Here is a 48808-nt window from a genome sequence, read left to right on the forward strand (position 1 = left end):
CGGTTGGCGGTATGAATATAGGTCTTGCCCATCCTTTTTAGGATGGCATCCTGACGACGAGTGGCATAGACTCGAACTTCTACCGTGACGACTCGACTCATCTTTGACACCTCCTTCATCATAATAATTAACTCCATTATAGATTTACTATAAATGCATTTCATCAGGAAGAACAGTCGGGGACATGAGGTGTCTGAAGACACCCCATCCCCGAACTCGCTATCATCCCACCCCTAAAGGAGTGGGCTTTCTCGCTCGTAAATTCTGTAAAAATGAAGATTGAACATATCGCCCTTTGGGTGGAAGATCTTGAAGGAATGCGTCAGTTTTACGTAACGCATTTTAAGGCGACGGCGGGCGAACGGTATCACAATCCGGCGAAAGGCTTCACGTCGTATTTCCTGACGTTCTCAAGTGGTCCACGCCTTGAATTGATGAAACGGACGGACATTACAGAAAAAGCATCCAATACACTCGGTTATGCCCACTTCGCCTTTTCACTTGGAAGTAAACAAGCGGTCGATGACTGGACGGTCCGGCGGTTACGCAAGGCGGGGGTAATACATCTTGACGGTCCCCGGACGACAGGAGACGGGTACTATGAGAGTACGATCGCCGATCCGGAAGGTAATGTGATTGAGTTGACAATTTAATGATGAAACAAGTAATCCCTCATTCGAATTAGAGTGAGGGATTGTTTGTCGATGACAACCGCTCAATTGTTTTCTGCTTGTTGTTATGTCTTTTGACAGTCAGATGTATGACACGAAATTAATTTAAGCCACATTTAAGCGACTATTACAAAACTCTTTATCTACCAACATTTGTAATGATATGCTTAAAAGAGACAATTTATGACTATACGGATGAATTTTTTAGAGGAGGTAGTCTATGCGGAAAAATCTAGGATGGATCTCGATTGGTATCGTAGTCTTTACTTTCATAACGGTCAAGTTATTGCCTTTCAATGGTTTTTGGGGAACCAATTATATGTTAGTAGGTATTTCACTCGCCCTAATCACTGCCATTCTAAGCCTAAAAAATATGGGGAAAATCCTTGCGTTAACATTGCTCACTTCTCTATTAGTACTTTTTATTTTTTCAGTAATCGGCTTTTTAGCACTAGCTTGAACGTTTCGCTAACCGATGAAAACACGATTGACGATTAACTAATATCATTACGATATTTCTTCTCAAACATATCATACGTCTCTGAATCACCGAACAGAAGGAAACAACCGCGATCATCATAGATATTCATGACGATATTCCGATCCATGTTCACGAAAAAGACTTCCGGATAGTATGTATACGTTTGACGAAATCTTGGTTGTAACGTTGGGAAATCCTGATTGCAGATTGCTTTAATTACACGCTTATAATCTAACGCGTTTTTGTTCGGTAATAACACGGCATATTCGACCACTTGCTCTTCTTCATCAATCACTTTTTCTACGAACTTTATGTTGTATTTATCTTCTCTACTTTTTAAGTGACGGAACACTTTCGTTTCTGAATTTTGATACTTACCGCGCTCACTTCTCACATGCACGACGAAGTAAAGGGACTCCTCTTCTTTGAATAGATTATCAAACAATTCGTTTGATTTTTCGTATACCTGTTTAAAATATTGCTCGTTGATTTCATATGAATTTTTCTTTAACTGATAAAGGTCTTTCACTAAGTCTACGTGAATTACTAAATCCTTCTCAACAAAAGAACGATCAAATAAGTTCACATTCCCATAATGTTTTCTCAAGTATTGTTCTAAGTTCATTCCAAGACTCCTTTAATATGATATGTACAGGTGTACTATTCTGACTAATAATAATCATAAGTTCCACACCGGATTGATTCAATGATTGATACACGTTGAAAGGGAGATGAATAGATGATCATTGATACATTATCGAATCATCCTGAACAATTAGAAGTTGTTGCCACAATGATTCATAACGAATTTGTTCAAAAGAAAAAAGGGACGACATCTTATGATAAAGTAAGAGGATTTTTAGACAAAAAATTAGATGCGTCGTATCCTGTGACATTTGTGGCTTTAGACGATGTCACATGTGTAGGAACCGTCTCCCTATTTGAAAATGACTTGAACAAACGACCAGCCTATACGCCTTGGCTCGCTTCTTTATTCGTTGAAAAAGCGTATCGAAACCAAGGGATGATATGCTCCCCAAAAAGTAGACAGTTGAAATAACAAAAACTGTCCACTTTTTGAAGGGAGCTTTTTCTATGTCTAAATCTAAGTTTTCGCCAGATGAAAAACTACGGATCATTAAGATGTGTGAGGACGGAATCGACTCTATCAAGTCAATTGCCTCGCTCTTCGAGCTTTCAGTCACGACCTTGAATAGATGGAGAGCAAAATATCGTACATACGGCTCCTCAGCACTTTTTGATCGAACAAGATGGACAGGTTATCCAGAAGAACTAAAAATGGAGGCTGTACGCGCAGTTCTGACTCGAGAAGAATCGCTCACTAGCGCTACAGTACGGTTTAATATTTCGAGTTTAAGCGTACTTGCAAGATGGATTCGGAAGTATACTAGTCATAGTACTCAAGGGAAACTATTGAAGGAGCGATCCATTATGACTAAAGGTAGAACCACTACATTCGAAGAGCGTATCCAGGCAGTGATGGACTGTATAGAAAATGGGAAAGACTATCAACGCATCATGGAGACCCATCGGGTCTCGTACCAACAAATCTATAGCTGGGTAAGAAAGTTCGAGAAGGACGGAATCGACGCACTGATGGACCGTCGCGGACGTCAGAAGCCACTAGAAGAATTGACGGATACAGAGCGTTTTGCATTGGAGCTGAAACGACTCGTGAAAGAAAATGAACGTCTACGTATGGAGAACGATTTCTTAAAAAAGTTAGAGGAGATCGAGAGGAGGTCACGTTAAGTCAAATTCGTCTTCAAGACAAATACGAAGCCATTCAATCATCGGTAGAGCAATTCGGTTATCCGATCATCGCCCTATGTCATTTGGCTGGTGTCTCGCGCGCTGCCTACTACAAGTGGTTGCGTCGTATCGGTATACCGAAAGCGCATGAGACGGAGAACATGAAAATCATCGAAGAGATGAACCAGATCCACCTTTCGGTGAACGGAATCTATGGCTATCGACGGATGACATTGAACTTGAAACGTCGTTTCGGAAGAAACGTTAACGCTAAGCGCGTCCGTCGTCTGATGCATGTCGCAGGTATTCATTGCGTCATACGCCGGAAACGTCCTTTGTACATTCGTAATCGTCCTCAACAGACCGCCTAGAACATTCTGAACCGTGACTTCAACGCGGTAGGACCGAATCAAAAATGGGTGACGGATGTCACGGAATTAAAGTATGGTACTTCTCAGAAAGCGTATTTGAGCGCCATTCTGGACCTATATGACGGATCCATCCGCGCCTTCGTTCTAGGGCACTCGAACAATAATCAGCTCGTGTTCGATACGCTTGAACTCGCCCTGCAGGGCGCACCCGGAAGCCGTCCTTTGCTTCATAGTGATCGAGGGTTTCAATATACGTCGCATGCGTTCCGTCACATGACACGCGTGGCAGGCATTACACAAAGTATGTCTCGGGTTGGTAAATGTATTGATAATGGTCCGATCGAGTCCTTTTGGGGAGCGTTGAAATGCGAAAGTTATTATCTACATAAGTTTACGGAGTTCGACGAACTCCAACTTGCGATTCAGAAGTATATTCATTTCTACAATGAAGAACGGTATCAACAACGATTAAACGGCTTGGCTCCATTAGAATACAGAGCACAAGCCGTTTAAAAGATTTTTATTATTTATCCTGTCTACTTGACGGGGAGCAGTTCAGATTCGTCAGGTGCGTACTTTTTTCCTTTGACGAATTGTAATATTAAGTGCAACACTTAGCTGAAAATACAAAAAAACCCATAACGGCCTCGTGTAGAATAGAGTTACCACACCAAATTCAACGGAGGATTCGTTATGAGCTATGTTCATCTTACCACATCAGAAAGAGTCAAAATAGAAACTTATTTAGAGCTTGGATTTTCAATGCGAAAAATCGCTCAGCATCTAGGACGACAGCCGTCCACGATCTCACGCGAACTAAAACGGAATCCCTCTTACAATGCGATCAACGCCGGACGACGTTATGAGATGAAAAAGAAGAATTGTGGCGCACGCACGCTGTTCAGCGCTTCGCTTGGGTCACGCATCCTTTCGAAGCTGCGAGAGACGTGGTCTCCCGAACAGATTGCAGGACGGCTCTCTCGCGAACAGGGACCATCGTACACTACAATCTATCGATGGATATATAAAGGATTCATCAAGAGCGATCTAGGCGTTTTGCGACAAAAAGGCAAGCGTCAAAAGCCACGTGAGACACGAGGTCGCTTCAACATCGGGCTTCCGATCAGTAAACGTCCGTCGGACGTCCGGGGTCGAGAGACTTTCGGACATTGGGAGTTGGATACTGTCGTATCAGGACGAGGACAAACTAAGGCATGTGTCGCGACATTCATCGAACGCAAAAGTCGGTTCTATATCGTACTACCGATGGTCGATCGTTCTTCTCACTCGATGGAACATGCCATCCGAACACTTCATGCTTCTTACCCTTCGGGAACGTTTCAAACCATGACAACGGATCGTGGTAAAGAGTTCAGCTGTCACGAACGGATACAGGATTCCCTCGGTATCCCGATGTACTTCGCAGATCCTTATTCTTCATGGCAGCGTGGCAGCAATGAGAATGCCAATGGTCTTCTCCGTGAGTTCTTCCCAAAGGGAACGAACTTCGGAATAATCAACTTGGCAGAACTGAATCACGCACTTTCTAGAATCAACAATCGACCACGAAAGTGTTTGGATTGGAAAACCGCATACGAGGTCTTTTCTGAAGAAGTGTTGCGCTTAATTTGACAAACCGTCTTTCATAAAAAATGGAGTCCTTCGCGTAATCGCTAGGACTCCATTTTTGGTAGATCGAATATCATGCCGTTCGTTCTCTCCGTAAGAGATACAGGAAGTACGGTACACCGATGATTGCTGTGATCAATCCGGCTGGTACTTCAAGCGGCGGATGAATCCCACGACCGAGCGCATCCGCAACGACAAGTAACCCGCCACCGAGCAACAGCGCCATCGGCAACACTGCGAGATGCTTATGACCGACGAGACGCCGTGCCATATGCGGCGCAATCAAACCGATGAATCCAATCGCACCGACCGTCGCGACGGCAACACCGGCTAGGACGACAGCGAGCGCCAAGAAGACGTGCCGTGTCCGCTGAATCGGTAACCCGAGACCAATGCTGACTTCCTCACTAAGTGATAAGACATCGAGTTGACGGTGTCGATAGAAGAGGATCGCACCGATTACGACGAGCACCGGCGCTAAGATCAACACTTCCTGCCATCCTTTCCCGAATAGACTTCCAGCAAGCCAGACGAGTGAATCGTTCGTCTGGAGTGGAAATTTAATCAACAGGTATTCTGTTCCTGAAGCACAGATCGCACTAACGGCGATACCAAGTAACGCAAACGAACTGCGGGAGACGTTGCCACCCCGCTCAAGCATCATCAACGCTAACATGACGAGTGCTGCCCCGATGAAGGCGGCGAGCGGTGTCAACAAGAGCGGACCGTCCGGCACGAGGGCAATCGTCAAAACGGCGAATAGTGACGCTCCGTTCGTCACACCAATCACGTCCGGCGAAATCAATGGATTACGGATAACACTTTGTAAGATGACTCCAGCAAGAGCGAAACTCGCACCTGCTAAAAAGGCAAGGACCGTTCGCGGCAAGCGGTAATTTTGAACGATGAAGGCATCCTTTCCACCAAAGAATGACTGCCAGAGTTCCGTTACCGATAACTGAATCGAACCGACCGACAGTAAAACGAAGCTCGTGATAAGGACGATTACTGCGACAATCAGGATCCGACGCATGTCTCTCATCGTAATCCCCCTTTCATCTGGCGGCGTGCCAGCAGAAGGAAGAATGGTGCTCCGAGCAATGACGTCACGATACCGACTGGTGATTCATACGGATAGGCAATGAACCGCGCGAGGACATCGGCGTATGTCAACAACAGACCACCGATGACGGCAGCGACCGGCAGAACGATCCGGTAATCTTCCCCGACGAGTCGCCGCGTGATGTGCGGCACCATCAAACCGATGAAGCCGATTGCTCCGGCGACGGCAACGGTGACGCCTGCGAGTAACACGACACTGATGCCGGCAAGCAGACGGATCCGCGTTACTTTTTGCCCGAGTCCGACCGCGACGTCTTGCCCGAGTTGGAAGACAGCGAGCGATTTCGCAAGACTCGCAGCAAGCAGCAATCCGGCAAGCGACCACGGTAAGACGATCCGGAGTTCGAGCCAGCTCGCGTCACTGAGCGAACCGGACAACCAGTACAGGACGTTCGTAATCCGGTCGTTGAACAAAATCAAGCCTTTCGTCAGCGACGTCAGTAAGAGATGAATCGCCATCCCGACAAGGGCGAGTTTTAATGCTGTCATCCCGCGAACGGAGGCGAACGAAAAGACGAGCACCCCTCCGACTAAGGCGCCAGCAAAAGCGAAGTAGATCAGATTTGCCGTTCCGAGCGACGGAAAGACGAGTAGACTGACGACGACGAGAAACGATGCACCGGCATTGACTCCGAACACTTGCGGTGAAGCGAGTGGGTTCCGCGTCACGGCTTGCATGATTGCCCCTGCAACAGCGAGATTCGCTCCGAGCAACAACCCGAGTAAGAGCCGTGGTACGCGCAGATTCGTCAGGACAAGTCCCGCTTTTGATGTCGTGCCACTGATCCATTCTTGGACTAAGTGAATCGGATTCATCTGTGTGATGCCAAAGAACAGGCTACTATAAACCGCTAAGCAACCGAGTAATAAAAGTACGAAGATTAGACGTTTCCGCTGCACCGGATGTTTCCCCTTTCATCAAGACGAAAAGCCAGATTGCTCCGGCTTTTTGTCGTTCGTTATTTCTGTTGTAACAATTGAATCGCTTCGTCGACGATCTGTTCTGCAGCGTCAAGACCACGGTAGCGTGTCCAGAGGTCACGATTGACTTCGTAGACTTCCTTGTTCTTGACTGCCGTGATTTGATTCCAGAGCGGATTGTTTTTCCATTCCTTCAGCAGTTTCGGATCGGCTTCCGCCATGAAGATGACATCCGGATCCCACTTGACCATCTGCTCTAACGTAATCGTCACAGTCGGTTCCGCCGTTTTCGTCACGGCGTTCCCAATCCCGATCTTCTCGAGTAATTCACCGTCAAACGACGTTTCACCGTGTGCCGTCAATGAATCGGCGCGGAAGACACCGACCATGACTTTGCGGTCATCTTTTGGATCCACCTTTTTCTTTGCTGCCTCTAACCGCTCTTCATGCAGCGCAAGACGATCGTCCATCTGTTTTGTTTTACCGACCGCTTCCGCAATCGTCTTGAACGAATCGATATTTTGTTCGTACGTTGCATTCCGACTCTTCAGGATGATCGTCGGTGCGATTTCTTGTAATTGTTTATAGATTCCTTTATGGCGATTGAAGTCGCCGATAATTAAATCTGGCTGCAAGGAACTGATCACTTCGAGGTTCGGTTGTTGGCGTGTACCGACTTCCGTGAACGAGATGTCTTTTCCGAGTAGTCCGGAGACATCGGTCTTGTTTTCTTGTGCGATCCCGACTGGTGTGATGCCAAGTTCGTCTAATGCATCGACAAATGAGAATTCGAGGGCAACGACCCTCTTCGGTTTCTCTGGCACCTTCGTTTTTCCTGCTTCGTGCGTGATTGTCCGCGTCTTTTGATTTGTTTGTTCAGCTTGACCTGAACAGGCCGCAAGCATCAAACTGCTCAACACGAGGAGCGTCAACGCCGTCATCCAAGTTTTGCGTCTCATGGTGAGACCTCCTTTAATTCGTGATTCGATATTGAGAATCATTCTTAATTAATCCTATCTCAGCATATCAAAGATTTCCATCAAGCAAAAGGCTTATCCTTATTTTCAGATAATATAGGTTAATAGCAACATTTTCTGAAGCATTATGGGATAATCAGGTAGTGAATAAAGGAGGAACTTGAGATGAATTGGATGAAAGACTTGGCACGGCGTATCGAATTTCCACTCGAGACGATCACATTCGATCAATTACCTCGTTTACTGGAAGCCTTTGCGTACCATTTGCCGTTCGAGAATACGACTGTCCTTGAGAAACGAGTCCGTCCGTTTAACGACGACCGCTTCATCGAGACATTCTTGACGGAGCAACGCGGCGGTGTCTGTTATGACTTGAACGGACTGCTGCATCGTGTTTTGCAGGAACTAAACTGTCCGGTGCGACTCGTGCAAGCGACCGTCTATGATCAAAAATCTGCCGCCTGGTCAGCGACAGGACCGACCCACGTTGCAATCATCTGGAATGAGACACACCTGCTTGATACCGGCTTCGGCGTCAATTTACCGCTCGTTCCGGTTCCGTTAAGTGGGGAGACGGTTCATTCCGCAAGCGGCAGTTACCGCATTAGCACAGAGGATGTTCTCGAAATTCAGCGGACAGGACAGGTAGAATTCGTGACTGGCTACAAGTTCGACCGTGAGACAGCCATTACGACGAACGACTTATCGAAAATGGAACAGATCATTCAGCAGAGCGACGCTTCGCCGTTCAACAAAGGTCGTCTCGTCGCGATGCGGACACCAAGTGGACAAAAGACGTTGACCGAGCGGACATTACGAATCGAAGACACAACGACGACTGAATTGCCGGTCGCTGGTCCCGCTCAATTCGAGATGCTATATCAGACACACTTTTTAGGACAGGAGTAATCAACATGGATCGATATACGCTTTGTTTAATCCGTCACGCGGACCACTTTTTACTCGTCAATCGACAAAAGCGACCGGCGATGGGCATGTGGAATGGCGTCGGCGGTAAGATCGAACCGGGCGAGACACCGGAAGCTGCCGTCATCCGCGAGACGTTCGAAGAGACCGGCATCACGTTAGACACGGTGACACCAAAAGGCATCGTTCGCTTACACGGGGAAGAGACGTCCGGGATGTATCTCTATCTCGCTGATCTACAAAACCGTCCGTTTGCGACACCGGTCATGACGGTCGAAGGCATCCTCGATTGGAAATCGCTCGACTGGATCTTAAACGACGATAACATGGGAATCATCAGCAATCTCCGGCACTACTTACCGGTCGCCCTTTCAACGAATCAACCGTTATTGCATGACTTCCATTACGATGGACATACGATCACTGCCTATTCATCGGACGCGTTAATCGAGACCTAACACAACATCCCCGCTCGTCCTCTCGGACAGGCGGGGATGTCTCGTTAGAATAGATGTAAGCCCGTCACGATGACCGCAACGATGACGATTCCTGGTAACAAGTTCGCAACACGAATCTTCGTGATGCCAGCAAGATTAAGACCAATCGCCGCAATCATCACCCCACCAGTCGCCGTCATCTCCAAGATGAATTCCTGCAGGACGGCGTCGGGAATGAATTTCGTGATTGCAACGGCACTCAGTGCAATCGCCCCTTGATAGAGAAAGACAGGAATCGCCGAGAACATGACACCGATCCCGAGCGTTGAACTGAGGACGAGTGCCGTAAACCCGTCAATCAACCCTTTCGTATACAGGACGTCGTGATCCTGACGTAGTCCACCGTCGAGCGCTCCTAACACGCCCATCGCGCCGATGACGAAGATCAACGTCGCTGTCACGAACCCTTCCGCGATGTTCGACGGACGCCCGCGACTGATCTTACGTTCGAGCCACGCCCCCATCCGGTCGAGTTTCTCATCGAGCCGGAACCATTCGCCGATCGCGCCACCAAGGACGAGACTCCCGATGACGATCAAGAAGTTCGTACTTTTCATCCCCATCTGCATCCCGAGCACGACGACGGCTAGACCAATCGCTTGCAAGACGGTCTCCTTCATGCGTTCCGGAATCCGGTGGAACATCAATCCAAGCAACGTCCCGATGATGATCAGGACGGTATTGACGAGTGTACCTGTTAAAACCATCTGACAGCCTACTTTCTCAATTGATTTTTCGTTTAGCGGAACGAACGACGGTTCGCTCTGCCTGATTCAAACTATGCAATGTCATCCCGAGCATGACGAGGATGATGCCGAGTGTCGCGAGTCCCGTTGGCAGTGCCGCGTGGAGGAAAAGAATCTCCCCAAGAACGGTAAAGACGATTTCAAACGACTGGGTCGCTTCAATCGCAGCAAGACGGACCGGTTCTGTCCGGACGAGCGACGTCGCGTAAAAGAAGAGCGACGTTGCGATGACTCCGGAGAACAAGGCGACGAAACCGGACTGGGCAGCTTGACTGACACTCGGTAAGCCGACCTGTATGTAGGCAATCGCGGAAAGAACGATCCAAAACGGTAGACTGGCGAGCGTCATCCCAAGAATCCGTTCGAACACATCGAGCTGATCCCCGTAGCGTTCCATCATCTTCCGGTTCCCGAGCGGATAAGCAATCGCCGCGCCGAGCACCGGTAAGGCACCGAACAGGAGTGACTGGAGCGACAGGCTTCCTGCGACTGATAGTTGCATGACGACGACACCGAGGACAATCAGGACAGAATACTTGAGTGCCGACCACGGAATCCGTTGGTTGAATAAGGGCGCGAGCAGCGGTCCCGCTAGAATCGTCAACTGCCATGTCCCGGCAATCAACCAGCCTGGTGCGTAGTCAGCAGCAAGACAAATGCTCCCGTAAAACAATCCAAAGCCGATCGTTCCATACAGTAACCAAAAGCCGATATCGGCTCGAAGCGCCTGTACGACGCGCCCGATCCCGCGACGTAGCAAAACGATGCCGATAAAGAACGGCAACATCAGGAAAAAGCGGAGTGACGCACTATAGATCCAGTGACCGCCTGCCCCTTGCATTGATTGATTGAGAATGAACGTAACAGCGAAGAACATCGCTGCGAGTATGCCGTAGAGAATCGGTCGCATCAGCTCTCCTCCTTTTTTAATGTCGAGACGAGTAGACGACCGAGTCCGTTCCAGTTATGCTCCGTCGCTTGGACGAGTTGTTCGATGTCTCGTTTTTCACACGCGTTCAAAATCGCGGCATGATCGGCAATCGACTGGCGTCCGAGTTGATCAAACTGAGCATATTCGAGCCGGCGGATCAACGGAGTCAATCGGCGGATCGTCTCCCGTAGTTGATCGTTCTGACTGCGCTCCACGAAGACATCGTGAAAAGCATCGTCAAGCGCCAGTGCCGTTTCCGTCTCCTGCAAATCAATCGCTGTCGTGAACTGGTGATGGATCGTTTGAAGTTTCGTTAAGTCGTCTTCCGTCAGCTGTGGACCGGCAAGTCGTGCCGCTAACGCATGCAGTGTCGCGATGATCGGATAGGTTTGCTGTGCCTGTTCAGCATCGAGTTCCGTCACAATCGTCCGTGAGCCCCGTTTGGCAAAAATCAATCCCTCCTCTTCGAGTCGTTTCAAGGCTTCGCGGACCGGCGTCCGACTGACGCCGAACGCTTCCGCGAGTGCTTGATCGTTCACCTTCTCGCCTGGGGCAAGACGTAAGGTGATGATATGGTGTTGCAGGCGCCGATACACTTCCTCACTTAAAGGAAGTCGTGCAATGGATAAGTCATCAATTGTAGGTTTCATACAAGTAATATATTACATATTAATCTGTTATGAAAGCTTCTTCCTCAAATTCATTGGATTTATTTTACACACTACCTTGCAATACAAAATAGCATAGCGTATCATTACCTTGTAATACCAAGTAGCGAAAGGAAGATGCGGATGTCATCGACGCAAATGTTAAAAGGAATTCTCGACGGCTGCTTACTCGCACTGATTGCGGAAGAAGAGATTTATGGCTATGAACTGGCGACCAAACTCAAAGCGTATGGTTTCGCTGACATTAGCGAAGGGACGATCTACCCTTTATTGATCCGAATGCAAAAACTGGACTGGATCGAAGCAACCTCACGCGTCTCTCCGTCCGGTCCAAAACGAAAGTACTATTCGATCACGACGAGCGGTGTTGAAGAACTCGCCGCCTTCAAGCAAAGATGGCACCACCTTTCGACGAGTGTCGAAAGCATTTTAAAGGAGGACGAATGAGATGACCCTATCGACGGAATCTACACGATTTTTGGAAGACTTAAAGGTATATCTACTTGCTTCGGGTAAAAATGAACAGGCGACGAATGAGATCGTTACCGAACTCGAAGATCACCTGATCGAAGCGGAAGCGGACGGGAAATCGGTTCGTGCGATCACCGGTGACAGTCCTGCAGACTACATCCAGTCGATTTCGAAAGAGATGGCGTTCGATCCGAAAGAAGCGTTTTGGATTGTCTTGCAAGTCTTTCTCGGCGCATCGAGTTTTCTCTATCTCCAAAAACTCTTAAATGGTATAACGACGTTCAGTATCCTGCTCGTAGGTGGCTTCCTCCTAATTAGTGCCTTTTACCTGACGACTCTGGCGTTTCTTTTCCGTCAAGATGCTTTACGTGATGGCGCACGCCCTCGTATCATGCGTTACGGGATTCATGGTAGCGTTCATCTTTTATTAATCATCGGACTACTAGTCGTCAATGGAATTATCGATTCGCCAAAGATCACGTTATCTCTAAGCGTCGGTTGGTTACTTGGTGCCCTATTGATTATCTGGATACTCGTCACGGCATGGAAGACGAAAACATGGATTTTGCCGATTGCATTGTTCGTCTTTTTCGTACCCCAACTATTACTTCTATCTCTGTTTGATTTGTCAAAGATCACTGCTGTGCTCGTTAGTTATGTTTTGACCTCCATAACGATTGCAGTCACTTTTATCCGTGAATCTAAACAAGATCAGTCAAAATCCCCAAGTCACTAAAGAATTTGCTTTCGTTCTAATAGTAAAAAACGACCTCAGCGATGAGGTCGTTTTGTGTATTACGTATTTTTTATGCCTTGCTCTACTTCATACCGCTCACGCGTCCAATTGTAGACATGACTCGTCACGGTCCGTCCGTCAATTCGCTCCAAGACGAATGGTCGATCAAGGACATGCGTAAAGCCTAATTTTTCAACGACACGGCGTGATTGATCGTTGAAATCAAAGTGTCCACACCAGACGATATCGACTGGTAACTCACGGAAGATGAAATCGAGCATCGCTTCGACGATTTCTGGCATCCGCCCTTCTCCCCAGTAGTTTGGCGCAAGGACATAACCAATTTCAACTTGACGATCATGCGTGATTGACTCATCCGGACGACGATTGAAGTGAAAACCAAAGCTCCCAATCACTTCTCCGGTCTCCTTATCGGTGACTGCATATTCGCCAGGTGACGCTTGAAAGATCCCGATCACTTCGCGACTCTCGTCAAGCGAGGCATGCGGTGCCCAACCTGCCTTTGGTCCGACGTTCGGATCCTTTGCGTAAGCATACAGTGCTTCTGCATCGTCTTCTTGCCAACGGCGCAAAAGGTGCCGTGGTGTTTCTAATGTATCTGGTAAATTCATCTCGATTCCCCCTTATTAAGATACGTTTCGCTGCCGCGCGACCGATTCCTTCACGAACAGACTCGTGTAGACTAAACCGAAGCCCGTCAAAAGAATCAATCCGAGGTAAACACTCATCATCGACGGGATTAAAAATGTCCCGACTAAAATCGTCGACCGGGAAAGTAAGTCGGCTCCGGCAAACGACGTTCCCGCAAACGCTGAGTATGCCCCGCGTTGATCGGCTGGCATCATGTTCGCTTTTTGTGTATTCAAGACCGGTGAGTAGAGCAACTCGCCGATCGTTGCGATGAAGATGAAAACCATCAGTGCCGTCATACTGTTGGCACTCGTCACGACGACATATCCGATCGTGTACAGCATCAGACCTGCAGCAAGCGTCCGCCGTGGCGACAAGCGCTTCGCGAGCCGCTGGACGATGAACGTCAACGTGACGACGAGTAACGTATTTTCAATGTTGATGATACTCATCATCCGGACGCCGTTGATTGACCAACCGGCAAACGATAGCGGTTCGAACGAATCGGCGAGGCGGACGGCGACGTAACTCCCCATCGAAAATTCAGCCGCTAAGATACACATTGAACCGAAGACGACTCTGACGAATGGGCGGTCTTGCCAGGCGAGCTGATAACTGTTGAAGATATCGCTGAGAACGCCACGTAATTTTTGTCGTTGCCACGTCCGCGGTGTGTCGTCGAGAAACAGGTAGTAAGCGATCGGTAAGACGGATGACGTAAAGCTCAAGATCCAAAACAACAGCAACTGGTTACTAACGTAAAGCCAGCCACCGAGCGCCGTTCCGATGGCGATTGAGAGATTGATCAGCCAGTAGTCGAGCGCGTAGACCGCTTGGCGGTTTTCCTTCGTCGTCGCATCGATGATGATTGCGCTCATTGCCGGGCGACCAAGGTTACTCGTCACCGAGAAGACGGCGTAAATGACCATGAACAGCAACATCCAGTCGAGTGATAAGGAAATCGTCATCGTGATGAACGTCAATGCCGTGAGCGTCGATGTCGTGACGAGCAGCCGTTTACGGGAAAAACGGTCAGCGAGATATCCGCCGAGTAGATTGGTAATGAAGCTGACGAAGACCATCGCAATCAAAAACGCACCAGCAACGACTTCGTTGAATGCCTTGACGAACAAGAGAGCCATGAACGGCATGATCGAAAACGAGACAGCCCGGTTAAAAAACGATGTGATGAGACGTACTTTAATTGGTTTCGGTATTTCTTTCCATTTCATATTGTCACCTTCCATTCTCTACCTGTATCATAAACAAGACAATACATAAGAAAAATGGACGTCATTCAAAAAAGATGTCCCCTTTTAAGGAGGATGAATGAGATGGATGCTTATCTTTTTATGTTATGGAAGACTTGCCGAAATGGACATTACTCAATCGCGACACTTGCGGATGCCATCCATTTAAGTCCTAAACAAACAAAACGATATCTCAATAAATGGCAGGATGAAGGCTGGATTGACTATACGAGTGGTCGTGGACGAGGCAATTTGAGTGAACTCGTCTGGTTGCGCCACGTTGAACGCGAGTATGCGAAACGGATGCTCGAGCGAATCGACCGTGACTCAATCGAATCAGTAACAGAGGAATTAACGTGGGACTGGTCACCGGCGCAAGCCGGACGGTTCATGCGCCAACTCGAGCGAAAGTTCGGCTATACGCAAACGACATCAGACGCTTTACTGATTCCTCGGAAACGCAACTTCCTGACGACACACCCGTTAGAAGCAGCGGACATCCATAGCGCTCACCTCGTCCAAAACGTCTTCAACCGCCTGTTTACAATCGATAGCGACGGCAATATTCAGGGCGAACTCGCACATCACTATGTCTGGAATGGTCCGACACTCAGCCTCTTCTTACGTAAGGACGTCCGCTTTCATGACGGTTCGCTCCTGACGAGTAAGGAAGTAACGAAGAGTCTGCGTGCCTTGATTGCCTATCCCGCTTACGCTTATTCCTATCGGCACGTCAAACACATCGTCTCGAACGGTCCGTACCGCGTCGATCTCACACTCGATCAGCGTCGGAGTTCGATTTTGCCGCAACTGGCCTCGATTCATACGAGCATCATCAAAGACGGCATCGGGACGGGAGCGTTCCAACTTGCACAACATGACGATAAAAAAACCGTTCTAACGGCATTTCCGAGTTACTTCGGCATCCGCGCCCTGCTCGACCGGATCGAGTTCATCCAGATGCCGGAGCAATACGATCCGGTCTACCGGACATCGGCTTCTGACTCCAGTCCGATCGATACGATCGCAACGCAGTCCGGCTTTGGTCTCGTCTTGCTTCATCCGCGGGCAGGTGGTCCGTTCGAGTCCGCTGAAGCGCGACATTATATCCATCGTCTCGTTGCAGAAATCCGTGGTAACATCCATGCATTTGAGGAACGCGCACAACCGAACGACTGTGGTTTTCTTGAGTCCTATAGTCAACCGTATACTGTCCCGGATGGTCCTGCCGTTTTGTTCACGCAACCGATCCGAATCAAGCTGACTGATTTTACGGACAAGGTGACACGCTGGCTCTGTCAGCGATTTGATCAGGACGGAATTCCGTATGAGTTCGTCGCGGTCGGGTTTGAAGAGAGCATCACCGATTTCCATGCGTACGATACGATCGATCTCGCGATCCATGCGGAAGTGTTCGAGCGAAATCTACAGTATGCGTTTTATCAGTTCATGACGAATACGTTCTCACCGCCTATCCGCCTGTTTCAACAGATGCCAAAGATGCTGAGATGGATTGAACAATACGATGCGACACCGTTCGAAGACTGGCTCCCGATTCACCAAGCAATCGAGCGTTACTTGATCGACGAATCGTATTTCATTCCGTTCTATCATGATACGCGACTGATTCCGTATCCGATCGAATTGCAAAACATCACGATTGATTCATTCGGTTATTTTGACTTCGCCAAGCTCTGGATCTCTAATCAATCGTGACGAATCCTTGTCGAAATTTTGACCTGCTTGTGACAAAACACACGATGTTCATTAATCTAGTATTTTAAATGTTGTATTAAAATGGCGCGTACGAAATACTAAGACTGTCTTCATTACTTAGCGAAAAGGAAGTGGTCTTATGTTATCAACCTCTACCATTCAAATCGTCCAATCGACGGTACCAGTCCTTGCGGCTCACGGCGCAGCAATCACGAAAGTCTTCTATCAGCGACTGTTCCTCGCTCACCCGGAACTGAAACACGTCTTCAATCAAACGAATCAACGAAGCGACCGACAATCGCAAGCACTTGCGACGGCTGTTTATGCCGCTGCTGCTCACATCGATCGACTCGAGACGTTAAAACCAGTCTTGTTACCGGTTCTTCATAAACACCGTAGTCTACAAATCAAACCGGAGATGTATCCACTCGTCGGTCAAGAATTACTCGGAGCGATGCAAGACGTCTTAGGTGAAGCAGCGACGCCGGAGATTTTGCACGCGTGGGGTGAAGCGTACGGAGAGATTGCCGATCTGTTCATCGCCCTTGAAGCTGAACTATACGCGCAGGACGAGCAGGCGAAAGGCTTTTCCGGTTATCAGTCCGTCGAGATTTCTGACATTCAGGAACAAGCAGACGGCATTCGCTCGCTGACTTTTAAAACGGACGGTCCGCTTCCTGCTTATCGAGCAGGCCAATACATCACGGTACGGATTCAAGATCAAGACGGCTTATGGCACAATCGTCAGTACAGTCTGACGACGGCATCGAACACGACGACCTATACGATTGGCGTCAAACGAGAAGGGATCGTCTCCGACTACTTACATGCAGCTCGCATCGGTGACACGGTGTTGATCAGTGCGCCAGCAGGTGCTTTCACGCTTGATGCATCCGACGAACCCGTCGTTCTGATTGCTGGTGGGATCGGCATTACACCAATGCTTGCGATGGCAGACGAAGCGTTAGCTGCCGGACGACGCGTGACGTTACATCACGCTGTCCAGGATGAACGCAATCGTCCGTTTACAGAACAACTCACCTTACTCGAGCAACGTGGCGCGCACGTCGTTCGTTACGCGGAGCACCAGGCAACGGATCAAGCGGGTCGCCTGCCAAAAGACATCATCGCAAGCATCAAGGATCCGACTTACGTCTGTGGCCCGCAAGCAATGATTCAATTTGTCATCGAACACTTTACGGCGTCACCAGATAAACTGCATTACGAAATCTTTGGACCGGCACTCGCTTTTACAGCGGAAACACCAGTCACGCAGTAAAAAAACATCCCGCTCTCTTTGACGCGTGTCAAAAAGAGCGGGATATTTGATTAGTGGGGGAATCGTTCTGATAACGGACGAACCAAGACGACGTCCGTCGCCATCCGATTGTCGCGGCGTGGTTCATCAACTGGTTCGATCGTCCAGTTTTTCGCGTGGAGTGTATTTAAGGCACGCGCTAAATCGTACATCGAATAACGATCGTTGCCGTTCAACTGATAGAGTCCCGCTTCGCATTCCAGTAAAATCGTAACGAGCGCTTCTGCCGTATCTTCAAGCAACGAACTCGACGGATACCAGTTTCGACTCGCTCGAATGACGCCGTGTTGCTTCATCTCGTTCGTAAAGAAGTCGACCATGTTGTTCGAACCTGCCTTCGTTCCGATTTGCCAGCCGATCCGAACGATTTTCGCATGCGGATCGATTGCTTGGATTACTTGTTCGCAAGCAATCTTATAGGCGCCATACTCATCGGTCGCATCAGGCATCGTGTCCTTTTCAATCGGTGCCGGCACGTCGTCCGAGAAAACAGACACCGTACTCGTGAAGAAGAATGGAATCTTATACTCTTGGCATAGGCGGGCGAGTGCTTCCGTCCAACTGACAGACCCCATCCCGATATGTAAGAAGTAATCCGGTCGTTCGGTTTCTAAAAATGTCCGCATCGCGGATTCATCGGTCGTCGAGACTTTCGTCCGGTCCCACGCGACTGTTTTGACGTCGTGTTTTGCTAAAACGTCCGCAACGACGGGCGCTACCGTTCCGTTCATGCCTGTAATGATCGCTTTCATGTAAAATCCTCCTTTATGTTTTTAAATACAAAATCGTAAAGCTACTCGCTTCTTCAGTGTACACATGAATCTTTAAATCGCCATACAAAAAGCGCCCGTCATCCGATTATAAACCGGCAGACAGACGCATGGATTGTTTTTAGGATTACTTCGATACACCTTCCGTAGCCATCCGGCGCCACAATACATTTAAAAAGACCGTCATCCCGCTGATCGGGATCAAAAACAATAATGCCGTGACCCATAAACTCTCCATCGACTCCACTCCTCATCGTTCATTTCTATTTCTAGTGTACAAAGATGCGAAACCGCTTACCTCCACCTCAAGGCGGATATTTCATCCGACCTTGTCCTGTCGTACCTCCGTGAAGGACACGGTACGATGAATGAGTAACCAGATCCCGGTCATCACGAGACCACTTAAGGCAAACAGCAGAAAAACGAACGAGATACTAAAGAGCGTCGTCAAGTACGATGACAGACTGTAACAGAGCGCAGAACATGCTGTCGAAGCTGCGACCATCGCGGTCCGGACCCGTCCGAGTAAGTGCGCAGGCGTCGAACGCTGCAACAAGGTCGAGAACGGAATCCCGAACAATGTCAGTGCCATACCGAGTAAGACGAACCCGCCGATTGCAAGGGGAACGGACGAGACATAAGCAACGATCGCAATCGAAAACCCTTGCAGTACGACAGCGACGCGAAACAACGTATCTTGTCGAACGGAAATGACCCATTTCCCGTAGATAAGCGACATCGCAATCCCCCCGATCACCGTCGCCAGCTCAAGCGCCGAAAAGGTCTGCGCATTCCCCGATAAGACGTCCTTGGCATATGGTGCAAGTAAGGTGTTCATCGGTGTAATCATCCAGTTCGCAAGAATCGCACAGCCGAGAATCCATTTCAGGTGTCCGTCTCGAACGACATGGCGTATCCCTTCGAGTAATGCTTCGCGGTAGGATCCGTGACGTGCCTGCGACCTGCCCCGTCAAATGCCGGACGAGGACCCAGGCGACGAGATGCAGACCAAGATCAAGCCATAAAATACTCGAAATCGAGAAATGAGCAACCATCATCCCACCGAGTAGGAATCCACTTAACGTCCCGATTCGCTCGATCGTTGCAAGATAAGCATTCGCTTGCGGCAATTGTTCATCTTCGACTAAATCAACGACCCACGTAAACACAGCATTCCCGCCGACGATTTGCAGGATCGTTTGAACAACGAGTAAGCCGAGTATCCAGGGCAAAACGACGTCCGACAGTCCGATTCCCGCTAACGTAATACCTAGTGCCAGCAAGCGGATCAGTAAGGACGTTTGATAGAGCGACGCACTGACGAACCGGTCAATCCACGGACCGACGAACGTCGAGACGAGAAAACGAATGACGAACACACCGGTCGCGAGCAACGCGACACCGGAAGCGCTGACCTCTTCTGCACTCAGCCAGTAAATCGCGATATAGACGAAACTCGTTCCGACGGTCGACAACACATCCGAGATATACATAAAACGAAACGCACGTGACATGATTTCCATTTCCTTTCCTAAATAAGTCACTTTCCTTTCATCTTACATTTTTTTCTAGTCACTGCCCATTCTTTTTTTCGTCATCGCATCGTCATCGTCTGTTAAGGCATTCTCATCTCTCTGTAACAGTCACGACATGTTCGTTCGCTATACTAATATGCAAGGGAGGTGAAGATCCATGAAAACGCAAACGCGTTATGACTATGAAACCGAACACGAACAGGTGGACGTTCCATCCGAGACACGACTTGGCTACTATTTTCTGCTCGTCGTCTTACCACTTGGTCTTGCGCATCTCGTCCAGTCGCTTGCTCCTTCGCCGGATCAACACCACTCGGCTATTTTGACGGGTTTGACGTTCTTATCCATCATCGTATTCATGTACTTAGGTAACCGGGCTGTCGGAAATGCAAAAACGACGTTTTTCGGATACTCGATTTTTCTGAGCATCAGTTTATTCGCTACATTGCTCCTACCGACGGTCCCTCTCATTTGAGCATAACGAAACGAGCGCACGTCCTCTGTGGACGCGCGCTCGTTTTGTTAATGGCTATGCGATTGCTGTTTGCCGTCACAATATAAAGTGCTGCCATGATCGTGCTGTTTGGTCTCAACCTGAATCGTCGCGTGATCAATTCCGACATGCTTTAAGTCATGATCAATCTGTTCCCGGATCGACTCCGACTCCCGGACCGTCATGTCTGCCTTGACGACGACATGACAAGACAAGGCGTTGTACCCACTCGTGATGGACCAGATATGCAAATCGTGCAAACCGAGGACGGCTTCGTTCGTTTGAATCGTTGAGACGACCTGGTCGATATCGACGTCACTCGGTGTTCCTTCCATCAAGACGTGGATCGATGCTTTCGTCACATGATAACCGCTCCGTAAGACGAGGAGGGCGACGATGACACTGGCGATCGGATCCGCCCATCCCCAACCGAAGAAAATGATCAATAGTGCGGCAGCGATTGCTCCGATTGATCCAAGCATATCGCTGAGGACATGCAGGTACGCGCCGCGCATGTTCAAGTTGTCCTCATGACCACCGCCGCGTGTCATGATCCAAGCAACGAGGAGATTGACGAGTAATCCAAGAACACTGATGATCAGCATCCCAGTCGTTGCGACATCCGGCGGATCGAGGAATCGTTGTACCGCTTCAACGAAAATGTAGAGCGCGATGACGATCAGTGCCACTCCGTTAAAGATGGCTGCGAGAATCTCAAACCGTTTCGAACCGTATGTCTTGTTTGCATCCGGTGTTTGGTTTGAGAACTGAAATGCCAGCAGGGCGATCGCTAAGGAGATTGAGTCACTGAGCATATGCCCGGCATCCGACAGCAAGGCGAGACTGTTCGTCCAAAAGCCGCCGATGACTTCGACGATCATGAACAACGTGATGATCAGAAACGACAGGCGCAGGACCTTTTTGTTCTCCGTATGATGATGGTGATGATCGTGTGCCATGACGTTACCTCCCTTTTTTCTTTCATTCAAACGTCTATTTGAATTATAACGCGTCACCGATGTCCGGTCAACGGGCTCTCTCTTTATATCCCACGAGCGCTACCGTATGAAACGAACGAATGACCGGACCGCGCTTGATTGCGACATTCATGAAGCCGGCTTGTTCAGCAAGGGGAATAAATTCTTGTTCGATTTGTTTTTGAAGATCTAGCCACTCGCTCCCCGCTTTTCCATCACAGTATGTCAATACGAATCGTCCACCTGGTCGTAAGGCGCGATGCATTTCTTGAAGCGTTCGACCGACAGATTCCCAAAAATAGATCGTATGAATGCTAAAAATTCCGTCGACCGTCTCATGGAGTAGTGTTAAGTGATTGAAATCGGCTTGTTGAATCGTCGCACGTTGTGCTTGAATCGCGCGGCGATTTCGGACAGTTGCTGACCGGACCATCGTTTTTGAGAAATCCAGTCCCGTAACATGGTTCGCATCTGTTCGCGAAAGCAAATAGGAAACAGCATGCCCTGCTCCCGTGCCGAGTTCTAGAAATGCTTCTCCTGCCTCCACACGAAGTAAGTCAATCGTCCATTTCATCTCTTCATGATGTTGCCGGACCATGATTTCACCAATGGATGTACCGATGATTCCGCGTGGTTTCGCATACTGTTGATCGATGAATTGATTCCATAATGTCTTCATATTCTTCCTCCTAACTATCTATTTCCTATGACTCCAGTATCATGCCCTAAATCATTCAACACAATCAAAAAAGCAATGTGATTTACTCACATTGCCGAAATAGCGCATGTATTTCCATTAAATGAACGACCGGAAGTCTTCCGTTTGTTGCTCAAGCTGGTGTGCGACCTCTTCAATTGCTGTAAACCGTTGCATCGTCTCTTTCACTGTCGCAAGGCTTGATTCGACCTCGAGATGCGACGCTTCAATTTTTTTCATCATTGTCATGATATGACGGTTCATCGTTTCCGTATTCGTACGCACTTCGACGACTGCACTGCCGACTAAATCCGATAAGTTTTTGACTTCGCTTGCGACGACCGTAAAGCCTTTACCATGTTCGCCAGCACGCGCTGCTTCGATTGCCGCATTTAATGACAACAGGTTCGTTCGGGCAGCGATTTCCTTGATCGTATCAGCAATCTTCGTGATTTCGATTGCTTGAGTATACAACGTCTCAAACGTTTGTTGATTTTCAGCGGTTTCACTAGCAATCGTGTGCATCGTTTCTTGTAGTTGAATCCCTTCTAATGAACCTTGGATGGACTGTTGATTCAGTCCTTCAGCGAGTGTCTGGAAACTTTTCGCATACCCTTGCACACGGTCGATCCGGTCCGTGATGTTACTTGCAATCTTGACGACACCGACGACCTCTTCTCCTTCAAAAATCGGCATGTAGGTGGCTTCAAGCCATAGGATGTCGCCCCGGGCGTCAACACGCTTGATTTTATCCGCCGTACTAAATCCAGAAAACAAACGTGTCCAAAATTCCTGGTACTCACGGCTGTTCGCGAATTCAGGTGTACAGAACGCATGATGATGAAGACCAATCATCTCGTCCCGCTTATATTTCATCGTTTTCGCAAACAAGTCATTGACGTCAACGACACGTCGTTGTCGATCAAAATAAATCATCGCGACGTTCGCTTCCAGGCTCGACAAAATTGCTGGAGAGCGCAGCGGTCTCGGTAAGGTCTCGTTCATGATGTCATTCACTCCTTCTTGCAGTTTCCATGTTCTACGACAGTTTCGTATTCGAACATCCTGTACCTATCTATCGACATCAATTGACCTTTGCTACAGTGCGATTCATAACATTTTTTTAAGTATTGCTAAAAATTGTAGCGTGTGCTACATTTAATTTATGTAGTATATACTACACAAATTAAGGAGGAACTCACCTTGAAAAATCCTGAGACGACTCATCCCTCAGCATCTTTGTTTACCAAAAGACAAAGTATCATCTTAATTTTACTCGGTGCATCGTTTTGGTTCGTCGGTGCCATGTCAGTCCGATTTGGTTCTGAGATCGGGATGTTTGAAAATGCCGGAAACGTGATCGCCTTTCTAATTGGTTTACCGGTTTCGTGGATTTCCGTCATCATCATAAAAAAGGTAGCTCGTTTGAATGCCGAACAGCTGGTACCTGGTGTAAGTCTCGGACTGTTAGTCGCGACGTTTCTAGACGGAATCGTTCTGACATGGGGCACAACTTTGTATGGAACAGATCCTCTGCTTGTCGGACGTGGGGCAGCGTGGATTCTTTGGGGAGTATTCGCCTTTCTTGCCTCTGCCTTCGTCGAAGCACGACGGACGGGTCATAAAATCATCTGAATACGAAAAATCGACGGTCTATTCTAAAGAAGCAAAAGTAGATAAGGAACTGAAGCAGGTGGAATCACGTGAAACGGAGAAGCCTTAGTCTTATGAGAACTATCTATATACAAAGAACGATTGCCTTTCGTTAAATCAATTGTTCTTTGTATCTGCTTCCGTCTTTTCAACACGGGCAGCCTCGAAATTACGATAGATCGTGAATCCAACCAGGCCAATCAACCAGATGATGCCGTAACCTAATTCCCAGTCGAATCCGTAATAGAAAACCGACGACGTGATGACAACAATCAGGACTAATCGAATACTGGATAGATGATATTTACTCATGGGTTAACCTCCTTTTTTTCGACACCGAATAGATAGGTATCACAAGAAGTACTCATAAAACAACAACAGATTGGATGGGGTCATATGAAAAAGGAAGTACGTCCACTCATCTATACGCTAATCGTTCTCCTCATGTTGATTGCCGCCTACCCCACGTACCTTTTCGTTTCTAAAACGTTTACTGAAATTAAGATTGAACGCATGTTAGTTAAATCAGGATACGAGCGAGATATTTCAAATAAAGAAACAATCTTTGAGTCGAAGACCGGTAGATATGTGTTAGAAGTCGAATACACGAATGAACCGGACTATACGTACAACTATGAAATCATTGGAGGTCACGTACTAACGAGTGTGTACGATCAGCATCAAGTCGAGGTGACTGCCCCCGGTCAACATGAATTGAAGTAACTGGCATGTTGAAATGAAAAACGAGCCGCCTCCACGCTTTCGTGAATCGACTCGTTTTTCATTTAACCCTCTTCTTTCATGTTCAATAATTCTGCCGAGCGAATCGTAATCTGTTTTGTAGCATCGTCGATGGAAATGACACAATCCGATGTTGGTTTTAACTGCAGGACATCATTTTGATCCAACCACAACACTGCGCTCAGTTCGATGAAGTTTCCCATCACTACCACTTTTCGCACTCTCTCATCAATGACAGCTTCCAGTTCATCATCTAAGTTGATTTTCCAGCCGAAAAATTCGCTGACGCTCATTTTTTATCTCTCCCAATCATTCCTACGTTCTCTAGATCATTCCACCGTAGAAAACGTCACCTTCCATTTCTTCCGCGCAATCAATACAACGATCAGCGAAGCCAACAAAGATATTTTAAGCGTCGTATCATCGATTACCTGTAGCCCATAATGAAGTGAAAAGAGCTTCGTAAGCAGGAGAACGACGAGTCCTAAGAACATCATGTTTTTCATTAAATCACCTCTTTTCCAATGGTCATTCGGTTTTCTGTCAATGTGATGTAATGTATTGCCTAGCTTCACACCTCTTGGCTTTTAAATCTTGATATAGTTAAACTAATACAAAAACATAAAAAAGGGGATTTAATCTTGATAAAAAATCCATAATTGGAAATTAACTAAGAAACTCTTTAAAAAATAAGTGATTAATGTACTTTTTTCGATTATTCCATATGAACTAATACTTACATAAAGAAAGTCCCTTTCTCATTCGAAAAAGGGACTTTCTTTGATTATTACCCCGCGTAATTAAACAACGGACCTCGCAATTCGAACTCATATGTCTCTCCGTCGACGATGCCGACGATCGCATCACTTTCGATCAACTGATGCAGGAATCCTGCCATCTCAGCTGCCGTATGGTACTTCTTGACGTTCTTGCTATAGTCGAATCCTGCTTCCCCGCGTGAACGATCGGCGAATTCCGTTTCTGTTGCAGCCGGTGCGAGCACTTTCGCCCGGAGTTTCGCGCCGCCTTTTTGCAGTTCTTGCGCAAGACCTTCCGTATAGGCACTGACATAGAACTTCGTCGCGCAATACGTGACCGCGTTCGGCACGATCCGGTAGCCACCAGCTGACGAGATATTAACGAGTGTTGTTCCTTCGACGTCATGATGATCGCGGACGAATAGACTTGAGAGAATCGTCAGCGCTTCGATGTTCAAGCGGAGCATCTTCTCGATTTTTCCGAGATCGATGTCTTGGACGAGATCAAAATCACCGAATCCGGCGTTGTTGATCCATGTCTCGATTTCGAGTTCCTTCAATCCTTCATATAAATCATGAACGTTTTGGTTATCGGCGAGATCGACGGATTTCAGGATAACATCACTATCTGGTGAAATCTGTTTGACTTCATCCCGAAGTTTTTCGAGCTCTGACGTCCGTCGTGCGACAAGGACAAGTGATTTCCCATTTCCTGCGAGTAATTTTGCTGTCTCATATCCAATTCCTGAACTAGCTCCTGTAATGACTGTGTACTTCATCTAGCATGCCCCTTTTCGATTTGGTATAGTGAGAGTCTATTCCTTAGAGTGAACTCTAAGTCAAGCAGAAAGGTGAGATTCATGTATACGATTTCTGAAATCAGTCGCCTGACTGACACGAGTGCCCATACCATCCGTTATTACGAGAAGGAAGGACTGCTGTTTCCGAAACGTCAAAATGGTCAACGACGATACGACGACCAAGACGTGACGTGGCTTCGCTTCGTCCTCCGCTTACGCGAAACACATATGCCGATCGGGCATATCCGTTCGTATGTGTCGCTGTTCCTTGCCCACGGCGAACAGGATACGACGCGGGAACGCCTCGCGTTACTTGAAGCACACCATGCGAACGTCGTAGCGCAACTCGCTGCCTTACAAGAAACGGAACGAATGATTGCAGAAAAAGTCGACACCTATCGTCGCCTCCATCCTACGATTCCCGCTCCTGACTCTCTTCAACCCTCTGCAAATACCTTGGTCAATTGACGAAACATGGTTTCGAGTTCTTCGTCCGAAATGCTGAGGGCACTGTCTCCGACGTTGATTTCCGTCGCACAGACCGACCCCTTTTCTACTAGATAACCGGCAATCCCGATGCCGGTCGATTGGTGGATCTGGACTAACTGTTCTTCGACATCCCGTTTCGTCCCGTTGAAGTCAAGATGAAACATATTCGAGACGGGTTCAAGCGGACGAGTCGAGATGCCAGGAATCGCGTTCAATCGCCGCGCCAGTTGTTTGGCGACCGCATGGTACGTTGCCATGTGGTCTTTTCGCTGTTCAAAATAATGATCGGCCGACAAAATGTACGGATACAAGCTGATCAAGTCTCCACCATACCGACGTTTCCAAATCCGTGCCTTTTGGCAAAACGTTTCTGATCCAGCTAGTATTGCTCCTGCGACACCGCCAAGGCCTTTATAAAAAGAGATATAGACACTGTCAAACAACTGCGCGATCTCTTTCGCTGACGCCTCATAGTAAGGTAAGACCTCAAGTAACCGGGCACCGTCCAAGTGTAGACGGATTCCTTTTTCGCGTGCATATGCGCAGATGACTTCGAGTTCCTCACGCGACGGGAGCAATCCACCAATTTCACGTTGCGGCAACTCTAGCAGCAAACAACTGACTTCCGGCAAGGCTTTGACGTCGTCAAAGGTCATCAAACGATCGGCTTCACCGACTAGTACTGGTTCAATTCCGTGCAATTCCTTCAAACCATCCTGTTCGTGAATCTCAAGATGACAGAGTGGATGATACGCAACATGACGATTATCCTGTTCATCTGACCAAATGCGCAGTGCAATTTGCTGCGCCATCGTCCCGCTTGGGAAAAAGACCGCATCCTCGTGTCCGAGCAAGTCTGCCATCTTGCGTTCAAACGTCTTGATCAATTCACCGTTTCCATAGATATCACTCGGTTGATCAGCGTCAATCGTTTGTAAGGCTTCTTGCAAAATACCGACCGTTCGGTTTCCATGACCATCGAGTCGTTTTGTTGTTCCTTGATAACTCGTCCGTAAATCCATTTATTTCATTCCCTTCTGAAACAATGACTATTTTTTGAAAAAATCAAAATATTCCCTCTCCACTTTTGCTATACTGTGTAGCGAAAGTCTGTTAAACGTATTCGTCAAAGGAGGTGTCCCTATCGTGCAAACGTTTCGCGCTCGCCTATTGTTCCTTATTCCACTCATCTGTCTACTACTACTTACCGTGCAACACTTCGTTCCGTCACTCTATTCTTCACTGCTTGGTCAACTTGATCCCGCAACGAATACGACGTGTGGATACCGGTGTGGTCCAAAAGAAACGATTGTCGATACGACGGAGGAAGGAACGTCTTATGGCGAAACGACCATTACGACGACCGCAACGGAAGACCCGGTTACGCCCTGGTTGCGAACCGGTTTTGATTCATCGGTGGTTGCACCTCCTTATCTTCTCATCTTAGGTCTCGTTCTCCTGTTTTGTAGCTGGTTTTTATGGCACTATCTCCAGTGGATTCGTCGTCCTCGTATCGATGCCTCGGGTTATGTCCTTACACCACGTTTTCCGATTTTCATCTATGAGACAAAAGACCTGCCTGCAGACTCGATACGAAAACAACTCGCTTACTTTAACGAGCAACTCCCGCTCTCCTTACAACGTCGGACATCTGAAACCGTAACGGAATGGTTCGACCGAATTGCTTTCCCGTCTCCTGTTGATCCGATCTACTTTGAAGTGCGATATGGGAAGCTGCCTGTCATCTCGACACATCAATTGACCTTCTTCGTTCAAGCGATGGAGCAGTACCTTCGAAAATGCCAAGTCCGATCATCGATCTCTTGAATTCTGCCGCCCTGCTCATTGAAGCTCGGTGGTTTTTCTTTTGCTGTCGAGTAGGATGACATCTTGAAAGAAGATTTCAAGTGTTTTTAAAGTTTGGGTTGACTATTTTTCAAAATCAGACGATTAGTTGCCAGAAAACTGGGTAATATAGACTATAGTAGAGAAAAAGTCGTTCAACCAGGAGAGTGAGGTGAGAGAAGATGATCAGTGCGCAAGAAGCCTATTACATTAAGAAGGAATTGAATGAAAAATTCGAGGATCCCCGGATTTCCTGCGATTTTTCCATCTTTTCGCTTGAACCGTTCCAACTTCTCTTACACGTACAAGAAGATGTCGATGAGCTCAGTACCGAAACACGGTATGGCTTAAGCCGTAAGATTCGTTCCCAGCTCACACAACTCGATGCGCGTGTCGGTGGTGAACCTGTCAAGACGGTCTATGTCATATCGGCGCCTCTCATTTCTGATCGTTCGTATTGCGTCATCTTACAATGAAAAAATCCCACACGTGAGCATCGCATCTCACGCGTGGGATTTTTGTCGAATTCATATTTTCAGCCTGCCATGTCACCGATTTGGTTCCGACCATTCTCTTTCGCCCGATACAACGCTTGGTCGGCTTGATCGATCACCTCTTTTTCCGTCGTCTCCACTTCCGGTATAAGCGACGTCAAGCCAAGACTGACACTGACCCGACAAAGCGGCTCATATCGTTCGTGTGCGATGTTCAAGTCGAGAATGTCCTGACGAATCCGCTCCGCAATCTGACGCGCCTCTTCTGCTCCATGCGACAACAGGACCGTGAATTCCTCTCCGCCGTACCGTGCGACTTGCCCATGACGTGCCTGACGCTTCAAGACGCGGGCGACTTCCTTCAAACATTCATCCCCTTTTAAATGACCATACGTATCATTATAGGACTTAAAGGCATCGACATCGATCAATATCAGGGAAAGTAGTGTCTGCTGTTGTTTGGCTTCTTCGAGGAGATGTTCCAATCGTTCATCGAACGCCCGTCGATTCGGGATGCCGGTCAAGGCGTCGTGAAGCGAACGATGAATCAAGGCTCGTTTACTGCGTTCCATCCGAAACGTCTGGATGAAAGCGATCAAGACAAGAACGGCAATGCTCGCGACAACGACGATGACCCACTTCGCAGCACTTGATGCTTGTTCGGAACGATTCGTTGCTTCAGCAATGATTCGGTTGACGTCCGTCCGTAGACGGGCATCGATCGGGCGAAACGTCTCGATGAACTGCATCCCTTGATAGCGCTTTGCCTTAGCGGCTGCTTGATCCCCGCTTCGAACGAGTGCCAGTTGTGCATCATAAAACCGGGTTGCTGTCTCAATTCGTGGAATCGCTTCCGTCCGGACGAGTTTTCGCATGATTGGATGATTCTCATCGAGTTGATTGAGTCGCTTGACCGTTTGATCAAGCCGATCAATCGTCCGATCATACTGGGCTAAATCCGCCTCGTTCGGCGAGAGGATGTAACTGCGAACGACTAGTTCAAGATTTAGTAACGCCGGAAACAACTCTGCTGCTTCCGTCGAGATTGGAATCGCTTCGTTTAAGATGCGTGCATTCTCTCGTTCGATTTTTAGGAAAGCTTGATAGCTCCAAACGCTTGTAAATAAAAGCGCACAGAGTGCCAAAAACAAATAGCGCTGCAACGTTGACCATTTCACAAAAAGACCGACCTTTCTTTCTCTTTCTAATTAACTAAAGTCTATCCCTTCTATCGGTGTCTTGAAATCAAACTGTTAGTCGTTTGTATGAAATAATGCCCGTTGCCGACACATTCCAAACGCTCCCAGCCCACTCAATCGGTTATGGATGTGTTTTCCATCTGTTCCTGTGCTTGTCTTCGTCTTAGTGCCCGTTCTGTCACGTCATTGTTCTTCCACCAAGCAATGAGCAGACCGACTAGTCCAATCAGACCGGTCACGAACCGCTCGACGTCACTTGACGACACCGGTAATGCTGTAAAACCGAGTGTCGGTAAGAGTAATTCAAGAAAAACATAGAGCGGGATCAACAGACGAATCCACGCCTGAACACGGATCATGGCGACACCGGAAAGAGACGCCGCCATGTTTGCGGACCAACGATCCCGTCTACCGCAAGCCGACATGTCTGTTGAAACGCTCGAACAGCATTTGTCAATCGGGCATCAAACACTCCGGTTACCGCTAGACCTAATCGTTTTTCAATTGTCCGAACGAGTTCCGGTGCTTGGATCCGTTCGCGGAGATAATGTCCTGGTTTTGGCACATGATGCCGCGCAAGACTAACATGATCATACAGTTCGAAGTGTGGATAGTCCGGAAAACGAGACCAATCACCTCCCCAGTTCATTCCGCGCCGCTTCATCGCCGCAACGATCCGCCGGAGTCGCGCATCTGGCGGAGAAAGGAACAATGCGCCGTTTTCGTAAAGGAAGACGTCGATTGCGATACCAAAGTTATGGTTCGATTGACCACCTCGCGCTTGCGTGACGATTGGTCCTGATGTCGTCCGCCCTTTCGCATATAATGCATTTTGTTCCGCAATGCTCCGAAAGCTTTGCGCTATCCCGAGCTTGATCCCTTGCGGATAAAGCTCTCGAATCACGTCACGCGCGATTCGGACGACAGTCGGATGCATGCCGGGAACGGTTAGTTTTTGATTGGCACGTCGGAGTAACTCTTCTAGTTGCATCAGGCTCCCTCCCTTGTCAATGCTTGTAACAATTCAGCGATCTCAGCATCATCAGGAATGATTTGCTGCTCTTGTTGTTTCGCCTCGTAAGCGCGTTGTGCTACTTTTTCTTGTTCCATCCAATTTGGTAATTGAAATAATGAATTATCTCTTCTTGAACGTTTGGTTATGCGTTTCGGCCGTTCAGCTGGTAATCCGGTCGCGAGACGCTTGACAATTTGTTCGATGTACCCGAAATGACGACTGTTCGCGCGAGCTGCCTCTTCGATTGCGTACTGAATCCGCTCAATCGGATGCTCCGACGCAAGTTGTAGGAGTTCTTGTTCGATCCGTGGCGTCGCCTTACCGAGATTCGTCTCGTACTGCTGCACCAGTTCCATTTTTAAAGACGGTTTCTTCAAGACTTCTTCTTCGGGGTCAGCTGACACCTCAGGGGCAGTCGCATCCTGACTTACCGGGGGTGTACTGTCGACACGAGGCAAGACACGGTAGGCATTTGATGTCTGTCCTCCGTGTTTCGTGAACCGTTCGACTTTTTCAATTCGTCCACTCGCAATCAAAGACTGGATACACGACTTGACCGTCGATTTGCTGCACGGGACAGCATCGGCAATCGTCTGATAGGACGGAAACGCTTGACCGTCCTGACCGCTGAAACTTTCAAGGATCAGGTAAATCATCTTTTCATGGACGGATGCAAATGCCGTCCCGCTCCGTAAGAGCGTATGGGGAACCGGAAGATATGGGTCTTGCATGGTGATTCCTCCTTTCTAGGTAATATGACAGGAAGAAGTGACTGTTTGTTCGAAAAGAATAAGGACTAGTTTTTGAGGAGGGGCATGATGAACGATCTATTCGCGTTTTATTTGCACGAGCTTGATCACTATCAACCGGACGACTTAATTCATCACATCGATCACGACATATGGTCGATCAGCCAGATGTACGATCACTTGATCGTCGTCAGTCATGAGTATTTAGATGAGGTCGAGGCGTGCCAGCATGCACCGGTAACAGAGTCCGGGAAGTCTCCGTTCGGGGATAAATTATTTGCTGCCGGTGCGTTTCCAGCGACTCCGATCCGATTACCGGATGCGATGAATGCACCACCTGACGAGACCGATCAAGTCGAACGATTACGGACGCGCTGGCGACAGCTAATCGATCGTCACGCTACGCTTGCACCAATCGCTCAGTCGACACCATCTGATCAAAAAACGCAACACGGTGGAATGGGTTGGTTGAACGCAGCTGAGTGGTATGCTCTCATCTCGTACCATCTCGCCCGTCATCAGCATCAAAGACGACGACTCGATGCTGCATTAGCGAATCGAACGTGAAAAAAAGCGCTCTCCGCATGCGAAGAGCGCTTCGATTCATTTTAAGACGTGCCAGTTCGTAAATTGCCGTGCCTCAAGATCGAGCTGTTGTTCTTTTATCCAGCGAAATGCTTCGAGCACGAGCGGTGATGCGTTATCGATTGAAACTTCATCTGCCTTGACCCAGCGTGCACCGAGCGAATCTTGACCGGCAAATTGTTCCGGTATCCCGATTGCACCGCCTGTCTTTTTTACGAGGTAAAAGACGGCGATATGATGCACCTCGTCGTATTCCCGCCACTCCCACGGCAACTTGAAATCAGCGACACCGACTTGCCGCTCGATCATGATCTCGAGCCCGGTCTCTTCATTGAACTCGCGACGCATCGCATCGGCCAGTGTCTCCCCTTCTTCGAGACTCCCTCCGGGTAAATCATAGCGGTTGATATACGGTCCCCCATTCTTGTCGATGACGAGCAAGGCATCATCTTTCATCAACAAGCCATAAACACCGAATGCCCGGTGGCAACGGATCGTTTTCATTATGCATTCCTCCCTCTATTCATCTGCAGGACGGTCGGGATGAACGCATCCAGAAAGCCATCAAACGGAAACTGTTGCTCTGCGATGCGTTGTTGTAGATCGAGCAGCGACGTACGGGTTCGTTCGATCAGTTCGACGGGATACTGATACAACTGTTGGTTTTCTAAAAATTCGTCCTCATCGACGACCGTCCATGCTCCATTTCGATAGACGAGATCGAGATCAAGATCGATGAACGACACGATTCCTCCTTGCAGCACCGGCGGGAGACAAATGTTACAGTAATAGGTCGCCTCGCCAGTAAGCTCTACATCGAGTCCGACCGTGAAATCCGCGTCAAGCGGATAAAATTCAAGACTGTAGTTATCGTATGTATAGATTGCTTCCCGTTGATGATGGTGTAACGTCCGTCCTGGCGTATTTGCGACGATAAGGAACGTCTCTGTCTGCTCGAGGACGATTCCTTCCCAAGAGTAATGTGGACGTCCGTCATATTTTTTCGCTTGAATCGTCAACCGTGTTGCTTCCAACTTCATCCCTCCCTCTAAAGCTCTCTTATTTTACCAAATGATTTCATTTGAGCAAGTCTTTACCTGAATCTTTAAAATTTTGAGATTCTCGCGTTGACATCCCTTGCCAAACTGCTATCGTGAAAGTATCACTATCACACTCAAGGATGTGGAACCGATGTTCATTGCCGAGTTGTTATTGAATGCTTGTATTGCCTTCACCGGCTTTTATTTGATCGCTAAAATCATCTATAGTCAACGTCTCGTCTCAAGCAGTTTAAAATCACTCATCGTCGGTCTTGCGACAGGACTGCTCGGAGTGCTCTTGATGTTTAAAGGCATTGCCGTCAATGAGTCGTTGCGGATGGATTTACGTCATCTGCCGCTCGTCCTGCTCGCTTTTTACGGTGTCCGCTCCCCTCTCATCATCGCGACACTGATCATCGGTTGCTCCCGCTTTTATTTCGGCTGGACGCCGCAAGCCGTCGTCGCTTTTATTGCCGTTCTCGGCATTAGCACAGGGATGTACTTCATCCATAAACGGTTGGTCCATCGGCTGTTTCTTCAAAACATCGTCATGAACGTCTGGGCACTGTTCATGATCACGATTGCGGTTTCGATCAATCTTGGATTTAGTGACGCAGCACTTCTCTTGCTCGCCTCCACCTGGTCGATCGGTCTTGCCGTCGGAGTTTTATCCAGCCTGTTGACACTTGATTTCCAAACGCTCAATCAGCAGGTCCAGCGCTATAAACAATCGGCGGAACTCGATCACTTGACGGGACTCTACAATCGGCGGGTCTGGGATGAGCGGACGGCGATGTTAGAGACAGAAGGACGTTGCTATAATGTGCTCGCGCTCGATATCGATCACTTCAAGCATGTCAACGATACATACGGACATGCGAACGGTGATCTCGTCTTGCAACAGTTCGCACGAATTCTGCAGGAAGAGACGCGTCCGCACGATATCACGGCTCGGATTGGCGGGGAGGAGTTCATGGTCCTCGTCTATGATTTGACGCCGTCGAAAGTGACGAAGGTCGCCAACCGGATTCGGGAACGAATTGCCAGTACCCGCTTTCAGCTCGACGGATACCAAGCGATCTCAATCACGGCATCGATCGGCATCGCGCACGGGAAGCATGTCGCCGTCCAGCGCATGAATATTTTAGCGGATGAAGCGCTATATGCTGCAAAGGAACAAGGTCGAAACCGTGTCATTCTGTATGAAGATAATGCCGAGGCAGCGATGACGACACATGACCGTGAACCGGTCCGTTCGTAAAAAGTAGCAAGATTTAGAGATATTTGATTGTTCAGTAAGGTATACCGCAAAAAATTCCATACCATCCATAAGGAGTGAAGCAATGAAAGCCGATTTTGAGTTCATGACGACGTCAGAAACGATCCTATTCGTCAGTTCCTTTTTCATGTGGTTGTATGTCGGTCGTCATTTCGTCATGATTACGACGTTCGACGAACTGTTTTTAACGCAATCTTGGTGGTTACTTCTTCCGATCATCACCTTCATTCTATTCTTACGCTCGTTCGTCGTGCGACGTTTGATTCAGCACCATAGCCAAGAAGATGATCACGAGAGCTCACGCGAAGCATGACCAACGTAAGAGGAGGACCTACCTTGAAACCGGTAGGTCCTCCTCTTACGTTTGATCGATTCGCCGGAACTGTAAGCCGCGTGCTTTCCACTCCGGTATCAGCTCCCGAAGCGCGGCAATCGTCTGTACCGGTGCTTGCAAATCTGCTCCGAACGTCTCCCCGTTATCATGCAGCAGGATGATATCGCCGGCTGACACATCAGCAAGCAGTCGCTTGATTTTCGCTTTCCCCCCGTCTAATTTCCAGTCCTCCGCCATCTTCGACCAGAGAACCATCTTGTACGGGGAAGGACATAGGATATCACCGGCATTGAGTGCGCCCCATGGCGGGCGGTAGACTGTCGGCCGTTCACCGGTGATCCGCTCGATGACCGTCGCGGTTCGTTCAATCCCGTTGCGGACCGTCGCTGGTCGCATCGACCAGTTCGGTCGATGAACGTAGTTGTGGATGCCGACTTGATGCCCCTCTTCCTGCATCCGGCGAATGATGTCCGGATGCGCCTCCGCTTTATGACCGACGACGAAAAACGTCGCCTGAATTTCTTCTTGCTGTAAGAGGTCCAGTAATTCTCCTGTATACACCGGATCTGGACCATCATCGAACGTCAAAGCGACATATTGTGAATTGAGTGACTTTGTGACACGCCATCCAAAGACACGTGACGCCATATACGGAACGACCGTATAGGCAAGTGTAGCGAGAACTCCTGCTGTGACTAACCGTGACCGCATCTGCATAACGCTCCTTTATCCGTTTACTTTTTGTTGATCACCCTCGAGGCATCCGGCAAGCCGCTCCGCAAAAAACGGCTGATCGGCTACGACTCGCTCGCTTTGATACTGCGTGACCGCCTGTTGCCAGGCGTGCATGACATCCGGATTCTCTAGTGTGCGACGGATGACGTCTACGAGTGCATCCGTTTGATCGAACGAGAACGCAAGCCCTTTCTCTAACAGGTAGTTCCGATTGATCTCCTCTTGTCCCGGCAGGACATGCTGGATGAAGAGCGGTACGCGCTTTTCGAATGCTTCACTGACCGTCACGCCACCCGGCTTCGTGACGATCGCATCCATCTGTTCATACAATTGATTCATTTCGACCCGCGAATCAATATAGGCGAGCGGATGGATGTGAGGGAGTTGCTGTGAGGACAACCGCTTGAACAACGAGCGATTATTGCCACACAAGACGTAAAAATCCGCTGCCGTACATCGTTCGATCTGTGCAAGCAACGTCTCGAGTTGTCCCAGTCCGCCATTACCGCCGGCAACAAGAATTTGCTTCCGTGATTGACTCGAGCGGAAGATCGAACCACCCGAAATCGCCGGATGAACGGGGATTCCCGTCACGAACAATCGCGCTTCCGGCACATCATGATGCTCGTACAACTCCCGTTTTGCCTCTTGATTCGGTAGGAGATGATACTCGATTTGCGTTTTTCCCCAAACACGACTGACGAACAGATCGGTATAGGCATTGATGACGGGGACGTCACATGACCCGCGTTCCTTCAGTTGATTCAAGAGATAGGAAGGAAACGCATGCGTACAGATGATGACATCGGGTTGTTCTTCCCGGATGATGCGTAGCATCTGTTGTTGAAAATAATGCGACGTCCATCCTGTCGACCGGGTATTGCTGGAACGTCCGGCAATATGCCGATGATAAAAACGGCTGTATCCGCTTGAGAAATGCCGGATCCAGTTTAAATAAAATTTCGACGTCACCCATTCCGCGAACGGACTGATGGTGCTGAGCAACTCCACTTCCTTGATTTCGATTCCTGGTCCTTGAATGCGCTCCGCAATCGCTTCTGCGACGAGATGATGTCCCGAGCGCATCCGTAAAAACGGGAAAATCACGATCTTTTGCATCTTGTCCACTCCTTCAGACTGCCCCCTAAGTTCTTCTCTTAAAAGAAGTATCGTTCACTCTTCTTTTCCCACTTGTTTTTTTCCTGAAACGACGCGTTTTTCAAGTCGTTTCCGTTTCAGCCATTTAACGAAGACCCCAATGAGGAACAGGACGAGTAGGCCAAATCCGAAATACGGAACGACTTCCGGATTGATGTGAAGTGACTTTCCGGCAAAATGACCGAGCAGGACAAAGGGGACAACCCATAGTGCTGAACCCACAACGGAAATCATCAGATAATGCCAAAACGGGACTTGTTTCATTCCGGCGAAATACGGATTGATCTGCCGGATACCCGGGATATAGAATCCGACTAAAAGGGCACGGTTGATTCGCCCCATGTATCCGCTCGACAGCCGGTCCCACCGTTCTCGAGTCAAACCGATGAATCGCCCGTATCGGTATACGGCGGGGCGAAAGAAACGACCTGCCGCATATGCCGTCAGCATGCCGACAAGCGTACCCGCATATGCCGTAAGGATGGAATACACCAGCCGTTCCTCATCCTGTCCGCTTAAAATGCCGATCAAAACGAGTAACGACTCCTCCGGTGCCGGAATTCCCACGATTCCGAAAAATAAGAAGATGAAAATGACGCTGTATCCATAGGCGTCAAGATAATGATTCACCGTGTCCATGTTCATGTTGTCACGTCCTCTACTGCTGTTTCTCTTTTTTCTTTCCTCGACGCCTTCCGTAACCTATTCGGTATCAATCGAAAATTCCCTTTTCCCCTCTGCTTCAACCTTCAGCAAGATTCATTTTCTGCTGAAACGGAAAAAGAACGATGAAAGGAGGTCTATCCTCATGCATTGGCAACAGTTGATGGAACAGTACCGTTATCTTGGCATCATTCTCGCCTTGTTCGCCCATTTCATCCCGACTGAGTTGATTTTAGCGTATGCCGGATACCTCGTTTCGATGCAGATCGTCGCCTTCCTGCCGATGCTCCTCATCGCAAACCTGGCATTCGTTGCCTCCCAGAGTGTATTGTATACGATCGCATACTGGGGTGGACCTCCCGTCCGGTTACGGTTGGCGAGGATGTTCCCGAAATTCACGGATCGATTGACGCAGTTCGAACATCGCTTCCACCAGCATGGCAGCTATTACCTGTTACTCTCCCCGCTTTGGAAGACATTGTTCGCTGTTCTCGCCGGATTCTTACGGATACGGTTCGCGACTTTTGTTTGGTTGACCAGTGGCTCTTTTTTGCTTTGGTCCTTATTGTTCATGTGGAGCGGGGTTTTGCTCGGTGAACGCTGGTCAATGGTCGCTCATCTCGTCATGCGTCACGCGACATGGGTCATCTTTGTTACGGTGATTCTCATCTGGGGTCTTCGACGTGCACTCCACCATAAAAAGTGATGCATGCCCCTACTTTTCAAAATCGCCACTTGTCCGCTTCTACGATTTGGTAAAATGCACCTAACTCATCAAAGGAGGTTCTTTTATGCTCAACGGTATCCCGCTTCACCCGCTTGTCGTACATGCCCCGATTGGCTTGTTATTGTTCGCGACGTTGCTACTTCTTGGTTCGCTCCAGTGGACCCGCCTTAAATTATTTGCTTTGATCACGCTCGTCGTTGGATTATTATCCGGAATCGTCGCCTACATCACGGGAGACGGCGCCGAAGAGTTCGGAATCGATAAATGGAACTTGGAGCGAGCCGATATCCATCAGCACGAGAACTTTGCTTTATACAGCTTGATCACGTTCGGTATTTCATTAGTGTTCCTGTTACTGAGCTATCGTTCAAAAGGAAAGACCTGGTTGGTAGTTAGCCTGATCGTCGCCTTAATCGGCAGCGGTCTTCTCGCGTACGCCGGTCACCTCGGTGGTCAAATGGTCTACACACGCTAATAGCCCGACCTAGAAAACGGAGGACTATATGTCAGATCACATCACTATCAGCATCCGTCCGCTCGATTCGGCGACCGTTGCCGTCGTCAATGAGACAAACGATGCCTTTCCGGTCATCGGATACGTGTTGCCTCAATTCATCAATGGAGAATGGTCGTATGAAGAACAGCTCTACGACCATCCGCAGTCAATCCGGTTTCCAGATGACCACCTCGACTGGGCGACGTACATCCATAGCGCGGACCGGATTGTCCTGCTCGCCTTTCTCGATGAGGCGTGCGTCGGACAGATTCGCCTGCACCGGGACTGGAACCGGTTTGCATACATCGAAAACATCGCTGTCCGGAGTGACTATCGCCAGCATGGCATCGGTCAACAGCTTCTCGAAGCTGCCGCGCAATGGGCGAAGGACAAGCAGTTGGTCGGTCTATCACTAGAAGCCCAGCACGATAATGTGATCGCCTGCCGGTTTTATGCGCGTCACGGATTCAAGCTCGGTGGGGTCGATACATTAAAACAATTCGCAAATCCACACATTGATTGGACACTTTACTGGTACAAAGTCTTCTAACTTCAACAGACGCCTGATCACTTAACGTGGACCGGGCGTCTGTTTTGATTTTTCGTCAAATACCCAAATCGATTGTCCGATAAAGTTCAACCCTGTATAAAGGACCATTCCGATCAAGATGGCAATCGTCTCGGAAAGAGTCGGAAACAGACGATGAACGATGGCTAGGCTCAGGCGATATGCGATCAGGTAACTCAGCAGGACGACGAGGAGAAAACGAAGACAGTAGCGGAAGCCGCCCGCCGCCTGTCGAAACGTAAAACGACGGTTCAACTGATAACTGACGAAGACACCGCAACCGTTTCCGATTGCCGTTGCTGCCCAGTAACCGGTATGGACGATATGAAACAGGAACAACGTGATGGCGAGTCCAACGATCGTATTCATGATACCGACAAGCAGAAAACGCCCGAACGTCGCCATCATTGTCGTTTTTCCTCGACGACATAACGGGGGCGACGCTTGACTTCCTGATAAATCTTGCCGATGTATTCCCCGATCAGTCCGATCCCGAACAATTGCAGACCGCCGATGAACCAGATGGACATCATCAAGGAAGTCCACCCATTGATCGTCTCCCCGACCATTTCACGATAAAAGGCATACCCGACGAATCCGGTCGACACGATCAGCATCAACAAGGAGACCAGGAAGAGCAGCTTGATCGGTCGGACGCTAAACGAAGTGATGCCGTCCCATGCGAGCTGTAACATTTTTCGCAATGGATATTTCGATTCCCCCGCTTGGCGTCGTTGCCGTTGATATGAGACTGTCGTCGTCTTAAATCCGAGTGTCGGAACGATTCCGCGCAAGAACAGATTCCGTTCTGGAAAATCACTGAGCGTCTCGACGGCGCGCCGGCTCATCAAGCGGTAATCGGCGTGATTCGGAATCGTCTCAACACCAAGTAACGTCATGACGCGATAAAAGCCTTCCGCCGTCGTCCGTTTGAACCAGCTGTCGGATGAACGATCCGTTCGAACGCCATACACGATGTCATGTCCGGTATGAAAATGTTCCAAAAAAGCAGGGACAATTCCTAAATCGTCCTGTAGATCGGCATCGAGCGAAATGAAACACTCGGCTTGCGTGCGGCTTTCCTTCAACCCGCCAAATAATGCCTGCTGATGTCCGACATTGTGGGCAAGCTTCAGCCCATGGAACTGCTCGTCTTGGTCATGGGTCGCAACGATACACGCCCACGTCGCGTCCTTGCTTCCGTCATCGACGAACAGGACGAACGAGTTAGGCGCAATCAGCCGTTCCTCCTTCCACTGCATGAGCAACGACTGCAACGTCGTAATCGTGAGCGGCAACACGTCCGTTTCGTTGTAACACGGAATGATGAAAGCAACTGTCGGTCCTGCGTTCGTTTGCATCGCTTTTTCCTCCTCTTAGCGAATCCGATATAACCGAAGCGTCCATGCTGATTGAGGGTCTTGAAATGTTCGGATGAGGACGAAGCCCTTTTGCCGTGCCTCCTTGATCGTCACCGCAGAAATCAGATACGTTGCTCCCATTTGTCGCATTTGGCGTGTATTCAAGCGAAGATCATTGATCGTTTTCGGATGCTCGGACGTCACCATGTCATTTTTTCCGAGTGCTGCCGAGAAGACATAGACACGGTTCCCCCATGTATCATAATAGCGGCGTAATACCGGACTTTTATTTAATTCCCCTTCGATGATCCGCCGGAACTGCCGCTTATAGCGAAGTGGATAAAAATTGACGTATCCGTCGATCGTCTGCAGCCCATTGTACTGGGCAATCGCCGGATGGAGACCGAGCGAAGCCACACGATACGTCGACGTCGGACGATCAATCTCACGTTTGATCGCGTCAAACTGACGGGTCGCATAAAAGGCGCGATAGCTTGGTTCGTTTCGATAGACGTTTTCTGGATGCCAAAGTAAAAGAACGATTGTTTGTGCGATCAACAAGCGTTTGATCCACCGCCGCTTCGCATGAAGCCAGAGCCATTCTAGAGATAAAAAGAATAAACCATACCAAATCATCGGCTGTAAAAAATGAAAGCGCGAGAAGTTGAACGTCCGTAATAAACTGATGTGATCCTTGAGCGGGTTCCATCCTGTGTAAAACCAACAAGCGTACCAAATCGACAATCCGATCAACAGATACGTCAAGCGACGGATCCGTCGCGGGAGTTGACCAGTCTGACGCCAGGACCAGATGACGACTAGAGCGAGCGTCAACAACAGAATCGGTGCTTGAGCGGCCCGGTCATGCGTGTGTCCGAATACAAGATGCTTCAGCACCAGTCTTACCGTCGCCAACAGTCCGTTTTGTCCTTCTTCAAAATCATTGCGGCTCGTTGGTTCACTATCCCATAACAGTGAGTAGACCAGTCGATATTCAATGAGCAGATAGAGTAGCGTCTGACCGATGAACGCCATCCAAAACAGACGATGGAAAGAGCGCGCGCGTATCTCTTTGATCGCATGATAAACGGCAAGGAAACATAAGAAAAAACAGATTCCTAAGACAAAACTGGAGTAAAAAGGAACAAGAAATAAAACGAATAGACTGATGCGTCGCTTTTGATAAAGCCACAAGTTCCAATACGCCCACAGCAAAAGCGGCATCCCGAGCGTACTGAGCATTCCGGACGGCCAGAACGGGGTCCAGGCAAACAAGACCGCGCACCAGACGACGATAGACAGCGGCAATCGATTACGCCCGTAATCACGCAGTAAGAGATACATCCCGATAAAAGCAACCAGTCGCGTAATGAGCTGACTGATGACATACGCCGTAAACGGAGAAAACCATTCATACAACCAGATGATGCCTGAAAACGAACTGACGAATGCATTACGAGAGACGACGCCGTTCATCAATCCGGGAACCGTCGCCCCGAGCCCGGCGTGAACACTCTTCGTCTCAACTAACCAGTTATACCAAGCGACATTCGAATCCAGATTGTCATGGATACGAACATGGCTATCCTGACCGAGCAGGATCATGGGTAAGACATAACATATCGCACAACCAATTCCGATCAAGAACAGTCTACGGTCCCGCATGATAATGTCCTTTCCTTTTAACATGACAAGTCGATGGTATAGTGTTCCTCTCATTTCCTTTGTGTAATCCTTTTCCCATCAGATTACATAGTCGATAAAAAAATCACGCAACCCTCTTCCTCTGTCGTATACTAAAAGTACTAAAATATGGAAAGTGGGTCCATTTTATATGCAGCTAGTGTCGCGCGTATTTCTTTCGAGCGTTTTGATTGCCTTCTTGTATGCATCGTTTACTCGAATCACTCTCCTGCTTTTAGGTGAAGACGATCTTTCTTTCGTGACTGCCTGTCTGATCGGATTCGTTTACGCGTTTCCCGTCATTCTCACCGGATCATTGTTATCTGATAGTCTGCTCTACCTCACTCGAACGGTAGCACTTCATTTCACGACGCGTCTCATCGTCAATCAGGCGGTCGCCCTGTTGTTGAGTCTTGTTTTGATTCCGCTTGTCTTGAATCATTCTTTTTCGAGCAGTTTCGTCCTCTTCACTTGTGGTGTGGCGCTGATCTGTCTCCTTGTTTCCGAAATGGCGCGGACATATCCGGCGTCAAATCAGCATTTGTCCGGCTGGTTTTTCCGGATTGTCCTCAGTTACTTGCTGTTCTCCATTCTTTCAGGATCGATAGTCAGTTTTGTCCCGACCATATCTCGAACGGAACAGATGATGCATAATCACGCGGATGCATTGCTGCTACTTTTCGTTAGTGGGATCGGACTGGCTGAAGTCATCTGTTCTTTTCTGTTTTCGAAACGGTCCCTGCCATGGACATCTCAGCTGTACATCCATATCGGCATCGTTTGTATCCTGGCTGGCAGTTCTTACTTCTTTACTTCGCTTCCGGTAGCCTTATTTTTCGGTAACGTGTGTGCCGCATTGACCTATGTACTGATTTCTCGTCTGTTCATCGTCATGAAGACTGGAAAGGAGGAGTACCATGATTCGTCTGTCATTTCGACTTGTGATGAGTAATTGGATATTTCTGATGCTGTATCAACATCTTCCATCGTCACCACGCCTCATGCCCGATCCGGACGTCGGCTATTATCCGGGTGTCTTTGAGACGTTACTGTCGTTTGCGATCGTCATTACGGTCGGTGGTATTCTGACCGATGCAATTCGTTACTTCCGATTTCGCTCACGTCCATTATCTTGGATCTCACATTTCCTTTTGAATCAAGGCATCGCCTTATTACTCGGTGGCATTTTGTACTCGTATTCAATGGTCTGTTTCAACCGCTTTATTTTCAAGCGATCGCGAGTAGCGCCGCTTTCCTGTACTTTTTGATGACCCGTTTGACATTGCTATACAAGAAAGATTCAACTGTTTAATATCAGCCATTTCCTTACAGTTTTGTTAGATAAGAAAGACGCGTTAGGCACTATACTGAATCTATCGTTCAGTAAAAGGAGACATGCCCTATGTTTCGTCAAAAATCACTTCTGTACTTACTGATTTTCATGTCCTTCGGTTTAGCCTTCGATACGGTCACAGGATCGTCTCTCATTCCATTCGTCGCACCGCTTCATCAATTGATTGCCTCACTTGCGTTGACGATCACGACCGCCTGTTTGACCCTATTCTTTATCTTCTACCACGGCGTTCGTCCGCACCTCGAATTCCTGATTGTCCTCCCTTTTTTGATTTTGACCAGTGGCATCACGTTCCTCTTCGTCTTCTTGAGTGCAATGACGGTCATTTAACGTCACCAAAAAGGGGCTGACTCAAAAGTCAGTTTCTACACAGATAAGGGTGGCAGAATGATGATCTGCCACCCTTATCTCGTAAAAAAGAATGACTCATTACACGCCACTCCTACAGGAAAAAGCGCATTTTTGCGCTGTCAGAGACAAACAAGACCCGCTTTCCTGCTTGAACGAAGCAGGAAAACTGGCTTGTGTCTCGCCTGAGGAAAGGGCGTGAAAAGACGAGTCATTCTTTTTTGAGTCAACCCCTTTTGAGTCGTAATATGTACATCACGGTTTGGCATGAAGCTCCAGCAACGGATTGGTGTCACTCGGCCAATTGATCTGTCCTGCGTAATGATCCTCAATCGTCTCGACGGGTTCCGACCGCTCGAACCGGGAAGGTTGCGTAGACGTCGTACAGACGATCAAGACCGCTAACAGACTGATGATACTAACATAGCGTCGCAGCATGATTTGAACTCCTTTTATCGTTTCTATTCTCAATTTTAAGCAAATCACAATGCTTCGCCATCCGTCCTCCGCTGTATTCCGTACTCCTCCTATCAAAAAAGACCGACTCTAAAAGTCGGTCTGACACCATCATCCTTGTTCGCCAACGACCGAGAACCGTTCGTTGAGATGCTGTCCGTTTTCAAGCTCATCCACTACAGCAATCGCGTAATCTGCATAGCTGATATAACTTTCGCCTTTCGCGTTCAGAATCATCTGCTCGCCGCCGACTGTATACGTTCCTGTGCGTTGACCGCTTGGATCAAAGAATCCAGCGGGACTGAGATAGGTCCATGTTACGTCCTGTTCCCCTTGCAATTCAATCAAGTTTTTCCCCATGTTCGAGGCTGTCGGATAGTAGGCTTCCGGGAAATCTGGTGTTTCCATGACGCGTGTCGAGTGACTCTCGTTAACGAACAGGCTTCCGGCACCCCCGACGACGAATAGTCTCGTTTTACTTCCAGCTAGTAAATCGATCAAATGACGCCCGACTTCGATATGTTTCGTTTCCTCACCCGGTGCTGCATTAAACGCATTGACGATTGCGTCAAATCCATTTAGATCGTCTTTCGTCAGTGCTAAAACATCCCGCTCAAGAATCGTCACGTCTGCTGTCACTTTTGCCGCGTTCCGGACGATTGCCGTGACGTCATGTCCACGTGTGATTGCTTCTTGTACAATCAATTGCCCTGCTTTTCCTGTTGCGCCGATGATTCCGGTCTTCATCATGATTCCTCCTTTTGATATGTAACTATTTCGATTACATGTAACCAATATAGTTACAAATATTTAATTTGTCAATCCTCATGCTTCTCATTCCCTGTTTCTTGCCAAATGAAAGATTCAACGTATAATGAGAGAACAATGTTTATACAAAGGAGGGTCATCCGTTGGCCATCAGTACACGTTTTTCGGTCGGCATCCATATTCTTTCGTTGATTGCGACCGACGAAAAGATGACATCGGACTTGATTGCCGGCAGCGTCAATACGAATCCGGTCGTCATCCGCAAAATCATGAGCATGCTAAAAAAAGCTGATTTGATCGCGGTCCGTCCAGGTGTTGCCGGAGCACGACTCGCCCGACCGCTATCTAGTATCACGCTTCTTGACGTCTATCACGCGGTCGCTGTCGTACCGGATAAGGAACTGTTCGGCGTCCATGCCGCACCAAATCCCGATTGTCCGGTCGGACGAAATGTCCAATCGACGATCACACCGATCTTCGAGCTCGCGCAATCCGCGCTTGAGAAGGTACTGGCTCACGTCACACTTGATGAGATCGTCAGTGAAATCGAACAAAAAGAAGCATCGTCCTCGAAAGGATGATGCTTCTTTCATTACATGAACCATTGATAAAACAGGTACCCGCCACCGAGCACGACGAGCACCGCAAGCATCTCCAGTCCGCGCATCCCGTCGATTTGTCCTCGGGGTACGGCACTACCGAGACCTTGATCGACACCGTCACGGAGATGATCGAGTGGTTGTTTCTTCTCTTGTTTGAAGCGAGACATTCGAACGACCCCCTTTTTACATATTGTACCACTTGATCCTTCTCATGTAAGCGAGTAGTTCATGTTAAAAAAGTCCATCATTTTTTGACTGAATTGAAATAACAAGTTTCAAAGAACAGCATACGTCAAACCAATGCATCAATCGATGATCGTATCCTTCCCTTCTGCTCGTAACTGCTGAAGTGATGCTTTCATCGTCTCAATCTCTTCGTCCGTATGCCGTTCCCACGTTCCGAGCTCGGCGACGATTTTTACCGGTTCAGTCGAGCGATAGGACCGGGTCGGATTACCAGGGAATCGTTTGTTCGTTAGATTCGGATCATCCTCATACGATCCGAGTGGCTCAACGAGATAAATATGTTCTGCAGCATCTGATTGTGCGAGCTCCGCTCCCCATTTTGCTGCATCGAGGGTCGCTGTGAAATACACATGCCGGAGCGGTTGGTCCCGAAAATTTGATGCATGTACTGGTGTCAATACGTCTCCGATGTGAAGCGTAGCTCTCGTTCCATGAAAAAACGGGCCTTCGACTGTCTTCATACTATGCGCCTCCCGATCTCTTAAGTAGATTCAGTATAGTGGGCAGATCTCTTGAAATACAGTCTGTTTTAAATTGACAGTTTTAGGTATACTTATAGCAAAGAAAGACAGTTGTCGTCGGATTGTAACTCGTTTTTCGTCACTGGTTCGGGCATGATGGATTTAGTTACTTTATCATAGGAGGTCATCCGTTTAACGTGAAGTTCTTTAAAACTTTAGCGAAAACCGAAGAGGCTGTCTGGATTCCAGAAGCCGAGTGGCACACCGTTTGTGAGCAAGAAGGACTGACCGTTCCAAGTCATCCGCAAGAGCAGATCGTTGGGCTTGCGTATAACAATCAGCGTCAAGTCGTTGAAGTCACACGTAATTTGCGTCCTCCGGCACTCAGTTATTATGTCACGATTCTCGAGCAGCCCAATAATCGGTCCCTTATCTCTAAACGATCATTCCTAACCGTGCTTCATGAACGGACGGAACGGACGTCGACCCTTGAATTCGGCACGTTTAGTTTGCTTGAAATCAACGTCCGCGAAGAAGGTCTTGGCGAACGTGGTCTGATGCTAGAAGCACTCATTCAGGATATCGAAAAAAAATATACCCACTATGCTATTCGTGGTGATTACGCGACGATCACCTTACAAGGACGCGTCTCACAAAGTTGTTTTACGAAATATGGCTTCCAATTGAAGGATTCGTACCTGACTTTAACGAATACGGTTACTTCCTAAAAGACCTGTCTTGATCAGGTCTTTTTTATATGAGGTTCATGTCAATGATGGGAAGTGATGGTTTTCCTTTAAACTAGTAGCAATACATATTTTTCATATGGTATGGTAAAAGTAGTTTATCAGCATTACATTCTACATTTAAGAGGTTCCGAATGACAACAACTACAGAGACATATCCCATGACATGCTGGAATACAATTTCAACCTATCACAATCAACAAATCAAACGCGTCAATGCTTTCTTGAAACAGTGGGATCTTTCCCATACGAATCTAGAAGTGTTACGCTGTTTACACACCACATCATGCACGAGCCAGAAGGAGATCGCCGAACGGATCCAAGTGACCGACGGAACGATTTCACACGGAATCAAACGACTGTTCGACCGGCAGCTGATCACACGTCAGCGGAAGTGGAAGACGAACTATCTTCTGTTGACGGAAAAAGGAACTGCGATTCTTCAATAAGTGATGCCCGCCTACGAACGTTTTCAACATGAACAATTTGCCGCTCTGACGGCTCGACAACAGGAAGAATTAATCCGTTTCTTCGATAAGCTCAACCCCGCATGACGAAAGAGGAGGAACACCTATGACCTTCACATTCGAATCTTCGATGCAGCACTGGAACGCCATTCAGCGGATTCACGGACGTTATTCGAAAGAAGTCAACGATGTACTGAAACCGAAAGGACTCTCGAAGTCTCAATTTGATTTATTGATGACACTGTATCATCAAGAAAGTGCGACGCAGAAATCACTGGAACGAACGCTTGAACTGTCGAGTGGTGCTATTTCGCAAACCGTCAAGAAATTACTTGCCGAGCACCTCGTCATCCGGAAACGGATCAACCGGGAAAAACGGATTCTCTTGACGGAAGATGGTGCAGCGCTGATTCAAACATCAGCGCCCGAGATCGAAGAAATCGACGACCGCTATTTCCGTGCCTTTACATCGAAAGACCACGAAACGTTTGATCAATTACTGCATAAGATGCAAAGCAAGCATTTTTGACCGCTTGAGATTGTTAAACCATGAAGAACCCTTACCTTTACTGATCGTTCAGTAGATTGACACTCCCACGGCTAAAGCCGCAAGCCCACACCGTTGGTGAGGGTGGGATTCTCAAGTGCTTGGCGGACTCA

General features: G+C 48.3%; 65 protein-coding genes and 1 pseudogene. 30 read left to right on the forward strand and 36 right to left on the reverse strand.

Annotated elements, in window-relative coordinates:
• Positions 1 to 272 precede the first annotated feature (272 nt).
• Positions 273 to 653 carry a VOC family protein gene (locus tag ACRPK8_RS14050; RefSeq protein ID WP_432238712.1) on the forward strand — a complete coding sequence of 127 codons (381 nt, stop codon included), beginning with the start codon at positions 273 to 275 and terminating at the stop codon, positions 651 to 653.
• Positions 654 to 891: 238 nt separating this feature from the next.
• On the forward strand, positions 892 to 1131 hold the full coding sequence (locus ACRPK8_RS14055; protein WP_432238713.1) for a hypothetical protein: 240 nt from the start codon (positions 892 to 894) through the stop codon (positions 1129 to 1131).
• A gap of 34 nt (positions 1132 to 1165) precedes the next feature.
• On the opposite strand, the gene ACRPK8_RS14060 is transcribed toward ACRPK8_RS14055, so the two are convergent.
• Positions 1166 to 1777, reverse strand: a complete 612-nt coding sequence (locus ACRPK8_RS14060) for a DUF3885 domain-containing protein (RefSeq protein WP_432238714.1) — start codon at positions 1775 to 1777, stop codon at positions 1166 to 1168.
• A 114-nt stretch (positions 1778 to 1891) separates the two neighbouring features.
• Here ACRPK8_RS14060 and ACRPK8_RS14065 point away from each other — a divergent pair, with 114 nt between their 5' ends.
• The 3 genes and pseudogenes from ACRPK8_RS14065 (at position 1892) to ACRPK8_RS14075 (ending at position 4928) form a co-directional block, all read left to right on the forward strand.
• A complete protein-coding gene (locus ACRPK8_RS14065; RefSeq protein WP_432238715.1) occupies positions 1892 to 2212 on the forward strand; it encodes a GNAT family N-acetyltransferase in 321 nt (106 codons plus the stop codon).
• Between the two features lie 35 nt (positions 2213 to 2247).
• Positions 2248 to 3809 (forward strand): annotated as a pseudogene (locus ACRPK8_RS14070) (IS3 family transposase).
• A 180-nt stretch (positions 3810 to 3989) separates the two neighbouring features.
• Positions 3990 to 4928, forward strand: a complete 939-nt coding sequence (locus tag ACRPK8_RS14075; RefSeq protein WP_432238716.1) for an IS30 family transposase — start codon at positions 3990 to 3992, stop codon at positions 4926 to 4928.
• 70 nt (positions 4929 to 4998) lie between these two features.
• On the opposite strand, the gene ACRPK8_RS14080 is transcribed toward ACRPK8_RS14075, so the two are convergent.
• Genes ACRPK8_RS14080 through ACRPK8_RS14090 form a run of 3 tightly spaced genes read right to left on the reverse strand, consistent with a single transcriptional unit; the run spans position 4999 to position 7927 of the window.
• Positions 4999 to 5958, reverse strand: a complete 960-nt coding sequence (locus tag ACRPK8_RS14080; protein ID WP_432238774.1) for a FecCD family ABC transporter permease — start codon at positions 5956 to 5958, stop codon at positions 4999 to 5001.
• A gap of 5 nt (positions 5959 to 5963) precedes the next feature.
• Positions 5964 to 6947, reverse strand: coding sequence for a FecCD family ABC transporter permease (locus ACRPK8_RS14085; RefSeq protein ID WP_432238717.1), 984 nt, complete (start codon positions 6945 to 6947; stop codon positions 5964 to 5966).
• Between the two features lie 59 nt (positions 6948 to 7006).
• On the reverse strand, positions 7007 to 7927 hold the full coding sequence (locus ACRPK8_RS14090) for an ABC transporter substrate-binding protein (RefSeq protein WP_432238718.1): 921 nt from the start codon (positions 7925 to 7927) through the stop codon (positions 7007 to 7009).
• Positions 7928 to 8110: 183 nt separating this feature from the next.
• On the opposite strand from ACRPK8_RS14090, the gene ACRPK8_RS14095 reads away from it, so the two are divergent.
• Both ACRPK8_RS14095 and ACRPK8_RS14100 read left to right on the forward strand, forming a co-directional pair.
• On the forward strand, positions 8111 to 8854 hold the full coding sequence (locus ACRPK8_RS14095) for an arylamine N-acetyltransferase family protein (protein ID WP_432238719.1): 744 nt from the start codon (positions 8111 to 8113) through the stop codon (positions 8852 to 8854).
• Positions 8855 to 8859: 5 nt separating this feature from the next.
• Entirely contained in the window at positions 8860 to 9330 is a 471-nt protein-coding gene (locus tag ACRPK8_RS14100) for an NUDIX hydrolase (protein ID WP_432238720.1), read from the forward strand.
• 44 nt (positions 9331 to 9374) lie between these two features.
• Here ACRPK8_RS14100 and ACRPK8_RS14105 read toward each other — a convergent pair whose 3' ends face one another.
• The 3 genes from ACRPK8_RS14105 to ACRPK8_RS14115 are packed head-to-tail and all read right to left on the reverse strand — an operon-like array spanning position 9375 to position 11696.
• Positions 9375 to 10076: a DUF554 domain-containing protein gene (locus tag ACRPK8_RS14105; RefSeq protein ID WP_432238721.1), complete on the reverse strand. Its 702-nt coding sequence runs from the start codon at positions 10074 to 10076 to the stop codon at positions 9375 to 9377.
• Between the two features lie 16 nt (positions 10077 to 10092).
• Positions 10093 to 11025 (reverse strand): DMT family transporter, encoded by a 933-nt coding sequence (locus tag ACRPK8_RS14110; protein WP_432238722.1) that lies wholly within the window; start codon positions 11023 to 11025, stop codon positions 10093 to 10095.
• On the reverse strand, positions 11025 to 11696 hold the full coding sequence (locus ACRPK8_RS14115; protein WP_432238723.1) for a GntR family transcriptional regulator: 672 nt from the start codon (positions 11694 to 11696) through the stop codon (positions 11025 to 11027). Before ACRPK8_RS14115 ends, ACRPK8_RS14110 begins: the two co-directional genes overlap by 1 nt.
• A gap of 141 nt (positions 11697 to 11837) precedes the next feature.
• Here ACRPK8_RS14115 and ACRPK8_RS14120 point away from each other — a divergent pair, with 141 nt between their 5' ends.
• Both ACRPK8_RS14120 and ACRPK8_RS14125 read left to right on the forward strand, forming a co-directional pair.
• Entirely contained in the window at positions 11838 to 12161 is a 324-nt protein-coding gene (locus ACRPK8_RS14120; protein WP_056061231.1) for a PadR family transcriptional regulator, read from the forward strand.
• Between the two features lies 1 nt (position 12162).
• On the forward strand, positions 12163 to 12921 hold the full coding sequence (locus tag ACRPK8_RS14125) for a hypothetical protein (protein ID WP_432238724.1): 759 nt from the start codon (positions 12163 to 12165) through the stop codon (positions 12919 to 12921).
• Positions 12922 to 12980: 59 nt separating this feature from the next.
• On the opposite strand, the gene ACRPK8_RS14130 is transcribed toward ACRPK8_RS14125, so the two are convergent.
• Positions 12981 to 13553 (reverse strand): GNAT family N-acetyltransferase, encoded by a 573-nt coding sequence (locus ACRPK8_RS14130; protein WP_432238725.1) that lies wholly within the window; start codon positions 13551 to 13553, stop codon positions 12981 to 12983.
• A 15-nt stretch (positions 13554 to 13568) separates the two neighbouring features.
• Positions 13569 to 14804: an MDR family MFS transporter gene (locus tag ACRPK8_RS14135; RefSeq protein WP_432238726.1), complete on the reverse strand. Its 1236-nt coding sequence runs from the start codon at positions 14802 to 14804 to the stop codon at positions 13569 to 13571.
• Positions 14805 to 14924: 120 nt separating this feature from the next.
• Here ACRPK8_RS14135 and ACRPK8_RS14140 point away from each other — a divergent pair, with 120 nt between their 5' ends.
• Both ACRPK8_RS14140 and ACRPK8_RS14145 read left to right on the forward strand, forming a co-directional pair.
• Positions 14925 to 16538 (forward strand): ABC transporter substrate-binding protein, encoded by a 1614-nt coding sequence (locus ACRPK8_RS14140; protein ID WP_432238727.1) that lies wholly within the window; start codon positions 14925 to 14927, stop codon positions 16536 to 16538.
• 139 nt (positions 16539 to 16677) lie between these two features.
• Positions 16678 to 17817 (forward strand): globin domain-containing protein, encoded by a 1140-nt coding sequence (locus ACRPK8_RS14145; protein ID WP_432238728.1) that lies wholly within the window; start codon positions 16678 to 16680, stop codon positions 17815 to 17817.
• Between the two features lie 50 nt (positions 17818 to 17867).
• Here the strand turns inward: ACRPK8_RS14145 and ACRPK8_RS14150 are convergent, their stop codons facing one another.
• The 3 genes from ACRPK8_RS14150 to ACRPK8_RS14160 all read right to left on the reverse strand — a co-directional run bounded on the left by ACRPK8_RS14150 (position 17868) and on the right by ACRPK8_RS14160 (position 20149).
• Positions 17868 to 18608 (reverse strand): sugar nucleotide-binding protein, encoded by a 741-nt coding sequence (locus ACRPK8_RS14150; protein ID WP_432238729.1) that lies wholly within the window; start codon positions 18606 to 18608, stop codon positions 17868 to 17870.
• 337 nt (positions 18609 to 18945) lie between these two features.
• On the reverse strand, positions 18946 to 19464 hold the full coding sequence (locus tag ACRPK8_RS14155; protein WP_432238730.1) for a hypothetical protein: 519 nt from the start codon (positions 19462 to 19464) through the stop codon (positions 18946 to 18948).
• Positions 19394 to 20149, reverse strand: a complete 756-nt coding sequence (locus ACRPK8_RS14160; protein ID WP_432238731.1) for an MFS transporter — start codon at positions 20147 to 20149, stop codon at positions 19394 to 19396. The genes ACRPK8_RS14155 and ACRPK8_RS14160 overlap by 71 nt, the downstream gene beginning before the upstream one ends.
• Before the next feature lie 169 nt (positions 20150 to 20318).
• Between ACRPK8_RS14160 and ACRPK8_RS14165 the strand changes: the two genes are divergently transcribed.
• Positions 20319 to 20636 (forward strand): hypothetical protein, encoded by a 318-nt coding sequence (locus ACRPK8_RS14165; RefSeq protein ID WP_432238732.1) that lies wholly within the window; start codon positions 20319 to 20321, stop codon positions 20634 to 20636.
• Positions 20637 to 20683: 47 nt separating this feature from the next.
• Here the strand turns inward: ACRPK8_RS14165 and ACRPK8_RS14170 are convergent, their stop codons facing one another.
• The 3 genes from ACRPK8_RS14170 to ACRPK8_RS14180 all read right to left on the reverse strand — a co-directional run bounded on the left by ACRPK8_RS14170 (position 20684) and on the right by ACRPK8_RS14180 (position 23333).
• Positions 20684 to 21613, reverse strand: coding sequence for a cation diffusion facilitator family transporter (locus ACRPK8_RS14170; protein ID WP_432238733.1), 930 nt, complete (start codon positions 21611 to 21613; stop codon positions 20684 to 20686).
• A 67-nt stretch (positions 21614 to 21680) separates the two neighbouring features.
• Complete coding sequence (locus tag ACRPK8_RS14175) at positions 21681 to 22310, reverse strand: class I SAM-dependent methyltransferase (protein WP_432238734.1); 630 nt, start codon at positions 22308 to 22310, stop codon at positions 21681 to 21683.
• 117 nt (positions 22311 to 22427) lie between these two features.
• Positions 22428 to 23333, reverse strand: coding sequence for a methyl-accepting chemotaxis protein (locus ACRPK8_RS14180; RefSeq protein ID WP_432238735.1), 906 nt, complete (start codon positions 23331 to 23333; stop codon positions 22428 to 22430).
• Between the two features lie 198 nt (positions 23334 to 23531).
• On the opposite strand from ACRPK8_RS14180, the gene ACRPK8_RS14185 reads away from it, so the two are divergent.
• Positions 23532 to 23963, forward strand: a complete 432-nt coding sequence (locus ACRPK8_RS14185; protein WP_432238736.1) for a hypothetical protein — start codon at positions 23532 to 23534, stop codon at positions 23961 to 23963.
• A gap of 135 nt (positions 23964 to 24098) precedes the next feature.
• Here the strand turns inward: ACRPK8_RS14185 and ACRPK8_RS14190 are convergent, their stop codons facing one another.
• Positions 24099 to 24293 (reverse strand): hypothetical protein, encoded by a 195-nt coding sequence (locus ACRPK8_RS14190; RefSeq protein ID WP_432238737.1) that lies wholly within the window; start codon positions 24291 to 24293, stop codon positions 24099 to 24101.
• 84 nt (positions 24294 to 24377) lie between these two features.
• On the opposite strand from ACRPK8_RS14190, the gene ACRPK8_RS14195 reads away from it, so the two are divergent.
• Complete coding sequence (locus tag ACRPK8_RS14195) at positions 24378 to 24704, forward strand: DUF3139 domain-containing protein (protein WP_432238738.1); 327 nt, start codon at positions 24378 to 24380, stop codon at positions 24702 to 24704.
• Positions 24705 to 24766: 62 nt separating this feature from the next.
• On the opposite strand, the gene ACRPK8_RS14200 is transcribed toward ACRPK8_RS14195, so the two are convergent.
• The 3 genes from ACRPK8_RS14200 to ACRPK8_RS14210 form a co-directional block, all read right to left on the reverse strand.
• Entirely contained in the window at positions 24767 to 25015 is a 249-nt protein-coding gene (locus ACRPK8_RS14200) for a hypothetical protein (RefSeq protein WP_432238739.1), read from the reverse strand.
• Positions 25016 to 25051: 36 nt separating this feature from the next.
• Positions 25052 to 25228 (reverse strand): hypothetical protein, encoded by a 177-nt coding sequence (locus ACRPK8_RS14205; RefSeq protein ID WP_432238740.1) that lies wholly within the window; start codon positions 25226 to 25228, stop codon positions 25052 to 25054.
• Between the two features lie 281 nt (positions 25229 to 25509).
• Complete coding sequence (locus ACRPK8_RS14210) at positions 25510 to 26259, reverse strand: SDR family NAD(P)-dependent oxidoreductase (RefSeq protein WP_432238741.1); 750 nt, start codon at positions 26257 to 26259, stop codon at positions 25510 to 25512.
• Between the two features lie 81 nt (positions 26260 to 26340).
• On the opposite strand from ACRPK8_RS14210, the gene ACRPK8_RS14215 reads away from it, so the two are divergent.
• Positions 26341 to 26748 carry a MerR family transcriptional regulator gene (locus ACRPK8_RS14215; protein ID WP_432238742.1) on the forward strand — a complete coding sequence of 136 codons (408 nt, stop codon included), beginning with the start codon at positions 26341 to 26343 and terminating at the stop codon, positions 26746 to 26748.
• On the opposite strand, the gene ACRPK8_RS14220 is transcribed toward ACRPK8_RS14215, so the two are convergent.
• Positions 26718 to 27791 carry a threonine aldolase family protein gene (locus ACRPK8_RS14220; RefSeq protein ID WP_432238743.1) on the reverse strand — a complete coding sequence of 358 codons (1074 nt, stop codon included), beginning with the start codon at positions 27789 to 27791 and terminating at the stop codon, positions 26718 to 26720. The genes ACRPK8_RS14215 and ACRPK8_RS14220 overlap by 31 nt on opposite strands.
• Before the next feature lie 124 nt (positions 27792 to 27915).
• Between ACRPK8_RS14220 and ACRPK8_RS14225 the strand changes: the two genes are divergently transcribed.
• Together ACRPK8_RS14225 and ACRPK8_RS14230 are read left to right on the forward strand one after the other, a co-directional pair.
• Entirely contained in the window at positions 27916 to 28596 is a 681-nt protein-coding gene (locus ACRPK8_RS14225; protein ID WP_432238744.1) for a hypothetical protein, read from the forward strand.
• 200 nt (positions 28597 to 28796) lie between these two features.
• The gene (locus ACRPK8_RS14230; protein ID WP_432238745.1) at positions 28797 to 29090 is read left to right on the forward strand and encodes a hypothetical protein; all 294 of its coding nucleotides are present in this window, start codon (positions 28797 to 28799) and stop codon (positions 29088 to 29090) included.
• A 59-nt stretch (positions 29091 to 29149) separates the two neighbouring features.
• Here the strand turns inward: ACRPK8_RS14230 and ACRPK8_RS14235 are convergent, their stop codons facing one another.
• The 4 genes from ACRPK8_RS14235 to ACRPK8_RS14250 form a co-directional block, all read right to left on the reverse strand.
• Positions 29150 to 30286, reverse strand: coding sequence for a diguanylate cyclase domain-containing protein (locus ACRPK8_RS14235; RefSeq protein WP_432238746.1), 1137 nt, complete (start codon positions 30284 to 30286; stop codon positions 29150 to 29152).
• 134 nt (positions 30287 to 30420) lie between these two features.
• A complete protein-coding gene (locus ACRPK8_RS14240) occupies positions 30421 to 30693 on the reverse strand; it encodes a phage holin (RefSeq protein WP_432238747.1) in 273 nt (90 codons plus the stop codon).
• A complete protein-coding gene (locus ACRPK8_RS14245) occupies positions 30663 to 31298 on the reverse strand; it encodes a M15 family metallopeptidase (RefSeq protein ID WP_432238748.1) in 636 nt (211 codons plus the stop codon). Before ACRPK8_RS14245 ends, ACRPK8_RS14240 begins: the two co-directional genes overlap by 31 nt.
• Positions 31298 to 32053 carry a helix-turn-helix domain-containing protein gene (locus ACRPK8_RS14250; protein WP_432238749.1) on the reverse strand — a complete coding sequence of 252 codons (756 nt, stop codon included), beginning with the start codon at positions 32051 to 32053 and terminating at the stop codon, positions 31298 to 31300. Before ACRPK8_RS14250 ends, ACRPK8_RS14245 begins: the two co-directional genes overlap by 1 nt.
• 87 nt (positions 32054 to 32140) lie before the next feature.
• On the opposite strand from ACRPK8_RS14250, the gene ACRPK8_RS14255 reads away from it, so the two are divergent.
• The gene (locus ACRPK8_RS14255) at positions 32141 to 32638 is read left to right on the forward strand and encodes a DinB family protein (RefSeq protein ID WP_432238750.1); all 498 of its coding nucleotides are present in this window, start codon (positions 32141 to 32143) and stop codon (positions 32636 to 32638) included.
• 36 nt (positions 32639 to 32674) lie between these two features.
• Here the strand turns inward: ACRPK8_RS14255 and ACRPK8_RS14260 are convergent, their stop codons facing one another.
• Positions 32675 to 33160: an NUDIX hydrolase gene (locus ACRPK8_RS14260; protein WP_432238751.1), complete on the reverse strand. Its 486-nt coding sequence runs from the start codon at positions 33158 to 33160 to the stop codon at positions 32675 to 32677.
• The gene (locus ACRPK8_RS14265) at positions 33160 to 33690 is read right to left on the reverse strand and encodes a DUF402 domain-containing protein (RefSeq protein WP_432238752.1); all 531 of its coding nucleotides are present in this window, start codon (positions 33688 to 33690) and stop codon (positions 33160 to 33162) included. The genes ACRPK8_RS14260 and ACRPK8_RS14265 overlap by 1 nt, the downstream gene beginning before the upstream one ends.
• 157 nt (positions 33691 to 33847) lie before the next feature.
• On the opposite strand from ACRPK8_RS14265, the gene ACRPK8_RS14270 reads away from it, so the two are divergent.
• Complete coding sequence (locus ACRPK8_RS14270; protein WP_432238775.1) at positions 33848 to 34957, forward strand: GGDEF domain-containing protein; 1110 nt, start codon at positions 33848 to 33850, stop codon at positions 34955 to 34957.
• An 82-nt stretch (positions 34958 to 35039) separates the two neighbouring features.
• Positions 35040 to 35288: a hypothetical protein gene (locus ACRPK8_RS14275; RefSeq protein WP_432238753.1), complete on the forward strand. Its 249-nt coding sequence runs from the start codon at positions 35040 to 35042 to the stop codon at positions 35286 to 35288.
• 45 nt (positions 35289 to 35333) lie between these two features.
• Here ACRPK8_RS14275 and ACRPK8_RS14280 read toward each other — a convergent pair whose 3' ends face one another.
• Genes ACRPK8_RS14280 through ACRPK8_RS14290 form a run of 3 tightly spaced genes read right to left on the reverse strand, consistent with a single transcriptional unit; the run spans position 35334 to position 37847 of the window.
• The gene (locus ACRPK8_RS14280; protein ID WP_432238754.1) at positions 35334 to 36020 is read right to left on the reverse strand and encodes a polysaccharide deacetylase family protein; all 687 of its coding nucleotides are present in this window, start codon (positions 36018 to 36020) and stop codon (positions 35334 to 35336) included.
• 15 nt (positions 36021 to 36035) lie between these two features.
• Positions 36036 to 37163 (reverse strand): MGDG synthase family glycosyltransferase, encoded by a 1128-nt coding sequence (locus ACRPK8_RS14285; RefSeq protein ID WP_432238755.1) that lies wholly within the window; start codon positions 37161 to 37163, stop codon positions 36036 to 36038.
• 54 nt (positions 37164 to 37217) lie between these two features.
• Positions 37218 to 37847 carry a DedA family protein gene (locus tag ACRPK8_RS14290; protein ID WP_432238756.1) on the reverse strand — a complete coding sequence of 210 codons (630 nt, stop codon included), beginning with the start codon at positions 37845 to 37847 and terminating at the stop codon, positions 37218 to 37220.
• A gap of 163 nt (positions 37848 to 38010) precedes the next feature.
• Here ACRPK8_RS14290 and ACRPK8_RS14295 point away from each other — a divergent pair, with 163 nt between their 5' ends.
• The 3 genes from ACRPK8_RS14295 to ACRPK8_RS14305 all read left to right on the forward strand — a co-directional run bounded on the left by ACRPK8_RS14295 (position 38011) and on the right by ACRPK8_RS14305 (position 39638).
• The gene (locus ACRPK8_RS14295; RefSeq protein WP_432238757.1) at positions 38011 to 38571 is read left to right on the forward strand and encodes a DedA family protein; all 561 of its coding nucleotides are present in this window, start codon (positions 38011 to 38013) and stop codon (positions 38569 to 38571) included.
• Between the two features lie 85 nt (positions 38572 to 38656).
• Positions 38657 to 39067: a DUF2231 domain-containing protein gene (locus ACRPK8_RS14300; protein ID WP_432238758.1), complete on the forward strand. Its 411-nt coding sequence runs from the start codon at positions 38657 to 38659 to the stop codon at positions 39065 to 39067.
• Positions 39068 to 39095: 28 nt separating this feature from the next.
• Positions 39096 to 39638 carry a GNAT family N-acetyltransferase gene (locus ACRPK8_RS14305; RefSeq protein WP_432238759.1) on the forward strand — a complete coding sequence of 181 codons (543 nt, stop codon included), beginning with the start codon at positions 39096 to 39098 and terminating at the stop codon, positions 39636 to 39638.
• A 21-nt stretch (positions 39639 to 39659) separates the two neighbouring features.
• Here the strand turns inward: ACRPK8_RS14305 and ACRPK8_RS14310 are convergent, their stop codons facing one another.
• Genes ACRPK8_RS14310 through ACRPK8_RS14320 form a run of 3 tightly spaced genes read right to left on the reverse strand, consistent with a single transcriptional unit; the run spans position 39660 to position 42706 of the window.
• Positions 39660 to 40064, reverse strand: coding sequence for a GtrA family protein (locus ACRPK8_RS14310; protein ID WP_432238760.1), 405 nt, complete (start codon positions 40062 to 40064; stop codon positions 39660 to 39662).
• Positions 40061 to 41017 (reverse strand): glycosyltransferase family 2 protein, encoded by a 957-nt coding sequence (locus ACRPK8_RS14315; RefSeq protein ID WP_432238761.1) that lies wholly within the window; start codon positions 41015 to 41017, stop codon positions 40061 to 40063. The genes ACRPK8_RS14310 and ACRPK8_RS14315 overlap by 4 nt, the downstream gene beginning before the upstream one ends.
• A gap of 15 nt (positions 41018 to 41032) precedes the next feature.
• The gene (locus ACRPK8_RS14320; RefSeq protein WP_432238762.1) at positions 41033 to 42706 is read right to left on the reverse strand and encodes a DUF6044 family protein; all 1674 of its coding nucleotides are present in this window, start codon (positions 42704 to 42706) and stop codon (positions 41033 to 41035) included.
• A gap of 154 nt (positions 42707 to 42860) precedes the next feature.
• On the opposite strand from ACRPK8_RS14320, the gene ACRPK8_RS14325 reads away from it, so the two are divergent.
• From ACRPK8_RS14325 to ACRPK8_RS14335, 3 genes are all read left to right on the forward strand, one after another.
• A complete protein-coding gene (locus tag ACRPK8_RS14325; protein WP_432238763.1) occupies positions 42861 to 43652 on the forward strand; it encodes a hypothetical protein in 792 nt (263 codons plus the stop codon).
• Positions 43645 to 43968: a hypothetical protein gene (locus ACRPK8_RS14330; protein ID WP_432238764.1), complete on the forward strand. Its 324-nt coding sequence runs from the start codon at positions 43645 to 43647 to the stop codon at positions 43966 to 43968. The genes ACRPK8_RS14325 and ACRPK8_RS14330 overlap by 8 nt, the downstream gene beginning before the upstream one ends.
• Positions 43969 to 44102: 134 nt before the next feature.
• Complete coding sequence (locus tag ACRPK8_RS14335) at positions 44103 to 44384, forward strand: hypothetical protein (RefSeq protein WP_432238765.1); 282 nt, start codon at positions 44103 to 44105, stop codon at positions 44382 to 44384.
• A gap of 273 nt (positions 44385 to 44657) precedes the next feature.
• Here ACRPK8_RS14335 and ACRPK8_RS14340 read toward each other — a convergent pair whose 3' ends face one another.
• Positions 44658 to 44840, reverse strand: a complete 183-nt coding sequence (locus ACRPK8_RS14340) for a hypothetical protein (RefSeq protein WP_432238766.1) — start codon at positions 44838 to 44840, stop codon at positions 44658 to 44660.
• 129 nt (positions 44841 to 44969) lie between these two features.
• Positions 44970 to 45605 (reverse strand): NAD(P)-dependent oxidoreductase, encoded by a 636-nt coding sequence (locus tag ACRPK8_RS14345; protein WP_432238767.1) that lies wholly within the window; start codon positions 45603 to 45605, stop codon positions 44970 to 44972.
• Positions 45606 to 45769: 164 nt separating this feature from the next.
• Here ACRPK8_RS14345 and ACRPK8_RS14350 point away from each other — a divergent pair, with 164 nt between their 5' ends.
• On the forward strand, positions 45770 to 46207 hold the full coding sequence (locus ACRPK8_RS14350) for an Rrf2 family transcriptional regulator (RefSeq protein ID WP_432238768.1): 438 nt from the start codon (positions 45770 to 45772) through the stop codon (positions 46205 to 46207).
• A gap of 11 nt (positions 46208 to 46218) precedes the next feature.
• Here the strand turns inward: ACRPK8_RS14350 and ACRPK8_RS14355 are convergent, their stop codons facing one another.
• Positions 46219 to 46395 carry a hypothetical protein gene (locus ACRPK8_RS14355; protein WP_432238769.1) on the reverse strand — a complete coding sequence of 59 codons (177 nt, stop codon included), beginning with the start codon at positions 46393 to 46395 and terminating at the stop codon, positions 46219 to 46221.
• 138 nt (positions 46396 to 46533) lie between these two features.
• The gene (arr, locus tag ACRPK8_RS14360) at positions 46534 to 46935 is read right to left on the reverse strand and encodes an NAD(+)--rifampin ADP-ribosyltransferase (RefSeq protein ID WP_432238770.1); all 402 of its coding nucleotides are present in this window, start codon (positions 46933 to 46935) and stop codon (positions 46534 to 46536) included.
• A gap of 197 nt (positions 46936 to 47132) precedes the next feature.
• On the opposite strand from arr, the gene ACRPK8_RS14365 reads away from it, so the two are divergent.
• The 3 genes from ACRPK8_RS14365 (at position 47133) to ACRPK8_RS14375 (ending at position 48677) form a co-directional block, all read left to right on the forward strand.
• Positions 47133 to 47663, forward strand: a complete 531-nt coding sequence (locus ACRPK8_RS14365) for a hypothetical protein (RefSeq protein WP_432238771.1) — start codon at positions 47133 to 47135, stop codon at positions 47661 to 47663.
• 152 nt (positions 47664 to 47815) lie between these two features.
• A complete protein-coding gene (locus ACRPK8_RS14370; protein WP_432238772.1) occupies positions 47816 to 48130 on the forward strand; it encodes a MarR family winged helix-turn-helix transcriptional regulator in 315 nt (104 codons plus the stop codon).
• 124 nt (positions 48131 to 48254) lie between these two features.
• On the forward strand, positions 48255 to 48677 hold the full coding sequence (locus ACRPK8_RS14375; RefSeq protein ID WP_432238773.1) for a MarR family winged helix-turn-helix transcriptional regulator: 423 nt from the start codon (positions 48255 to 48257) through the stop codon (positions 48675 to 48677).
• The last annotated feature ends 131 nt before the right edge of the window (positions 48678 to 48808 follow it).

This window comes from Exiguobacterium sp. TDN 0502 (genome assembly GCF_050846835.1).
Lineage (GTDB): Bacteria > Bacillota > Bacilli > Exiguobacteriales > Exiguobacteriaceae > Exiguobacterium_A.

Coding starts and splice junctions, on each gene's coding strand:
- ACRPK8_RS14050 (WP_432238712.1), top strand. CDS start 273: ATGAAGATTGAACATATCGCCCTTTGGGTGGAAGATCTTGAAGGAATG.
- ACRPK8_RS14055 (WP_432238713.1), top strand. CDS start 892: ATGCGGAAAAATCTAGGATGGATCTCGATTGGTATCGTAGTCTTTACT.
- ACRPK8_RS14060 (WP_432238714.1), bottom strand. CDS start 1,777: ATGAACTTAGAACAATACTTGAGAAAACATTATGGGAATGTGAACTTA.
- ACRPK8_RS14065 (WP_432238715.1), top strand. CDS start 1,892: ATGATCATTGATACATTATCGAATCATCCTGAACAATTAGAAGTTGTT.
- ACRPK8_RS14075 (WP_432238716.1), top strand. CDS start 3,990: ATGAGCTATGTTCATCTTACCACATCAGAAAGAGTCAAAATAGAAACT.
- ACRPK8_RS14080 (WP_432238774.1), bottom strand. CDS start 5,958: ATGCGTCGGATCCTGATTGTCGCAGTAATCGTCCTTATCACGAGCTTC.
- ACRPK8_RS14090 (WP_432238718.1), bottom strand. CDS start 7,927: ATGAGACGCAAAACTTGGATGACGGCGTTGACGCTCCTCGTGTTGAGC.
- ACRPK8_RS14095 (WP_432238719.1), top strand. CDS start 8,111: ATGAATTGGATGAAAGACTTGGCACGGCGTATCGAATTTCCACTCGAG.
- ACRPK8_RS14100 (WP_432238720.1), top strand. CDS start 8,860: ATGGATCGATATACGCTTTGTTTAATCCGTCACGCGGACCACTTTTTA.
- ACRPK8_RS14105 (WP_432238721.1), bottom strand. CDS start 10,076: ATGGTTTTAACAGGTACACTCGTCAATACCGTCCTGATCATCATCGGG.
- ACRPK8_RS14110 (WP_432238722.1), bottom strand. CDS start 11,025: ATGCGACCGATTCTCTACGGCATACTCGCAGCGATGTTCTTCGCTGTT.
- ACRPK8_RS14115 (WP_432238723.1), bottom strand. CDS start 11,696: ATGAAACCTACAATTGATGACTTATCCATTGCACGACTTCCTTTAAGT.
- ACRPK8_RS14120 (WP_056061231.1), top strand. CDS start 11,838: ATGTCATCGACGCAAATGTTAAAAGGAATTCTCGACGGCTGCTTACTC.
- ACRPK8_RS14125 (WP_432238724.1), top strand. CDS start 12,163: ATGACCCTATCGACGGAATCTACACGATTTTTGGAAGACTTAAAGGTA.
- ACRPK8_RS14130 (WP_432238725.1), bottom strand. CDS start 13,553: ATGAATTTACCAGATACATTAGAAACACCACGGCACCTTTTGCGCCGT.
- ACRPK8_RS14135 (WP_432238726.1), bottom strand. CDS start 14,804: ATGAAATGGAAAGAAATACCGAAACCAATTAAAGTACGTCTCATCACA.
- ACRPK8_RS14140 (WP_432238727.1), top strand. CDS start 14,925: ATGTTATGGAAGACTTGCCGAAATGGACATTACTCAATCGCGACACTT.
- ACRPK8_RS14145 (WP_432238728.1), top strand. CDS start 16,678: ATGTTATCAACCTCTACCATTCAAATCGTCCAATCGACGGTACCAGTC.
- ACRPK8_RS14150 (WP_432238729.1), bottom strand. CDS start 18,608: ATGAAAGCGATCATTACAGGCATGAACGGAACGGTAGCGCCCGTCGTT.
- ACRPK8_RS14155 (WP_432238730.1), bottom strand. CDS start 19,464: ATGAACACCTTACTTGCACCATATGCCAAGGACGTCTTATCGGGGAAT.
- ACRPK8_RS14160 (WP_432238731.1), bottom strand. CDS start 20,149: ATGGAAATCATGTCACGTGCGTTTCGTTTTATGTATATCTCGGATGTG.
- ACRPK8_RS14165 (WP_432238732.1), top strand. CDS start 20,319: ATGAAAACGCAAACGCGTTATGACTATGAAACCGAACACGAACAGGTG.
- ACRPK8_RS14170 (WP_432238733.1), bottom strand. CDS start 21,613: ATGGCACACGATCATCACCATCATCATACGGAGAACAAAAAGGTCCTG.
- ACRPK8_RS14175 (WP_432238734.1), bottom strand. CDS start 22,310: ATGAAGACATTATGGAATCAATTCATCGATCAACAGTATGCGAAACCA.
- ACRPK8_RS14180 (WP_432238735.1), bottom strand. CDS start 23,333: ATGAACGAGACCTTACCGAGACCGCTGCGCTCTCCAGCAATTTTGTCG.
- ACRPK8_RS14190 (WP_432238737.1), bottom strand. CDS start 24,293: ATGAGTAAATATCATCTATCCAGTATTCGATTAGTCCTGATTGTTGTC.
- ACRPK8_RS14195 (WP_432238738.1), top strand. CDS start 24,378: ATGAAAAAGGAAGTACGTCCACTCATCTATACGCTAATCGTTCTCCTC.
- ACRPK8_RS14200 (WP_432238739.1), bottom strand. CDS start 25,015: ATGAGCGTCAGCGAATTTTTCGGCTGGAAAATCAACTTAGATGATGAA.
- ACRPK8_RS14205 (WP_432238740.1), bottom strand. CDS start 25,228: ATGAAAAACATGATGTTCTTAGGACTCGTCGTTCTCCTGCTTACGAAG.
- ACRPK8_RS14210 (WP_432238741.1), bottom strand. CDS start 26,259: ATGAAGTACACAGTCATTACAGGAGCTAGTTCAGGAATTGGATATGAG.
- ACRPK8_RS14215 (WP_432238742.1), top strand. CDS start 26,341: ATGTATACGATTTCTGAAATCAGTCGCCTGACTGACACGAGTGCCCAT.
- ACRPK8_RS14220 (WP_432238743.1), bottom strand. CDS start 27,791: ATGGATTTACGGACGAGTTATCAAGGAACAACAAAACGACTCGATGGT.
- ACRPK8_RS14230 (WP_432238745.1), top strand. CDS start 28,797: ATGATCAGTGCGCAAGAAGCCTATTACATTAAGAAGGAATTGAATGAA.
- ACRPK8_RS14240 (WP_432238747.1), bottom strand. CDS start 30,693: ATGGCGGCGTCTCTTTCCGGTGTCGCCATGATCCGTGTTCAGGCGTGG.
- ACRPK8_RS14245 (WP_432238748.1), bottom strand. CDS start 31,298: ATGCAACTAGAAGAGTTACTCCGACGTGCCAATCAAAAACTAACCGTT.
- ACRPK8_RS14250 (WP_432238749.1), bottom strand. CDS start 32,053: ATGCAAGACCCATATCTTCCGGTTCCCCATACGCTCTTACGGAGCGGG.
- ACRPK8_RS14255 (WP_432238750.1), top strand. CDS start 32,141: ATGAACGATCTATTCGCGTTTTATTTGCACGAGCTTGATCACTATCAA.
- ACRPK8_RS14260 (WP_432238751.1), bottom strand. CDS start 33,160: ATGAAAACGATCCGTTGCCACCGGGCATTCGGTGTTTATGGCTTGTTG.
- ACRPK8_RS14270 (WP_432238775.1), top strand. CDS start 33,848: ATGTTCATTGCCGAGTTGTTATTGAATGCTTGTATTGCCTTCACCGGC.
- ACRPK8_RS14275 (WP_432238753.1), top strand. CDS start 35,040: ATGAAAGCCGATTTTGAGTTCATGACGACGTCAGAAACGATCCTATTC.
- ACRPK8_RS14280 (WP_432238754.1), bottom strand. CDS start 36,020: ATGCGGTCACGGTTAGTCACAGCAGGAGTTCTCGCTACACTTGCCTAT.
- ACRPK8_RS14285 (WP_432238755.1), bottom strand. CDS start 37,163: ATGCAAAAGATCGTGATTTTCCCGTTTTTACGGATGCGCTCGGGACAT.
- ACRPK8_RS14290 (WP_432238756.1), bottom strand. CDS start 37,847: ATGAACATGGACACGGTGAATCATTATCTTGACGCCTATGGATACAGC.
- ACRPK8_RS14295 (WP_432238757.1), top strand. CDS start 38,011: ATGCATTGGCAACAGTTGATGGAACAGTACCGTTATCTTGGCATCATT.
- ACRPK8_RS14300 (WP_432238758.1), top strand. CDS start 38,657: ATGCTCAACGGTATCCCGCTTCACCCGCTTGTCGTACATGCCCCGATT.
- ACRPK8_RS14305 (WP_432238759.1), top strand. CDS start 39,096: ATGTCAGATCACATCACTATCAGCATCCGTCCGCTCGATTCGGCGACC.
- ACRPK8_RS14310 (WP_432238760.1), bottom strand. CDS start 40,064: ATGATGGCGACGTTCGGGCGTTTTCTGCTTGTCGGTATCATGAATACG.
- ACRPK8_RS14315 (WP_432238761.1), bottom strand. CDS start 41,017: ATGCAAACGAACGCAGGACCGACAGTTGCTTTCATCATTCCGTGTTAC.
- ACRPK8_RS14320 (WP_432238762.1), bottom strand. CDS start 42,706: ATGTTAAAAGGAAAGGACATTATCATGCGGGACCGTAGACTGTTCTTG.
- ACRPK8_RS14330 (WP_432238764.1), top strand. CDS start 43,645: ATGAGTAATTGGATATTTCTGATGCTGTATCAACATCTTCCATCGTCA.
- ACRPK8_RS14335 (WP_432238765.1), top strand. CDS start 44,103: ATGTTTCGTCAAAAATCACTTCTGTACTTACTGATTTTCATGTCCTTC.
- ACRPK8_RS14340 (WP_432238766.1), bottom strand. CDS start 44,840: ATGCTGCGACGCTATGTTAGTATCATCAGTCTGTTAGCGGTCTTGATC.
- ACRPK8_RS14345 (WP_432238767.1), bottom strand. CDS start 45,605: ATGAAGACCGGAATCATCGGCGCAACAGGAAAAGCAGGGCAATTGATT.
- ACRPK8_RS14355 (WP_432238769.1), bottom strand. CDS start 46,395: ATGTCTCGCTTCAAACAAGAGAAGAAACAACCACTCGATCATCTCCGT.
- arr (WP_432238770.1), bottom strand. CDS start 46,935: ATGAAGACAGTCGAAGGCCCGTTTTTTCATGGAACGAGAGCTACGCTT.
- ACRPK8_RS14370 (WP_432238772.1), top strand. CDS start 47,816: ATGACAACAACTACAGAGACATATCCCATGACATGCTGGAATACAATT.
- ACRPK8_RS14375 (WP_432238773.1), top strand. CDS start 48,255: ATGACCTTCACATTCGAATCTTCGATGCAGCACTGGAACGCCATTCAG.